Origin of the sequence: Agromyces sp. NPDC057865, from assembly GCF_042796995.1 — a bacterium.
Taxonomy (GTDB): Bacteria; Actinomycetota; Actinomycetes; order Actinomycetales; family Microbacteriaceae; genus Agromyces.
Genome location: NZ_JBHVMJ010000002.1, coordinates 391,052 through 448,722, shown reverse-complemented (window position 1 = coordinate 448,722; position 57,671 = coordinate 391,052). Strand labels below are relative to the sequence as shown.

47 protein-coding genes and 1 tRNA gene (2 of these 48 running past the window's edge) are annotated in these 57,671 nt (G+C 70.7%); 37 read left to right on the top strand and 11 right to left on the bottom strand.

Going from position 1 to position 57,671, the window contains the following annotated elements; all coding sequences use genetic code 11:
- The 14 genes from hisG to ACFVN5_RS09655 form a co-directional block, all read left to right on the top strand.
- Positions 1–327 carry the final stretch of an ATP phosphoribosyltransferase gene (gene hisG, locus ACFVN5_RS09720; protein WP_376954850.1) on the top strand. It extends 513 nt beyond the left edge of the window, so only the last 327 of its 840 coding nucleotides appear in the window; its start codon lies beyond the left edge, outside the window; it ends in the stop codon at positions 325–327.
- 10 nt (positions 328–337) lie between these two features.
- A complete protein-coding gene (gene hisF, locus ACFVN5_RS09715) occupies positions 338–1,099 on the top strand; it encodes an imidazole glycerol phosphate synthase subunit HisF (RefSeq protein ID WP_376954849.1) in 762 nt (253 codons plus the stop codon).
- Positions 1,096–1,509 carry a phosphoribosyl-AMP cyclohydrolase gene (gene hisI, locus ACFVN5_RS09710; protein ID WP_376954848.1) on the top strand — a complete coding sequence of 138 codons (414 nt, stop codon included), beginning with the start codon at positions 1,096–1,098 and terminating at the stop codon, positions 1,507–1,509. The genes hisF and hisI overlap by 4 nt, the downstream gene beginning before the upstream one ends.
- Positions 1,510–1,543: 34 nt before the next feature.
- The gene (locus ACFVN5_RS09705) at positions 1,544–3,064 is read left to right on the top strand and encodes an anthranilate synthase component I (RefSeq protein WP_376954847.1); all 1,521 of its coding nucleotides are present in this window, start codon (positions 1,544–1,546) and stop codon (positions 3,062–3,064) included.
- Positions 3,061–3,846 carry a Trp biosynthesis-associated membrane protein gene (locus ACFVN5_RS09700; protein WP_376954846.1) on the top strand — a complete coding sequence of 262 codons (786 nt, stop codon included), beginning with the start codon at positions 3,061–3,063 and terminating at the stop codon, positions 3,844–3,846. The genes ACFVN5_RS09705 and ACFVN5_RS09700 overlap by 4 nt, the downstream gene beginning before the upstream one ends.
- A 33-nt stretch (positions 3,847–3,879) precedes the next feature.
- Positions 3,880–4,110 carry a DUF6704 family protein gene (locus ACFVN5_RS09695; protein ID WP_376954844.1) on the top strand — a complete coding sequence of 77 codons (231 nt, stop codon included), beginning with the start codon at positions 3,880–3,882 and terminating at the stop codon, positions 4,108–4,110.
- Between the two features lie 3 nt (positions 4,111–4,113).
- Positions 4,114–4,884, top strand: coding sequence for an indole-3-glycerol phosphate synthase TrpC (trpC, locus tag ACFVN5_RS09690; RefSeq protein ID WP_376954843.1), 771 nt, complete (start codon positions 4,114–4,116; stop codon positions 4,882–4,884).
- Position 4,885: 1 nt separating this feature from the next.
- Positions 4,886–6,094: a tryptophan synthase subunit beta gene (gene trpB, locus ACFVN5_RS09685; RefSeq protein WP_376954842.1), complete on the top strand. Its 1,209-nt coding sequence runs from the start codon at positions 4,886–4,888 to the stop codon at positions 6,092–6,094.
- Positions 6,091–6,876 carry a tryptophan synthase subunit alpha gene (gene trpA / locus ACFVN5_RS09680; protein WP_376954840.1) on the top strand — a complete coding sequence of 262 codons (786 nt, stop codon included), beginning with the start codon at positions 6,091–6,093 and terminating at the stop codon, positions 6,874–6,876. The genes trpB and trpA overlap by 4 nt, the downstream gene beginning before the upstream one ends.
- A gap of 59 nt (positions 6,877–6,935) precedes the next feature.
- Positions 6,936–7,946 (top strand): prolipoprotein diacylglyceryl transferase, encoded by a 1,011-nt coding sequence (lgt, locus tag ACFVN5_RS09675; protein WP_376954839.1) that lies wholly within the window; start codon positions 6,936–6,938, stop codon positions 7,944–7,946.
- A 91-nt stretch (positions 7,947–8,037) separates the two neighbouring features.
- Positions 8,038–12,630: a glutamate synthase large subunit gene (gene gltB / locus ACFVN5_RS09670; protein ID WP_376954838.1), complete on the top strand. Its 4,593-nt coding sequence runs from the start codon at positions 8,038–8,040 to the stop codon at positions 12,628–12,630.
- 53 nt (positions 12,631–12,683) lie between these two features.
- Positions 12,684–14,141: a glutamate synthase subunit beta gene (locus ACFVN5_RS09665; protein ID WP_376954837.1), complete on the top strand. Its 1,458-nt coding sequence runs from the start codon at positions 12,684–12,686 to the stop codon at positions 14,139–14,141.
- An 85-nt stretch (positions 14,142–14,226) separates the two neighbouring features.
- Positions 14,227–15,642, top strand: a complete 1,416-nt coding sequence (gene pyk, locus ACFVN5_RS09660; RefSeq protein WP_376954835.1) for a pyruvate kinase — start codon at positions 14,227–14,229, stop codon at positions 15,640–15,642.
- An 80-nt stretch (positions 15,643–15,722) separates the two neighbouring features.
- Positions 15,723–16,172: a cyclase gene (locus ACFVN5_RS09655; protein ID WP_376954834.1), complete on the top strand. Its 450-nt coding sequence runs from the start codon at positions 15,723–15,725 to the stop codon at positions 16,170–16,172.
- A gap of 14 nt (positions 16,173–16,186) precedes the next feature.
- Here ACFVN5_RS09655 and ACFVN5_RS09650 read toward each other — a convergent pair.
- Positions 16,187–16,269: transfer RNA gene (locus ACFVN5_RS09650), tRNA-Leu, on the bottom strand.
- Between the two features lie 36 nt (positions 16,270–16,305).
- On the opposite strand from ACFVN5_RS09650, the gene ACFVN5_RS09645 reads away from it, so the two are divergent.
- The 5 genes from ACFVN5_RS09645 to rpsA all read left to right on the top strand — a co-directional run bounded on the left by ACFVN5_RS09645 (position 16,306) and on the right by rpsA (position 25,337).
- Positions 16,306–16,911: an ANTAR domain-containing response regulator gene (locus ACFVN5_RS09645; RefSeq protein WP_376954833.1), complete on the top strand. Its 606-nt coding sequence runs from the start codon at positions 16,306–16,308 to the stop codon at positions 16,909–16,911.
- Positions 16,912–17,053: 142 nt separating this feature from the next.
- On the top strand, positions 17,054–19,756 hold the full coding sequence (gene polA / locus ACFVN5_RS09640) for a DNA polymerase I (protein ID WP_376954832.1): 2,703 nt from the start codon (positions 17,054–17,056) through the stop codon (positions 19,754–19,756).
- A 168-nt stretch (positions 19,757–19,924) separates the two neighbouring features.
- A complete protein-coding gene (locus tag ACFVN5_RS09635) occupies positions 19,925–21,598 on the top strand; it encodes a DUF885 domain-containing protein (protein WP_376954831.1) in 1,674 nt (557 codons plus the stop codon).
- 201 nt (positions 21,599–21,799) lie between these two features.
- Positions 21,800–23,734 (top strand): PKD domain-containing protein, encoded by a 1,935-nt coding sequence (locus ACFVN5_RS09630; RefSeq protein WP_376954830.1) that lies wholly within the window; start codon positions 21,800–21,802, stop codon positions 23,732–23,734.
- A gap of 154 nt (positions 23,735–23,888) precedes the next feature.
- Positions 23,889–25,337 carry a 30S ribosomal protein S1 gene (rpsA, locus tag ACFVN5_RS09625; RefSeq protein WP_376954828.1) on the top strand — a complete coding sequence of 483 codons (1,449 nt, stop codon included), beginning with the start codon at positions 23,889–23,891 and terminating at the stop codon, positions 25,335–25,337.
- A gap of 100 nt (positions 25,338–25,437) precedes the next feature.
- Here the strand turns inward: rpsA and ACFVN5_RS09620 are convergent, their stop codons facing one another.
- Positions 25,438–26,049: a DUF4126 domain-containing protein gene (locus tag ACFVN5_RS09620; RefSeq protein WP_376954827.1), complete on the bottom strand. Its 612-nt coding sequence runs from the start codon at positions 26,047–26,049 to the stop codon at positions 25,438–25,440.
- Between the two features lie 78 nt (positions 26,050–26,127).
- Between ACFVN5_RS09620 and coaE the strand changes: the two genes are divergently transcribed.
- The 12 genes from coaE (at position 26,128) to ACFVN5_RS09560 (ending at position 40,426) form a co-directional block, all read left to right on the top strand.
- A complete protein-coding gene (gene coaE / locus ACFVN5_RS09615) occupies positions 26,128–26,739 on the top strand; it encodes a dephospho-CoA kinase (RefSeq protein ID WP_376954826.1) in 612 nt (203 codons plus the stop codon).
- 99 nt (positions 26,740–26,838) lie between these two features.
- Positions 26,839–28,905 carry an excinuclease ABC subunit UvrB gene (gene uvrB / locus ACFVN5_RS09610; protein ID WP_376954825.1) on the top strand — a complete coding sequence of 689 codons (2,067 nt, stop codon included), beginning with the start codon at positions 26,839–26,841 and terminating at the stop codon, positions 28,903–28,905.
- 98 nt (positions 28,906–29,003) lie between these two features.
- Entirely contained in the window at positions 29,004–31,895 is a 2,892-nt protein-coding gene (uvrA, locus tag ACFVN5_RS09605) for an excinuclease ABC subunit UvrA (RefSeq protein WP_376954823.1), read from the top strand.
- A gap of 5 nt (positions 31,896–31,900) precedes the next feature.
- Entirely contained in the window at positions 31,901–33,877 is a 1,977-nt protein-coding gene (gene uvrC / locus ACFVN5_RS09600) for an excinuclease ABC subunit UvrC (protein WP_376954822.1), read from the top strand.
- Positions 33,878–33,914: 37 nt separating this feature from the next.
- Positions 33,915–34,796, top strand: a complete 882-nt coding sequence (gene rapZ / locus ACFVN5_RS09595) for an RNase adapter RapZ (protein ID WP_376954821.1) — start codon at positions 33,915–33,917, stop codon at positions 34,794–34,796.
- A 37-nt stretch (positions 34,797–34,833) separates the two neighbouring features.
- Positions 34,834–35,811 carry a DNA-binding protein WhiA gene (gene whiA, locus ACFVN5_RS09590; RefSeq protein ID WP_376954820.1) on the top strand — a complete coding sequence of 326 codons (978 nt, stop codon included), beginning with the start codon at positions 34,834–34,836 and terminating at the stop codon, positions 35,809–35,811.
- A 164-nt stretch (positions 35,812–35,975) separates the two neighbouring features.
- Positions 35,976–36,602, top strand: coding sequence for a superoxide dismutase (locus ACFVN5_RS09585; protein ID WP_376954819.1), 627 nt, complete (start codon positions 35,976–35,978; stop codon positions 36,600–36,602).
- A gap of 95 nt (positions 36,603–36,697) precedes the next feature.
- Entirely contained in the window at positions 36,698–37,702 is a 1,005-nt protein-coding gene (gene gap, locus ACFVN5_RS09580) for a type I glyceraldehyde-3-phosphate dehydrogenase (RefSeq protein ID WP_376954817.1), read from the top strand.
- Between the two features lie 11 nt (positions 37,703–37,713).
- Entirely contained in the window at positions 37,714–38,928 is a 1,215-nt protein-coding gene (locus ACFVN5_RS09575) for a phosphoglycerate kinase (protein WP_376954815.1), read from the top strand.
- Complete coding sequence (tpiA, locus tag ACFVN5_RS09570) at positions 38,919–39,707, top strand: triose-phosphate isomerase (RefSeq protein ID WP_376954813.1); 789 nt, start codon at positions 38,919–38,921, stop codon at positions 39,705–39,707. Before ACFVN5_RS09575 ends, tpiA begins: the two co-directional genes overlap by 10 nt.
- Before the next feature lie 85 nt (positions 39,708–39,792).
- Complete coding sequence (gene secG / locus ACFVN5_RS09565; RefSeq protein WP_108595410.1) at positions 39,793–40,044, top strand: preprotein translocase subunit SecG; 252 nt, start codon at positions 39,793–39,795, stop codon at positions 40,042–40,044.
- A gap of 13 nt (positions 40,045–40,057) precedes the next feature.
- The gene (locus tag ACFVN5_RS09560; protein ID WP_376954812.1) at positions 40,058–40,426 is read left to right on the top strand and encodes an RNA polymerase-binding protein RbpA; all 369 of its coding nucleotides are present in this window, start codon (positions 40,058–40,060) and stop codon (positions 40,424–40,426) included.
- A gap of 105 nt (positions 40,427–40,531) precedes the next feature.
- On the opposite strand, the gene pgl is transcribed toward ACFVN5_RS09560, so the two are convergent.
- Genes pgl through tkt form a run of 6 tightly spaced genes read right to left on the bottom strand, consistent with a single transcriptional unit; the run spans position 40,532 to position 48,657 of the window.
- Positions 40,532–41,302, bottom strand: coding sequence for a 6-phosphogluconolactonase (gene pgl / locus ACFVN5_RS09555; RefSeq protein WP_376954810.1), 771 nt, complete (start codon positions 41,300–41,302; stop codon positions 40,532–40,534).
- Positions 41,299–42,258 (bottom strand): glucose-6-phosphate dehydrogenase assembly protein OpcA, encoded by a 960-nt coding sequence (locus tag ACFVN5_RS09550; RefSeq protein ID WP_376954808.1) that lies wholly within the window; start codon positions 42,256–42,258, stop codon positions 41,299–41,301. The genes pgl and ACFVN5_RS09550 overlap by 4 nt, the downstream gene beginning before the upstream one ends.
- A complete protein-coding gene (gene zwf / locus ACFVN5_RS09545; RefSeq protein WP_376954807.1) occupies positions 42,255–43,796 on the bottom strand; it encodes a glucose-6-phosphate dehydrogenase in 1,542 nt (513 codons plus the stop codon). Before zwf ends, ACFVN5_RS09550 begins: the two co-directional genes overlap by 4 nt.
- Positions 43,797–43,813: 17 nt before the next feature.
- Complete coding sequence (locus ACFVN5_RS09540) at positions 43,814–45,418, bottom strand: glucose-6-phosphate isomerase (protein ID WP_376954806.1); 1,605 nt, start codon at positions 45,416–45,418, stop codon at positions 43,814–43,816.
- On the bottom strand, positions 45,415–46,542 hold the full coding sequence (gene tal, locus ACFVN5_RS09535) for a transaldolase (protein ID WP_376954805.1): 1,128 nt from the start codon (positions 46,540–46,542) through the stop codon (positions 45,415–45,417). Before tal ends, ACFVN5_RS09540 begins: the two co-directional genes overlap by 4 nt.
- Positions 46,543–46,566: 24 nt before the next feature.
- A complete protein-coding gene (gene tkt / locus ACFVN5_RS09530; RefSeq protein WP_376954803.1) occupies positions 46,567–48,657 on the bottom strand; it encodes a transketolase in 2,091 nt (696 codons plus the stop codon).
- Positions 48,658–48,977: 320 nt separating this feature from the next.
- On the opposite strand from tkt, the gene ACFVN5_RS09525 reads away from it, so the two are divergent.
- Positions 48,978–49,901, top strand: coding sequence for a heme o synthase (locus ACFVN5_RS09525; protein ID WP_376954802.1), 924 nt, complete (start codon positions 48,978–48,980; stop codon positions 49,899–49,901).
- On the opposite strand, the gene ACFVN5_RS09520 is transcribed toward ACFVN5_RS09525, so the two are convergent.
- Both ACFVN5_RS09520 and ACFVN5_RS09515 read right to left on the bottom strand, forming a co-directional pair.
- Entirely contained in the window at positions 49,898–50,491 is a 594-nt protein-coding gene (locus tag ACFVN5_RS09520; RefSeq protein WP_376954801.1) for a gamma carbonic anhydrase family protein, read from the bottom strand. The genes ACFVN5_RS09525 and ACFVN5_RS09520 overlap by 4 nt on opposite strands.
- Positions 50,488–51,414: a heme A synthase gene (locus tag ACFVN5_RS09515; protein WP_376954799.1), complete on the bottom strand. Its 927-nt coding sequence runs from the start codon at positions 51,412–51,414 to the stop codon at positions 50,488–50,490. Before ACFVN5_RS09515 ends, ACFVN5_RS09520 begins: the two co-directional genes overlap by 4 nt.
- A 247-nt stretch (positions 51,415–51,661) precedes the next feature.
- Here ACFVN5_RS09515 and sufB point away from each other — a divergent pair, with 247 nt between their 5' ends.
- The 5 genes from sufB (at position 51,662) to ACFVN5_RS09490 (ending at position 55,779) form a co-directional block, all read left to right on the top strand.
- Positions 51,662–53,080: a Fe-S cluster assembly protein SufB gene (gene sufB, locus ACFVN5_RS09510; protein ID WP_376954797.1), complete on the top strand. Its 1,419-nt coding sequence runs from the start codon at positions 51,662–51,664 to the stop codon at positions 53,078–53,080.
- A 30-nt stretch (positions 53,081–53,110) separates the two neighbouring features.
- Positions 53,111–54,268, top strand: a complete 1,158-nt coding sequence (gene sufD / locus ACFVN5_RS09505) for a Fe-S cluster assembly protein SufD (RefSeq protein WP_376954795.1) — start codon at positions 53,111–53,113, stop codon at positions 54,266–54,268.
- 1 nt (position 54,269) lies between these two features.
- Entirely contained in the window at positions 54,270–54,596 is a 327-nt protein-coding gene (locus ACFVN5_RS09500; RefSeq protein ID WP_376954794.1) for a non-heme iron oxygenase ferredoxin subunit, read from the top strand.
- 62 nt (positions 54,597–54,658) lie between these two features.
- A complete protein-coding gene (sufC, locus tag ACFVN5_RS09495; RefSeq protein WP_376954793.1) occupies positions 54,659–55,429 on the top strand; it encodes a Fe-S cluster assembly ATPase SufC in 771 nt (256 codons plus the stop codon).
- 20 nt (positions 55,430–55,449) lie between these two features.
- Positions 55,450–55,779, top strand: coding sequence for a metal-sulfur cluster assembly factor (locus tag ACFVN5_RS09490; RefSeq protein ID WP_148734936.1), 330 nt, complete (start codon positions 55,450–55,452; stop codon positions 55,777–55,779).
- Between the two features lie 56 nt (positions 55,780–55,835).
- Here ACFVN5_RS09490 and ACFVN5_RS09485 read toward each other — a convergent pair whose 3' ends face one another.
- Positions 55,836–57,671 carry the 3' portion of a M3 family metallopeptidase gene (locus ACFVN5_RS09485; protein ID WP_376954791.1) on the bottom strand. The gene runs 207 nt beyond the window's last position, so only the last 1,836 of its 2,043 coding nucleotides appear in the window; its start codon lies off the right edge, out of view; the stop codon is at positions 55,836–55,838.

Sequence of the window (57,671 nt, the reverse complement as noted above, 5' to 3'; positions counted from 1 at the left end):
CCGGTCATCCTCGACTCCGAGGCCGTGCTCATCGGCTCGGGCGTCGAGAAGCCCGGCACGAACACGCTCATGCGGCGCCTCCAGGGCGTGCTCGTCGCCCGGCAGTACGTGATGCTCGACTACGACGTGCCCCTGACCGCGCTCGAGGCCGCCACGGCCGTCGCGCCGGGCTTCGAGTCGCCCACGGTGTCGCCGCTCCACGACAAGGACTGGGCGGCCGTGCGCGTCATGATCCCGCGCGTGGACATGAACCACGTCATGGACGACCTGTACGCCCTGGGCGCACGGGCGATCCTCGTGAGCGCGATCCACGCGGCACGACTGTAGGGGAGCGCGCATGTCCCTCGCCGTCCGAGTGATCCCGTGCCTCGACGTGGCCGGCGGCCGCGTCGTCAAGGGCGTCAACTTCCAGAACCTGCGCGACGCGGGCGACCCCGTCGAGCTCGCCGCGCGCTACTCCGACCAGGGCGCCGACGAGCTCACGTTCCTCGACGTCACCGCGACCGTCGACGACCGATCCACCACCTACGGGATGGTGCAGCGCGTCGCCGAGCAGGTCTTCATCCCGCTCACCGTCGGCGGCGGCGTGCGCTCCGCCGAGGACGTCGCGCGCCTGCTCGGGCACGGCGCCGACAAGATCGGCGTGAACAGCGCCGCCATCGCGCGCCCGCAGCTCGTCGCCGAGATCGCTGACCGGTTCGGCGCGCAGGTGTGCGTGCTCTCGCTCGACGTGAAGCGCTCCGACCGCACGCCGTCGGGCTTCGTCGTGACGACGCACGGCGGCCGCACCGAGACCGACCTCGATGCGCTCGAGTGGGCGCGCACCGCCATCGAGCTCGGCGCGGGCGAGCTGCTCGTGAACTCCATCGACGCCGACGGCACGAAGCAGGGCTTCGACCTCGAGCTCACGGCGCTCATGCACGAGCTCGCGAGCGTCCCGGTGATCGCCTCGGGCGGCGCCGGCGCCGTCGGCGACTTCGGGCCGGCGATCGCGGCGGGCGCCGACGCGGTGCTCGCGGCATCCGTGTTCCACAACGGCGAGATCACCATCGCCGAGGTCAAGGCCGCCCTCGCGGCCGAGGGGAGGGTCGTGCGATGAGCGAACCGGGCGACGAGGAGCTGGAGCGGGACGACGAGGAGTGGACGCCTGACGGATCCCCGCTCGACCGCGCGGCCTTCAATGCCGACGGCCTGCTGCCGGCGATCATCCAGGAGGACGGCACGGGCGAGGTGCTCATGCTCGGCTGGATGGACCGTGAGGCGATGCGGCGCACGCTCACCGAGGGACGGGTGACGTTCTGGTCGCGCTCGCGGCAGGAGTACTGGCGCAAGGGCGACACCTCGGGCCACGTGCAGTACGTGCGTGCCGCCGCCCTCGACTGCGACGCGGACACGCTGCTCGTCATGGTCGAGCAGGTCGGCGCGGCGTGCCACACCGGCACGCGCACCTGCTTCGACGGCGACCCGCTCGAGGTGCGCAAGGGCATCGCGCCCGCCGCGGCCGACTGACGACGACACCCGCCGAGACGACGAGGAGACCCGAGTGCCCGCCACCACGAGCTTCGAGGAGTTCACCGCGCTGCTGCCCGGCCGCCGGGTCGTCCCGGTGACGCGAGAGCTCTTCGCCGACGGCGAGACGCCGGTCGGCATCTACCGCAAGCTCGCCGAAGGGCGCCCGGGCACCTTCCTGCTCGAATCCGCCGAGCAGGGCGGCATCTGGTCGCGGTACTCGTTCGTCGGCGCCTCGTCGTACGGCGTGCTCACCGAGTACGAGGGCCGCGTCGAATGGCAGGACTACGGGCTGAGCGCGGAGCGCGCGCTCGGCGACGCGGCCGACCTCGCGCCGCTCGCCGCGCTCGAGGCGCTGTTCGAGCGCTGGCGCACCGAGGACGTGCCGGGCGCGCCGCCGCTCACCGGCGGCCTCGTGGGCTTCATCGGGTGGGACGCGATTCGCCAGATCGAGCACCTGCCGAATCGCCCGCCCGCCGACTTCCGGATGCCGGGACAGGCGTTCTCGTTCGTGTCGGAGCTCGTCGTGATCGACCACCGCACCGGCACCGTGCAGCTCGTGACTTCCGTGCTCAACGACGGCGACGACGCCGCCGACGCGCTCTGGGTCGACGCGCAGGAGCGACTCGACCGGATGCAGCGGCGCCTCGCCCGCCCGTCCGAGGCGTGGCTCGCCGAGATCGACCTCTCGACCGCCGCGAGCCCCGCGCATCGCACCGAGAAGGCCGACTTCCTCGCCGCCGTCGAGCGCTCGAAAGAGTACATCCGCGAGGGCGACATCTTCCAGGTCGTGATCGCGCAGCGGTTCGAGCTCGAGGCGACCGCGCACCCGCTCGACGTCTACCGCGTGCTGCGCAGCCTCAACCCGAGCCCGTACATGTACGTGCTGCACCTCGAGGACCCGGCGGGCGAGCCGTACTGGATCGTGGGCTCGTCTCCCGAGGCGCTCGTGAAAGTGCAGGACGGCCGCGTGTTCACGCACCCGATCGCGGGCTCCAAGCCGCGCGGCGCGACGCCCGAGCAGGACGCCGAGCTCGAGGCCGAGCTCGTGGCCGACCCGAAGGAGCAGGCGGAGCACCTCATGCTCGTCGACCTGGCCCGCAACGACCTCGCGAAGGTCTGCCTCGCGGGTTCGGTCGAGGTCACCGAGTTCATGCGCGTCGAGCGGTTCAGCCACATCATGCACCTCGTGTCGTCGGTCGAGGGCGACCTGCGGGATGACGCGAATGCGGTCGACGTGTTCCGTGCGACCTTCCCGGCGGGCACGCTCTCGGGCGCGCCGAAGCCGCGCGCGCTCGAGATCATCGACGAGCTGGAGCCCGCGCAGCGCGGCCTGTACGGCGGCGTCGTCGGGTACTTCGGCTTCGGCGGCGACGCCGACCTCGCGATCGCGATCCGCACGGCGACCATCTCCGGCGGCGTGGCGCGTGTCCAGGCGGGGGGCGGCCTCGTGGCCGACTCGGTGCCCGAGTCCGAGTTCCAGGAGTCGGTGAACAAGGCCGCGGCGCCGCTGCGCGCGGTCGCCGTCGCGAACGCGATGCGGAGGGTCGAGTGACCGCCGCGCGCATGAAGCTGCCGGTCATCGTCATCACGATCATCGGCGCCGGCCTCGCGCTGCTCTCGTGGAGCCAGACCTGGTACGAGCTCCGGCTCGCGGATGCCGCGGCGGGCGGCGAGGCGATCGCCGTGCCCGGCAGCGTCGCCTCGCCCGCCCTCGCCGCGCTCGGCCTCGCCGGGCTGGCGCTCGTCGCCGCGCTGGCGATCGCCGGACCGGGCATCAGGATGGTCCTCGGCGTGCTCGAGATCCTCCTCGGCGGCTGCGTCCTCCTCGCGGCCGGCGTCTCGCTGGGCGATCCGGTGGCCGCGGTCGCCCCGGCGGTCACGGACGCCACGGGCGTCACCGGCTCCGGACCGACCGCCGAGCTCGTGGCCTCGGCGACCGCGACCGCGTGGCCCGTCGCGGCGATCGCCGGCGGCGTGCTGCTCGTCCTCGCGGGGATCGCCGTGCTCGTCACCGGCACCCGCTGGCCCGCGTCCTCGCGCCGGTACCGCGGGGCGCGCCTGGCCGACACCGGGGAGCCCGGCTCGGCCGGGGACCGCGAGCGCGCGGCATCCGATCGCGCCGTCGACGACTGGGACGAGCTCAGCCGCGGGGACGACCCCACCGACGACGAGCCCGACGCGGTCGTCGACGAGCCCGCCGCGACCCGTGCGACCGACCCGCCTGACACCCCCGCGGCATCCGCCCGGGCCGACGCGGACGACGCGAGGGCGGCGCCCGAGGCGCCCGCCGACGACGCCGCGACGGGCGAAGGCCCGACCGGTGCCAGCCGCTAGACTGACCCCCGAACCCCGCAACGAAGGAGCATCATGAGCACTGAGCACGCAGATCCCGGCCACGGACACTCGCCCGCGGCGTGGACCTCCGTCACGATCATGCTCATCGCGTTCGTCATCGGCACGGTGGCGTTCTTCTTCGACGTGCAGTGGCTCGTCTGGGCCTCCGCGGGCCTGCTCCTCATCGGCGCGATCGTCGGCTGGATCCTCGCCCGCGCCGGCTACGGCGTCGGCGGCGTGAAGACCGCCGAGAGGGTGCACTGACGCGTGCTGTCCGAGCTGACGGCGAATGCGGTCGCCGATTCTCTGTCGCGCCGTGACGCGCGCCCCCTCGCCGAGGTCGAGCGCGCAGCGCTCGCGCGTCCGACGGCCATCGACGCCCTCGAGGTGCTGAGACCCGCCGAGCACATCAAGGTCATCGCCGAGATCAAGCGCTCGAGCCCGTCGCGCGGCGCGCTGGCGCAGATCGCCGACCCCGCCGCGCTCGCCCGCAGCTACGAGCTGGGCGGGGCGAGCGCGATCAGCGTGCTCACCGAGGGGCGCCGCTTCGGCGGGTCGCTCGACGACCTCGAGGCGGTGCGCGCCGCCGTGTCGCTGCCCGTGCTGCGCAAGGACTTCATCGCGACGCCGTACCAGGTGCTCGAGGCCCGCGCCGCCGGCGCCGACCTCGTGCTCCTCATCGTCGCGGCGCTCGACGATGCGACACTGCGCGAGCTCTTCGACCTCATCGTCGAGCTCGGCATGACGCCGCTCGTCGAGACGCACTCCGCCGAGGAGCTCGACCGGGCCGCCGCGCTCGGCGCCCGGCTCATCGGCGTGAACGCCCGCGACCTCTCCTCGTTCGAGCTCGACCGCGACCTCTTCGGCCGGCTCGCCGAGCGCTTCCCGGCCGACGCGATCAAGGTCGCCGAGTCCGCGGTGCTGTCGGCGGCCGACGTGGCGCACTACCGCGCCGCGGGCGCCGACGTCGTGCTCGTCGGCGAGGCGCTCGTGACGGGCGACCCCATCGAAAACCTCCGAGCCTTCCTGGCGGTGTGACATGGCGCTGAGAGCGCAGACCGGTCCGTACTTCGGCGACTTCGGCGGGCGCTTCGTGCCCGAGTCCCTCGTCGCCGCCCTCGACGAGCTGGGCGAGGCGTACGACCTCGCGAAGCTCGACCCCGCGTTCGGCGAGGAGCTCGCCGAGCTCGGCCGCAGCTACACGGGGCGTCCGTCGATCATCACGGAGGTGCCGCGGTTCGCCGCGCACGCCGGCGGTGCGCGCATCATCCTGAAGCGCGAGGACCTGAACCACACGGGCTCGCACAAGATCAACAACGTGCTCGGTCAGGCGCTGCTGACGAAGCGCATCGGCAAGACGCGTGTGATCGCCGAGACGGGCGCCGGCCAGCACGGCGTCGCCACGGCGACCGCGGCCGCCCTGTTCGGCCTCGAGTGCACGATCTACATGGGCGAGGTCGACACCGAGCGCCAGGCGCTCAACGTCGCGCGCATGCGGTTGCTCGGCGCCGAGGTCGTGGCGGTGAAGGCGGGCTCCCGCACGCTCAAGGACGCCATCAACGAGGCGATGCGCGACTGGGTCACGAACGTGGCGACCACCAACTACATCTTCGGCACGGTCGCGGGCCCGCACCCGTTCCCCGAGATGGTGCGCGACTTCCAGAAGATCATCGGCGAGGAGGCGCGCCAGCAGGTGCTCGAGCTCACCGGTGCGCTGCCCACCGCGGTCACCGCGTGCGTCGGCGGCGGTTCGAACGCGATCGGCGTCTTCCACGCCTTCCTCGACGACGCCGACGTTCGCCTCGTCGGCTACGAGGCCGGCGGCGAGGGCGTCGACACCGAGCGCCACGCCGCGACCATCACCAAGGGCCGCCCCGGCGTGCTGCACGGCGCCCGAAGCTACCTGCTGCAGGACGAGGACGGCCAGACGATCGAGTCGCACTCGATCTCCGCGGGCCTCGACTACCCGGGCGTCGGCCCCGAGCACGCCTGGCTCGCCGCGATCGGCCGTGCCGAGTACCGCCCCGTGACCGATGCGGCGGCCATGGAGGCGCTCCGCCTGCTCACGCGCACCGAGGGCATCATCCCCGCCATCGAGTCCGCGCACGCCCTCGCGGGCACGCTCGAGCTCGGCCGCGAGCTCGGACCCGACGCCACGATCCTCGTGAGCCTCTCGGGTCGCGGCGACAAGGACATGGACACCGCGGCGAAGTACTTCGACCTGTACGACGAGGGAGCTACCGAATGAGGACGGTCGGGTCGGTCATCCGCCGCCGCAACGAGGAGGCGCGAGGCGCGCTCATCGGCTACCTCCCGGTCGGCTTCCCGACGCTCGACGAGAGCGTCGAGGCCGCCGTCGCGCTCGTCGAGCACGGCGTCGACGTGCTCGAGCTCGGCCTGCCGTACTCCGACCCCGTCATGGACGGACCGGTCATCCAGGCGGCGACGCAGCGGGCCCTCCAGAACGGGTTCCGCCTCGCCGACGGCTTCGAGGCGGTGCGCCGCATCACCGAGCGCACGGATGCCCCGGTGCTGATCATGACCTACTGGAACCCCGTCGTGCAGTACGGCGTCGACCGCTTCGCCGACGACCTCGCCGCGGCCGGGGGAGCGGGCCTCATCACGCCCGACCTCATCCCCGACGAGGCGGCCGACTGGATCGCGGCATCCGAGCGCACCGGGCTCGACCGCGTGTTCCTCGCGGCGCCCACCTCGACCGACGCGCGCATCGCGCAGGCCGTCGACGCGAGCCGCGGCTTCGTGTACGCCGTCTCGACGATGGGCATCACGGGCGCGCGCAGCGACGTCGACCACGCCGCGCGCACGCTCGTGTCCCGCCTCGCCGACGCGGGCTCGCCCGCGAGCTGCGTCGGCCTGGGCATCTCCACGGCCGCGCAGGTGTCCGAGGTGCTCGAGTACGCCGACGGCGCGATCGTCGGCTCGGCGCTCGTGAAGGCGCTGGCCGACGGTGGGGTCGCCGCCGCCGGCGACCTGGCGGCGGAGCTCGCACGCGGCACGCAGCCCGAGTGAAGTACGCTCTTGGAGGCCGCCGCGGCGGCCGCACCCCCTGACGAAAGGCAGTCGACGGCGTGATCGCTCCGTTCAGCATCCCGAGCCCGGATTACGCGTGGCAGGTCCTCGAGATCCCGATCTTCGGCTGGACCCTGAACATCCACATGTACGCGCTGTGCATCCTCGCGGGCATCGTGCTCGCGGTGATCATCACCGGTCGCCGCCTCACGAAGCGCGGCGCCGAGCCCGGCGTCGTGCTCGACATCGCGCTGTGGGCGGTGCCGCTCGGCATCATCGGTGCGCGCCTGTACCACGTGCTCACGCACCCCGATGACTACTTCTATCCGGGCGCCAACGTCTGGAACCCGTTCCAGCCGGGCGCGATCTGGAACATCTGGGAGGGCGGCAACGCCATCTACGGCTCGCTGATCGGCGGCGCCATCGGTGTCCTGATCGGCTGCCGCTTCACCGGCATCCGGTTCTGGTCGTTCGCCGACGCGCTCGCGCCGGGCCTGCTGGTGGCCCAGGCCGTCGGCCGCCTCGGCAACTGGTTCAACCACGAGCTGTTCGGCATGCCGACCGACCTGCCGTGGGGTCTCCAGATCGAGGCCGACAACGCCGCGTTCCCGGCCGGCCTCGCCGCCGGCACGCTGTTCCACCCCACGTTCCTCTACGAGATCGTCTGGAACCTCGCGGGCGCCGCGCTCATCGTCTTCCTCGAGCGCCGCATCAACCTGCGCTGGGGCAAGGCGTTCGCGCTCTACCTGATCTGGTACGGCACGGGCCGCGCGTTCTTCGAGGCGATCCGCGTCGACCCGAGCGAGATGTTCCTCGGCGTGCGCGTGAACGTGTGGGCGTCGTGGGCCGCGGTCGTGCTCGGCATCGTCCTCTACCTCGTGCAGCGCCGCCGGCACCTCGGCGACGAGCCCTCGCCGTACGTTCCCGGCCGTGAATGGAAGGGACCCGACGCTGAGGTAGACTCAGACGAAATCGAGTCCGACTCCGACTCTCTCGACGATGGCGTCGAGGGTGAGAACACCACGGGCGAGACCGCAGCCACAAGCTCGAGCCGGTCCAGCACTCCGTAGCGTCCAGCGCACGTTCTCCGACGCGACGCCGCACCATGCGTCGCGACATCCCTTCGATGGGCCGACGACGTCCCCCGCTGTTATCTAGTTGATGAGGACGGTCCACGTGTCGCTCACTCCACCCTTCTCGAGGTTCGGTCTCGTTCCCGACGCGCAGGGCATGTACGACCCCGCCGCCGAGAAGGACGCCTGCGGCCTCGCGATGGTCGCGACCCTGCGTGGCACCGCGGGGCACGACATCATCACGGCCGCGCTCGACGCGCTGCGACACCTCGAGCACCGCGGAGCGGTCGGCTCCGACGCCGGCACCGGTGACGGCGCGGGCATCATCACCCAGGTCCCCGACGCGTTCCTGCGCGCCGTCGTGCCCTTCGCGCTCCCGGCCGCCGGTGCCTACGCCGTCGGCAACGCGTTCCTCCCCGTCGACCCCACCACGCGCTCGAGCGTCAAGCGCCGGCTCGCCCAGCTCGCGGCATCCGAGGGGCTCGAGGTCATCGGATGGCGCGAGGTCCCCGTTCGGCCCGAGGAGCTCGGCACGCTGGCCCGCGCCGCCATGCCCGTGGTGCAGCAGCTCTACGTGCAGTCGTCCGCGACCACGTCCGAGGGCGACCGCCTCTCGGGCATCGCCCTCGACCGGCTCGCGTTCCGGCTCCGCAAGCGCGCCGAGCGCGAGATCGAGCTCTACTTCGCGTCGCTGTCGTGCCGCACGCTCGTCTACAAGGGCATGGTCACGACGCTCCAGCTCGAGCCGTTCTACCCCGACCTCTCCGACGAGCGGTTCGCGTCGAAGCTCGCGCTCGTGCACTCGCGCTACTCGACCAACACGTTCCCGTCGTGGCCGCTCGCCCAGCCGTTCCGGATGATCGCGCACAACGGCGAGATCAACACGATCCAGGGCAACCGCAACTGGATGCGCGCGCGCCAGTCGCAGCTCGAGTCGGAGCTGCTCGGCGACCTCGACCCGATCCTGCCCATCGTGACGCCCGGCGCAAGCGACTCGGCCTCGTTCGACGAGGTCGTCGAGCTGCTCACCCTCTCGGGCCGCAGCCTCCCGCACGCGGTCATGATGATGGTGCCCGAGGCGTGGGAGAACCAGACCGAGATCGACCCGGCCCGCCGGGAGTTCTACGAGTACCACTCGATGCTCATGGAGCCGTGGGACGGCCCCGCCGCGATCGTCTTCACGGACGGCTCGCTCGTCGGCGCGACGCTCGACCGCAACGGCCTCCGCCCCGGCCGGTACCTCGTCACCGACGACGGCCTCGTCGTGCTCGCGAGCGAGATCGGCGTGCTCGACATCGACGAGTCGAGGATCGTCCGCAAGGGCCGCCTGCAGCCCGGACGCATGTTCCTCGTCGACACCGAGGCAGGCCGCCTCATCGAGGACGACGAGATCAAGGCCGAGCTCGCAGCATCCGAGCCGTGGGGCGAGTGGCTCGACGCCGGTCGCATCCGCCTCGCCGAGCTGCCCGAGCGCGAGCACATCGTGCACCCGCCCGCCTCGGTGAACCGTCGCCAGAAGACCTTCGGCTACACCGAGGAGGAGGTGAAGATCCTCCTCACGCCGATGGCGCGCACCGGTCAGGAGCCGCTCGGCGCGATGGGATCCGACACCCCGATCGCGGTGCTCTCGAAGCGTCCGCGCCTCCTCTTCGACTACTTCACCCAGCAGTTCGCGCAGGTCACGAACCCGCCGCTCGACTCGATCCGCGAAGCGGTCGTCACATCGCTCGGCTCCTCGCTCGGACCCGAGCGCAACCTGCTCGACGCCGGACCCGAGCACGCGCGCCAGGTCGTCCTCGACTTCCCGGTCATCGACAACGACGAACTCGCGAAGATCGTGCACATCGACCCGCGCATCGGCTCGCGCACCACGAAGACGCTGAAGGGCCTCTACCGGGTCGACGACGGCCCCGAGGCGATGCGCGCGCGCCTCGACGAGCTCTGCGACGAGGTCGACGAGGCCATCGAGGAGGGCGCGTCGTTCATCGTCCTGAGCGACCGCGACTCGACCAAGGACCTCGCGCCGATCCCGTCGCTGCTCATGCTCTCCGCGGTGCACCACCACCTCATCCGGTCGCAGACCCGCATGAAGGTCGGCCTCGTCGTCGAGGCCGGCGACGTGCGCGAGGTGCACCACATCGCACTGCTCGTGGGCTTCGGGGCATCCGCCGTGAACCCCTACCTCGCGATGGAGACCTGCGAGGACCTGGTGCGCTCCGGCGTGATCACGGGCGTCACGCCCGAGCAGGCCGTGCACAACGTGATCAAGGCGCTCGGCAAGGGCGTGCTGAAGATCATGTCGAAGATGGGCATCTCGACCATCTCGTCGTACGCGGGCGCCCAGGCGTTCGAGGCCGTCGGCCTCTCGCAGGAGTTCATCGACGAGTACTTCACGGGCACCACCTCGAAGCTCGGCGGCGTCGGAATCGACGTGATCGCGGCCGAGAACGTGCACCGCCACCGCGTGGCCTACCCCGAGGACGTCGCCGTGCGGGCGCACGAGCGCCTCGCCACGGGCGGGGAGTACCAGTGGCGCCGCGACGGGTCGCCGCACCTCTTCAACCCCGAGACGGTGTTCCGCCTGCAGCACGCGACGCGGAACCGCCGCTACGACGTGTTCCGCGAGTACACGTCGCTGGTCGACTCGCAGGCCGAGGACCTCATGACGCTGCGCGGCATGTTCGCGCTCCGCACGGGCGTGCGGCCGCCGGTGCCGATCGACGAGGTCGAGTCGATCGAGTCGATCGTGAAGCGGTTCTCCACCGGCGCGATGAGCTACGGCTCCATCTCGAAGGAGGCGCACGAGACCCTCGCGATCGCGATGAACCGGCTCGGCGCCAAGTCGAACACGGGTGAGGGCGGCGAGGACCTCGACCGCCTGCTCGACCCCGAACGTCGCAGCGCGATCAAGCAGGTCGCCTCGGGTCGCTTCGGTGTCACGAGCATGTACCTCACCCACGCCGATGACATCCAGATCAAGCTCGCCCAGGGTGCGAAGCCCGGCGAGGGGGGCCAGCTGCCGCCGACGAAGGTGTACCCGTGGGTCGCGCGCACGCGGCACGCGACCGCCGGCGTCGGGCTCATCTCGCCGCCGCCGCACCACGACATCTACTCGATCGAAGACCTGAAGCAGCTCATCTTCGACCTCAAGCGGGCGAACCCCAAGGCGCGCGTGCACGTGAAGCTCGTGAGCCAGTCGGGCATCGGCGCGGTCGCGGCCGGCACGGCGAAGGCCCTCGCCGACGTGATCCTCGTGTCGGGGCACGACGGCGGCACCGGCGCGAGCCCGCTGAACTCGCTGAAGCACGCGGGCACGCCGTGGGAGCTCGGACTCGCCGAGACGCAGCAGACGCTCATGCTCAACGGCATGCGCGACCGCGTCGTCGTGCAGGTCGACGGCCAGCTGAAGTCGGGCCGCGACGTCATCGTCGGCGCCCTGCTCGGCGCCGAGGAGTTCGGCTTCGCCACGGCGCCGCTCGTGGTGGAGGGCTGCGTCATGATGCGCGTCTGCCACCTCGACACGTGCCCGGTCGGCGTCGCCACGCAGAACCCCGAGCTGCGCAAGCGCTTCACGGGCAAGCCCGAGTTCGTGGTCAACTTCTTCGAGTTCATCGCGCAGGAGGTGCGGGAGTACCTCGCCGAGCTCGGCTACCGCTCGCTCGACGAGGTCATCGGCCGCCGCGACCTGCTCGACGTCGACCGGGCGGTCGAGCACTGGAAGGCGTCGGGCCTCGACCTCACGCCCGTCCTCGTCGGCCCCGACTTCTCGGAGTCCGAGCCGCGCCGCAACCTCCGCCAGCAGGACCACGAGCTCGACGAGCACTTCGACAACGAGCTCATCCGCCGCGGTGCGATCGTGCTCGACCAGGGCGGCAGCGTCGAGATCACGCTGCCGATCCGCAACACCGAGCGCGCCGTCGGCACGATGCTCGGCCACGAGGTGACCGTCCGCCACGGCGAGCACGGCCTCCCGTCGGGTTCGATCGACGTGACGCTGACCGGCTCGGCCGGCCAGTCGCTCGGCGCGTTCCTGCCGAGCGGCATCACGCTGCGCCTCGAGGGCGACTCGAACGACTACGTCGGCAAGGGACTCTCGGGCGGCCAGCTCATCCTGCGTCCCTCGCGCGACAGCGGCTTCGTCGCCGAGCGCAACGTCATCGCGGGCAACGTGATCGGCTACGGCGCGACGCGCGGCAGCATGTTCATCCGCGGCATCGTCGGCGAGCGGTTCCTCGTGCGCAACTCGGGCGCGACCGCCGTGGTCGAGGGCGTGGGCGACCACGCGCTCGAGTACATGACGGGCGGGCTGGCGCTCATCCTCGGCGACACCGGCCGCAACCTCGGCGCGGGCATGTCGGGCGGCACCGCCTACGTGCTCGGCCTGCGCGAGGGCCGCGTGAACCGGGAGGCGCTGAGCACCGGCGAGCTCGAGCTGCTCCCGCTCGGGAGCGCCGACATCGAGATCGTGCGCGACCTGCTCGAGCAGCACCTCGAGCAGACCGACTCCGCGGTCGCCGCGCAACTGCTCGCCGAGGGCGAGGCCGCGTTCGACCGCTTCACGAAGGTGCTGCCGCGCGACTACGCGGCGGTGCTCCGTACCCGCCAGAACGCGGTCGACGAGGGGCTGGACCCCGACGGCGACGTGGTGTGGACGCGAATCCTGGAGGTGACGGGTGGCTGAGACGACCGAGGCGTGGACGCGAGCCGTGCCCATGAACCGCATGGAGGTGACGGGTGGCTGACCCGAAGGGCTTTCTGAAGGTCACCGAGCGGGAGCTGCCCAAGCGGCGCCCCGTGCCGGTGCGCATCATGGACTGGAAAGAGGTCTACGAGCAGGGCGACCCCGCCCAGCTCCGCCGCCAGGCCGGCCGCTGCATGGACTGCGGCATCCCGTTCTGCCACCAGGGCTGCCCGCTCGGCAACCTGATCCCCGAGTGGAACGACCTCATGTACCGCGGCGAGGGCCGCGCCGCGATCGAGCGCCTGCACGCGACGAACAACTTCCCCGAGTTCACGGGCCGTCTCTGCCCGGCTCCGTGCGAGTCGGCGTGCGTGCTCGGCATCAACCAGCCCGCCGTCACGATCAAGCAGGTCGAGGTCTCGATCATCGACCAGGCGTTCGGCAACGGCTGGGTGCAGCCGCAGCCGCCCGGGCGCCTCACCGGCAAGACCGTGGCCGTCGTCGGCTCGGGCCCCGCGGGGCTCGCCGCCGCACAGCAGCTCACGCGCGCCGGACACACGGTCGCGGTGTTCGAGCGCGACGACCGCATCGGCGGCCTGCTCCGCTACGGCATCCCCGACTTCAAGATGGAGAAGAAGCACCTCGACGCGCGGCTCGCGCAGATGACCGCCGAGGGCACCCGCTTCCGCGCGGGCGTGAACATCGGCGTCGACATCACGTGGGAGCAGCTCCGCGAGCGGTACGACGCGGTCGTGGTCGCCACGGGCGCGCTCGTGCCCCGCGACCTGCCGATCCCCGGGCGCGACCTGCCGGGCGTGCACTTCGCCATGGAGTACCTCGTGCAGTCGAACCGCCACCTCGCCGGCGACGAGGTCTTCGACCAGATCACGGCCGAGGGCAAGCACGTCGTCGTCCTCGGCGGCGGCGACACCGGCGCCGACTGCATCGGCACCGCGCACCGCCAGGGCGCGCTCTCGGTGACGAACCTCGCGATCGGCAAGCAGCCGAGCCCGTCGCGTCCGTCCGAGCAGCCGTGGCCGATGCACCCGACGCTGTTCGAGGTGCAGAGCGCGCACGAGGAGGGCGGCGTCCGCCAGTACCTCGCCTCGACCGTCGAGTTCCTCGCGAACGACGCGGGCGAGGTGCGCGCCATCCGGGTCGCCGAGACGGAGTACCTCGACGGGCGCCGCGTGCCGAAGGCGGGCACGGAGCGCGAGATCCCCGCGGACCTCGTGCTCCTCTCGCTCGGCTTCACGGGCCCCGAGACGCGCGAGCTCGACGAGCAGCTGCAGCTGCCCGTCACCGACCGCGGCAACATCGCCCGCGACGCCGACTACAGCACCGCTCAGCCGGGCGTGTTCGTCGCCGGCGACGCCGGACGCGGACAGTCCCTCATCGTGTGGGCCATCGCAGAGGGCCGCGCTGCGGCATCCGCCGTTGACCGGTACCTTGAAGGCGACACCGAGTTGCCGAGCCCGATCGCCGCGCACGCCCGCGCCTTCGCGATCTAGCCCACGCGGAGCGCCGTCGGCGCGACGCACGACCCACGACCAACGAACCCAGCGCCTCGGCGCGGAACACGGGAGCACACACCAGATGAGACGAGCGAAGATCGTCGCCACCCTCGGGCCGGCGACGTCGAGCTATGAGCAGATCCGGGCGATCATCGATGCCGGCGTCGACGTCGCGCGCATGAACCTCAGCCACGGCACCTACGACGTGCACGAGGGCGTCTACCAGAACGTCCGGAAGGCGGCGAACGACTCCGGCCGCGCGGTCGCGGTGCTCATCGACCTCCAGGGCCCGAAGATCCGCCTCGGCAAGTTCGAGAACGGCCCCCACGAGCTCGCCGAGGGCGACATCTTCAAGATCACCACCGAGGAGATCCTCGGCACCAAGGAGATCGTCGGCACGACCTTCAAGGGCCTTCCGCAGGACGTGAAGGCCGGCGACCACCTGCTCATCGACGACGGCAAGGTTCGCGTCGAGGTCGTCGAGACCGACGGCACCGTCGTCACGACCAGGGTCGTCGTCGCCGGCCCGGTCTCGAACAACAAGGGCATCAACCTCCCCGGCGTCGCGGTCAACGTGCCCGCGCTCTCGGACAAGGACGAGGCCGACCTGCGCTGGGGCCTCGAGCTCGGCGCCGACCTCATCGCCCTCTCGTTCGTGCGGAACGCCGCCGACGTCGAGCGCGTGCGCGAGATCATGGACGAGGTCGGCCGTCGCGTGCCGGTCATCGCCAAGATCGAGAAGCCGCAGGCCGTCGACGCGCTCGAGGAGATCGTCGAGGCGTTCGACGCCATCATGGTCGCCCGCGGCGACCTTGGCGTCGAGCTGCCGCTCGAGGCCGTGCCCATCGTGCAGAAGCGCGCCATCGAGATCGCCCGTCGCCTCGCGAAGCCCGTCATCGTGGCGACGCAGATGCTCGAGTCGATGATCCACAGCCCGGTGCCCACGCGCGCCGAGACCTCCGACGTCGCGAACGCCATCCTCGACGGCGCCGACGCGGTCATGCTGTCGGGCGAGACGAGCGTCGGCGAGTACCCGGTGATCACGGTCAAGACCATGGCGCGCATCGTCGAGTCGACCGAGCAGCACGGACTCGAGCGCATCCCGCCGCTCGGCACCAAGCCGCGCACACAGGCCGGCGCGATCACGCTCGCCGCGGTCGAGGTGGCGGACTTCGTCGAGGCCAAGTACCTCTGCGTCTTCACCGAGACCGGCGAGTCGGTGCGGCGGATGACCCGCATCCGCTCGGTCATCCCGATCCTCGCGTTCACGCCCGACCCCGCCATCCGGCGCCGCATGGCGCTCAACTGGGGCGTCGAGTCGTTCGTCGTGGACCGCGTGACGCACACCGACCAGATGGTCGGCCAGGTCGACGACGTGCTCGCGAAGACCGGCATGGCGGTGAACGGCGAGAAGGTCGTCATCATCTCGGGATCCCCTCCCGGCATCCCCGGCACCACCAACGACGTGCGCGTGCACGTCGTCGGCGAGGTGCTCTAGCCCCAGCCCTCGGCGAGAGCCGATCCCGACGGCCCGGTCGATCGACCGGGCCGTCGGCGCGTCCGTGGCAGGATGTCGTGGTGACCGTCGAGTTCGAGTTCCGCACGCCGTTGGCGATGCCCGTCGAGGAGGCGTTCGAGCGCTCGCTCAGCATCGACCTGCACGTCGCCTCGATGGCGGCCAGCCACGAGCGTGCGATCGGCGGCGTCACCTCCGGCCGCATCGGGCTGGGGGAGGAGGTCACCCGGCGCACGCGGCAGTTCGGCATGCCGATCACCATGACGAGCCGGATCACCGAGCTCGAGGCGCCCAACTGGTTCGTCGACGAGCAGGTGCGCGGCCCCTTCCGCAGCTACCGGCACGAGCACGCGTTCATCGCCGAGGGCGACGGCACCCTCATGATCGACCACGTCGTGTTCGAGGCGCCCCTTGGGCGACTCTCCGAGGCGGTGGTCGGCCCGCGGCTGCAACGGCTGATCGCCGAGCGCAACGCGTACCTCGCGGCATCCGGCCGGCCGACATCGGCGTGATCACGCCTGAACGGTGCCGGTGGTGGGGGTCGAACCCACACGCCCTTTCGGGCAAAGCATTTTGAGTGCTCCGCGTCTGCCATTCCGCCACACCGGCCAGAGGCCCCGCTCAGAATACCGTAGGCTTTCCTGCGTGACAGACAGCGAACAGACCCTGCCGGCGCCGCGCCGCGTGGTCGTGGCGGAGGACGAGTCCCTCATCCGCCTCGACATCGTCGAGATCCTCCGCGACAACGGCTACGAGGTCGTCGGGGAGGCCGGCGACGGCGAGACGGCCGTGGCCCTCGCGACCGAGCTGCGCCCCGACCTCGTCATCATGGACGTGAAGATGCCCCAGCTCGACGGCATCTCGGCGGCCGAGCGGCTCTCGAAGGGCCACATCGCGCCGGTCGTGCTCCTCACCGCGTTCAGCCAGAAGGAGCTCGTTGAGCGGGCGAGCGAGGCGGGCGCCCTCGCCTACGTCGTGAAGCCGTTCACCCCCAACGACCTGCTGCCGGCCATCGAGATCGCGCTCGCCCGGCACGCCCAGATCATCGCGCTCGAGGCCGAGGTCGGCGACCTCGTCGAGCGTTTCGAGACCCGAAAGCTCGTCGACCGCGCCAAGGGCCTGCTCAACGAGAAGATGGGCCTCACCGAGCCCGAGGCGTTCCGCTGGATCCAGAAGGCATCGATGGACCGTCGCCTCACCATGAAGGACGTCTCCCAGGCCATTATCGAGCAGCTCGCTCCCAAGAAGTAGGGCCTCCAGAGCCCGAGCAGCGGATGCCGCGACGACCCGTTCGTCGCGGCATCCGTCGTCTCCGCCGGCGCCCGAGGCCGCGGCATCCGTCGCCCGCCGCCGCCGTGAGATCGGTGTCACCGGTCGCTTGTAGTCTTGGTGGGTGCCGGACGCAGACAAGCCCACCCTCCTCGTGATCGACGGCCACTCGTTGGCCTTCCGCGCCTTCTACGCCCTCCCCGTCGACAGCTTCTCGACGCGCGACGGGCAGCACACGAACGCCATCCACGGGTTCCTGTCGATGCTGCTCCTGCTGCTGCAGAACGAGAAGCCCACGCACCTCGCGGTCGCGTTCGACATGTCGCGGCAGTCGTTCCGCACGCGCGAGTACGCGGAGTACAAGGGCAACCGAGGTGAGACCCCGGTCGAGTTCAGGGGCCAGGTCCCGCTCCTCCAAGACGCGCTGCGGGCCATGGGCGTGCGCACGCTCGAGAAGGAGGACTTCGAGGCCGACGACATCCTGGCGACGCTCGCCTCGCGCGGCGCCGCCGAGGGGTACCGCGTGCTCCTCGTCTCGGGCGACCGCGACACCATCCAGCTCGTGAACGACGACGTCACGCTCCTCTACCCCAACACGCAGGGCGTCTCGCAGCTCAAGCGCTACGACACCGACGCGGTCGTCGAACGCTACGGCATCCGCCCGGAGCAGTACCCCGACGTGGCCGCCCTCGTCGGGGAGACGAGCGACAACCTGCCCGGCATCCCGAAGGTCGGCGAGAAGACCGCGGTGAAGTGGCTGGGCCTCTACGGCGACCTCGACGGCATCCTCGCGCACGCCGAGGAGATCAAGGGCGTCGTCGGGCAGAACCTGCGCGACGGGCGCGAGAACGCCGTGCGCAACCGCAAGCTCAACCAACTCGTGCGCGACGTCGAGCTCGACGTCGAGATCGCCGAACTCGAGTCCCGTCCGATCGACCTCGAGTCGGTGCGTCCGATCTTCGAGCGGCTGGAGTTCCGCACGCTCATGGAACGCGTGACGAAGCTCGTAACGGGCGAGGCCAACGGCAGCGGCGGCGCCGTGGCCGCGGCATCCGCGCCCGCCCAGCCCGAGGTCGTCGAGTCCGGGCCGGCGCCCACCGCGCCGACCTCGCAGCGCCTGGTCGGCGACGACCTCGCCGCGTGGCTCGAGCGCGCCGCGGCCGCCGAGCCGGCGGGCCTCGGCCTCAGCCTCGAGGTCGTCGACGGACGCGTGATCGGCGCGGGCATCGCGACCGCCGACGAGTCGGTGCACCTCGCGTGGCGGGCAGGCGCGCCCGAGACGGCGCCGTTCGAGGCGTGGCTCGCGAGCGACGCACCGAAGATCCTCACCGACGCGAAGCCGCAGCTGAAGGCGCTCGCGCGGTCGGGTCTCGCGATCGACGGGCTCGTGCTCGACACGCTCCTCGCCGGATGGCTCGTGCGGCCGATCCTGCAGGAGAAGACGCTCTCCGACCTCGTGTCGTACCACCTCGGCGAAACCGTGCCGCAGGCCGACCCGGCGATGCTCGTCCCAGAGGAGGGCAGCGATTCCGGCGCGCCCGAGTACGCCTGGTACACGCTCCGGCTCGCGCCCGTCGTGCTCCGCGCGCTCTCCGAGGAGTCGCGCCGCCTGCTCGCCGAGGTCGAGATGCCCCTCGTGCACGTGCTCGCCGCCATGGAGCTGCGCGGCGTCACCGTCGACCACGGCGAGCTCTCGACGCTCTCCGGCGAGCTCGGAGCCCGCGCCGCGGCGCTGGCCGAGGCGGCCTACGCCGAGATCGACCGCGAGATCAACCTCGGCTCGCCGAAGCAGCTCCAAGAGGTCCTCTTCGACCAGCTCGGCATGCCGAAGACCCGGGCCACGAAGACCGGCTACACGACCGACGCGAACGCGCTGGCCGACCTGCAGGAGTCGAACCCGCACCCGTTCCTCGGCTACCTGCTCGAGCACCGCGACGTCACGAAGCTCCGCCAGATCATCGAGTCCCTCGACAAGGCGATCGGCACCGACGGGCGCATCCACACGACGTACGGCCAGATCGGCGCGGCCACCGGGCGCATGTCGTCGAACGACCCGAACCTGCAGAACATCCCCATCCGCACCGAAGACGGGCGACGCATCCGCGAGGCGTTCCGCCACGGTCCCGAGTACGCCGAGCTGCTCACGGCCGACTACTCGCAGATCGAGATGCGCATCATGGCGCACCTCTCGGGCGACCCCGGGCTCATCGAGGCCTTCAACGCGGGCGAAGACCTGCACCGGTTCGTCGGCGCACGGGTCTTCTCGGTCGACCCGGCCGATGTCACCAACCTCATGCGCACCAAGGTGAAGGCGATGTCCTACGGCCTCGCCTACGGGCTCAGCGCGTTCGGCCTCTCGAAGCAGCTCCGCATCGAGCGGGCCGAGGCCCAGCAGCTCATGCGCGAGTACTTCGAGCGGTTCGGCGCGGTGCGCGACTACCTGCGCGGTGTGGTCGAGCAGGCGAGGATCGACGGCTACACCGAGACGATCTTCGGCCGCCGTCGCCCGTTCCCCGACCTCTCCAGCCCCAACCGGGTGCTCCGCGAGAACGCCGAGCGCGCCGCCCTCAACTCGCCGATCCAGGGCTCGGCCGCCGACATCATCAAGATCGCCATGTCGCGCGTCGAGGCCGACATCGCCGGTCGCGGGCTGCAGAGCCGCATGCTCATGCAGGTGCACGACGAGCTCATCTTCGAGGTCGCGCCGGGCGAGTCCGACGTGCTCGAGGAGGTGGTGCGCGATCGCATGGCGCACGCCGCCGACCTCCTCGTGCCGCTCGACGTGCAGATCGGCCGCGGCGCCAACTGGGACGACGCGGCCCATTGAGCCGAGCGACGCGGATGCCGCGAGCCGACGCATGCGGCTCGCGGCATCCCGCGTCGTGGCCGGCCCACTCGGGCCCTCGCACGCGCCGCTCAAACGTCTGCACGTGCCGCTGAGGCCGGTCGCCCGGGCCTTCGCGGCGCGTCGGCGGGGTGCCCTAGGCTCGCTCCCATGGCATCGAGTGAGCGCACCCCGTCCGACGTCGACCGCATCGCCGAAGGGTGGGTCGACACCCTCGTCGAGCTGAACCCGGCCGTCGGCACGTACATCGGCCGATCCTCCGCCGACGACCGGCTCGCCGACTACTCGCCCGAAGGCCACGAACGGGCCGTGCACGAGATGCGGCAGGCGCTGGCGGCGCTGCGTACCGCCGCTCCGGTCGACGACGTCGACCGCATCACGGTCGCCGACCTCGGCAGCGAGCTCGCGCTCGACCTCGAGAGCGATGAGGCGAAGCTGCACCTGCGCGACCTCAACGTGATCGCGAGCCCCGCGCAGGAGATCCGCGAGGTGTTCGACATCATGGCCACCGACTCGCGAGACGACTGGGAGCGCATCGCGTCCCGGCTCGGCGAGGTGCCGCGCGCGATCGGCGGCTACGTCGCCACGCTCCGCGCCGGCATCGGCGAGGGCGTGGTGCCCGCGGTCCGGCAGGTGCACGAGGTCGCCGCCCAGGCGCGGCGCATCGCGAAGCCCGACGGGTTCTTCGCGACCTTCGCCGAGCACGCGAAGGCCGGCGACGAGGAACTCGCGGAGCCGCTGCGTCGCGAGCTCGAGCGCGGGGCATCCGAGGCGGCCACCGCCTACGGCGCACTCGCCGACTTCCTCGAGGGCGAGCTCGCACCCGTCGCGGGCGAGCGCGACGGCGTGGGCCGCGAACTGTACGCGCTGCAGTCGCGCCGCTTCCTGGGCGCGGTCATCGACCTCGACGAGACCTACGAGTGGGGCATCGAGGAGCTCGCCCGCATGGTCGCCGAGCAGGAGTCCATCGCCCGGGAGATCACGCCCGGGGCATCCGTCGCCGAGGCGATCGCCTACCTCGACGGCGACCCGTCGCGCAAGCTGCACGGCACCGACGCCCTGCAGCGGTGGATGCAGGAGACCAGCGACCGTGCCGTCGCCGAGCTCGGCGCCACGCAGTTCGACATCCCCGCCGAGATCCGCACCCTCGAGTGCCTCATCGCGCCCACGCAGGAGGGCGGCATCTACTACACGGGTCCGAGCGACGACTTCAGCCGCCCGGGCCGCATGTGGTGGTCGGTGCCCGAGGGCGTGACCGAGTTCGACACCTGGCGCGAGCTCACCACCGTGTACCACGAGGGCGTTCCGGGCCACCACCTGCAGATCGGGCAGGCGGTCGTGAACCGCGGCAAGCTGAACACCTGGCGTCGGCAGCTGGCCGGCACGTCGGGCCACGCCGAGGGCTGGGCGCTCTATGCCGAGCGGCTCATGGAGAGCCTCGGCTACCTCGACGACCCCGCCGACCGGCTCGGCATGCTCGACGGCCAGCGAATGCGCGCGGCGCGGGTGGTCCTCGACATCGGCGTGCACCTCGGTAAGCCGCGCCCCGACGGCCAGGGGCCGTGGACGGGGGAGTACGCGCTCGAGTTCCTCTCGCAGAACGTGAACATGAACGAGGGCTTCGTGCGGTTCGAGGTGAACCGGTACCTCGGCTGGCCGGGCCAGGCGCCGTCGTACAAGGTGGGCCAGCGCATCTGGGAGCAGCTACGCGACGAGGTCGCACGCCGCGAGGGCGATGCGTTCGACATCCGCGAGTTCCACCGTCGCGCGCTCGACCTCGGGGGCGTCGGGCTCGACACGCTGCGCGGCGCGCTCCTGAGCTGACGCTCGCGGCGGGTCGGGTGGCTCGGACGTCTGGGCGGCTTCGCCCTGGAACCCCCAGTTGAGGTGAGGAATCCTCAAGAACACTGGTGGGTGGGGCGAGCTGACGGCTAGCATGCGACGAGAGGCGCTCGGCGCCCGACCCTGCGGAGACGGCGCGCCGCCGCGCCTGGCACGAGTCAACCCGACGTGCAAGGAGCGGTCATGAGTGCCCTCAAGTCGTTGATCGCCGCTGCAGCCGGCGCCTCCGTGATCGCCGCGGCCCTGATCGGCAGCACCGTGCAGCCGCGGACGGCGGCCACGCCCGGCACGGTCCACTTCACCGCGTCCGGCGACATCGCGGCGCGGGCCGAGTCGGCCGCGGTCCTGAGCCAGGTCGACGCGCTCGACCCCGACCTGCACCTCGCCCTGGGCGACCTCTCCTACGGGGCCACCGGCGCCGAGCAGACCTGGTGCGACTTCGTGACCGCGCGCGTGGGTGCGGGGTTCCCGTTCGAGCTCATCTCGGGCAACCACGAGAGCGACGGCCTCAACGGCAACATCAACGACTTCTCGGCCTGCCTCCCGAACCAGCTCCCGGGCGTCGTCGGCACCTACGGCCGGCAGTACTACGTCGACGTGCCGCAGGGCGCCCCGCTCGTGCGGTTCATCGGGATCTCGCCCGGGCTCGTCTACTCCGACGGCGCTTGGACGTACACGGCCGGCTCGCCCCGGTACCAGTGGACCGCCGCCGCCATCGACGGGGCCCGCGCCGCGAACATCCCGTGGGTCGTCGTCGGCATGCACAAGCCGTGCCTCTCGATGGGGCAGTACACCTGCGACCCGGGCGCCGACCTCGTGAACCTCCTGCTCCAGAAGCGCGTCGACCTCGTGCTCGGCGGCCACGAGCACCTGTACCAGCGCTCCAAGCAGCTCGTCACGCGGGCCGGATGCACCTCGCTCACCATCGGCGGCTACAACCCCGCGTGCGTGGCCGACGCCGACAGCGACCTCGTGCGGGGGGCCGGAACCGTCTTCGCGACGGTCGGCACGGGCGGGATCCAGCTGCGCGACGTCACGACGACCGATGCCGAGGCCGGCTACTTCGTCACGTCGTCCGGGCTCAACCAGAACCCGACGTGGGGCAACCTCGACGTCTCGGCGACCTCCACCGCGATGACGGCGCGATTCGTACCCGCGACGGGCGGCACGTACACCGACGCCTTCACGATCACGGCGGGCCAGGCGGGCAACACGCCGCCGGTCGCGGCGTTCACTCCGACGTGTGCCGGGCTCGGCTGCACCGTCGACGGCAGCGCCTCGACCGATTCCGACGGCCTGGTGGCCGACTACGCCTGGCAGTTCGGCGACGGCGGCACCGCGACCGGAGCCACCGCCTCGCACACCTACGCCGCAGCGGGCAGCTACACGATCACGCTCACCGTCACGGACGACGACGGCGCCACGGCGTCGACGACGGCGGCCGTGACGGCCGTCGATCCGGGCGGGCCGGCGGTCATCGCCTCCGACGCGTTCGGGCGCGAGGTCGTGAACGGACTCGGCTCCGCCGACGTCGGCGGCCCATGGACCTTCACGGGCGCGAGCTCGTCGTACTCGGTCACGGGTGGCACCGGGCGACTCCGAATGGCCACGCTCGGGGGAACCCTCAACGCGTACCTCGACGGCGCGTCGCAGCAGGCGGGCGACCTGAGGTTCAGCATCGCGGTCGACAAGCCGCCCACGGGCTCCGGCATCTTCCTCTCGGCGATCGGCCGCCGCGTGACGGTCGTGGGCGCGTACCAGGCGAAGATCGTGCTCCGCGTCGGCGGGACGGTCGGCATCTCGCTCGTCCGGGTGAACACGAGCGGCGGGGGAGAGGTCGCGCTCACGCCGGCCATCAACATCCCCGGGCTCGTGTACGCGGCCGGCGACCGCCTCAACGTGCGCCTGCAGGTCATCGGCGCCTCGCCGACGACCCTCAACCTCAAGGTGTGGAAGGCCGGCACGCCCGAGCCGGCGGCCTGGCAGCGAACGGCGACAGATGCCACGGCCGGCCTGCAGGCCGCGGGCGGCATCGGCCTGCGCACCTACCTCTCCAGCACCGCAACGAACGCACCCGTGACGGCGACGATCGACGATCTCGTGCTCACGGCGCCCTGACGGGCGGCTGGAAGCCCGGTTGCCGATGGCCCTCGCCGTCGGTTAGGATGGAGCGTCACGCGTGTGACATCCCTGTCCGCATGCCCGCCGCGGAAGTCATAAACGCTCTACTTCGCGACGGGCTCGATTCTGTCCTTTACGGAGCATTCACTACATGACAACCGCAACGACCAAGGCGCCCAAGCAGGTCGCGATCAACGACATCGGATCTGCTGACGATTTCCTCGCCGCGGTCGAGAAGACTCTGAAGTTCTTCAACGACGGCGACCTCATCGAGGGTACCGTCGTGAAGATCGACCGCGACGAGGTCCTCCTCGACGTCGGATACAAGACCGAGGGTGTGATCCCCTCCCGCGAGCTTTCCATCAAGCACGATGTCGACCCCAGCGAGGTCGTCGGCGTCGGCGACACCGTCGAGGCCCTCGTTCTCCAGAAGGAGGACAAGGAAGGCCGACTCATCCTGTCGAAGAAGCGCGCGCAGTACGAGCGCGCCTGGGGCGACGTGGAGAAGATCAAGGAAGCCGACGGCGTCGTGACCGGCCAGGTCATCGAGGTCGTCAAGGGCGGCCTGATCGTCGACATCGGCCTCCGCGGCTTCCTCCCGGCTTCGCTCATCGAGCTCCGCCGCGTCCGCGACCTCACGCCGTACCTCGGCCAGGAGATCGAGGCGAAGATCCTCGAGCTCGACAAGAACCGCAACAACGTCGTGCTCTCGCGCCGCGCGCTCCTCGAGCAGACGCAGTCCGAGTCGCGTTCGACGTTCCTCGCGAACCTCCACCCGGGCCAGATCCGCAAGGGCGTCATCTCGTCGATCGTCAACTTCGGTGCGTTCGTCGACCTCGGCGGCGTGGACGGCCTCGTGCACGTCTCCGAGCTGTCGTGGAAGCACATCGAGCACGCCAGCGAGGTCGTCGAGGTCGGCCAGGAGGTCACCGTCGAGGTGCTCTCCGTCGAGCTCGACCGCGAGCGCGTCTCCCTGTCGCTCAAGGCGACGCAGGAGGACCCGTGGCAGGTCTTCGCCCGCACGCACGCGATCGGCCAGGTCACCCCGGGCAAGGTCACGAAGCTCGTCCCGTTCGGCGCGTTCGTCCGCGTCGCCGACGGCATCGAGGGTCTCGTGCACATCTCGGAGCTGTCGGGCCGTCACGTCGAGCTCGCCGAGCAGGTCGTGTCGGTCGGCGAGGAGGTCTTCGTCAAGGTCATCGACATCGACCTCGAGCGTCGCCGCATCTCGCTCTCGCTCAAGCAGGCCAACGAGGGCGTCGACCCCGAGGGCACCGAGTTCGACCCGGCGCTCTACGGCATGCTCACCGAGTACGACGAGCAGGGCAACTACAAGTACCCCGAGGGCTTCGACCCCGAGACGAACGAGTGGCGCGAGGGCTTCGAGGCCCAGCGCGAGAAGTGGGAGCAGGACTACGCTGCAGCCCAGGCTCGTTGGGAGGCGCACAAGAAGCAGGTCGCCCAGGCGAACGCTGCTGCTGCCGCCGACGACTCGTTCGCGGGCTCGGCGTCGTACTCGAGCGACTCCGCGGCGGCCGGCACCCTTGCCGACGACGCGTCGCTCGCTGCACTGCGCGAGAAGCTCTCGAGCAACAACTAGTCGCACGCGACGAACGGAAGGCCGGTCCCCTCGGGGGCCGGCCTTCCGGCGTTGCGGGCGCCCGTTCGGCCCGGATTCGCGGGGTCGCGTGCTCGCCGTCTCAGCCCGGGGGAGCCGGCGGCTGCGCCGCGCGCTCGCGCCGGAGGCGTCGTCGGCGCACCAGCCAGACCAGGAGCGCCGCCATCACGACGATGGCGAGCAGCACGAGCACGGGCGCGAGGATGGCGGCGAACGCGAGGGTGAAGCTGCCGGCGTCCTCCGCGGCGCTCGCGACGGGGGCGCCCACGCCGGCCGTCGACGCGTTCACGATCGGCCGCGCTGCGGCCTTCGCGAGGTGCACCCCGAGCGCGAGGACGATGCCGATCGCGATCGGGACCCACTGCTGCGAGGCGAAGAACGTCTCGGGGTCGGTGACCGCCACGGTGGTCGCCCCGACGCCCGATCCGAACGCGATGCCGCCCGCCGTCGGCCGCACGAACGTCTGCACCACGTCGTTGGCCGAGTCGAGTCCCGGCACCTTGTCGGCGACGAACTCGAAAACGAGCAGTACGACGAGGATGAGGAGCACCCACTCGTTCGCAAGCCACGCCCACGCGGGCGGGAGCTCGATGAGTCCCGTGAAGCGGTCGAGCGCGCCGAGCACGACGAGCGGGATCCAGGCGTTGAGCCCGGCCGCGAGCGCGAGGCCCGTGCCGGTCAGCAGCTCGAGCATCGACACCCCCTCCGGCCGTGCGGCCCGTCGACCGGACGTCGCCGTCGGGTCGAGTGTCGCATGGATAGAGTGGGGAGCGTGTATCTGATCGGTCTCACGGGCGGAATCGCCTCCGGCAAGTCCACGGTCGCCAGGCGCCTCGTCGAGCACGGGGCGGTGCACATCGACGCCGACGACCTCGCGCGCCGCGTCGTCGAGCCCGGCAAGCCCGCCTTCGACGCGATCGTGGCCGAGTTCGGCCAGGGCGTTGTCGGGCACGACGGACGGCTCGACCGCCCGAAGCTCGGCGAGCTCGTGTTCGGCGACGACGCCGCGCGGGCGCGGCTCAACGCGATCGTGCATCCGGCCGTCCGCGAGCTGTCGCGCAAGCTCATCGAGCGCGCGGAGGCCGAGGACCCCGACGCCGTCGTGGTCTACGACGTGCCGCTGCTCGTCGAGGCATCCGTCGACCACCCCTTCGACCTCATCGTCGTGACGAACGCGCCGCGCCGCACGCAGGTCGAGCGCCTGGTCGAGGAGCGTGGGTTCGACCCGATCCAGGCCGAGGCCCGGGTCGACGCCCAGGTCGACAACACCGCGCGGCTCGCGATCGCCGACGTCGTGATCGACACCGACGGGTCGATGGCGCACACCATGAGCCAGACCGACGCGCTCTGGCAGCGCATCCGGCAGGAGCGCGCCCGGGCGTAGCCGCCGTTCGGCGAGCGGATGCCGCCGCTCGCGCCTGCCCGCGTTCGCCCGTGGCGCACGCCGGGTGGAGTGTCGGCGGGCGAACCTAGACTTGAACGCATGCAGGCCACGCGTTCCGTCCGTCCGTTCGAGGTCGTGAGCGAGTACCAGCCGAGCGGCGACCAGCCCACGGCGATCGCCGACCTCGCCGCCCGCATCAACGCCGGTGAGACCGACGTGGTGCTCCTCGGCGCCACCGGCACGGGCAAGTCCGCCACCACCGCCTGGCTCATCGAGCAGGTGCAGCGGCCCACGCTCGTGCTCGCGCACAACAAGACGCTCGCGGCCCAGCTGGCCACCGAGTTCCGCGAGCTGATGCCGAACAACGCCGTCGAGTACTTCGTGTCGTACTACGACTACTACCAGCCCGAGGCCTACGTCCCGCAGACTGACACCTTCATCGAGAAGGACTCGTCCATCAACGCCGAAGTGGAGCGGCTACGGCACTCCACCACCAACTCGCTGCTCAGCCGGCGCGACGTCGTCGTCGTCTCCACCGTGTCCTGCATCTACGGCCTCGGCACGCCGGAGGAGTACCTCAACGCGATGATGCCGCTCCAGGTGGGCCAGCGGGTCGACCGTGACTGGCTCATCCGCAAGTTCGTGTCGATGCAGTACCAGCGCAATGATCTCGCCTTCTCGCGCGGCACCTTCCGCGTGCGCGGCGACACGATCGAGATCATCCCGGTCTACGAGGAGCTGGCCATCCGCATCGAGATGTTCGGCGACGAGATCGAGGCGCTCTACAGCCTGCATCCGCTGACCGGGCAGGTCGTGGCGAAGCTCGACGCGGTGCCGGTGTTCCCGGGCTCGCACTACGTGGCGAGCACCGACGTGATGCAGCGGGCGATCGGCACGATCCGCGACGAGCTCGACGAGCGCCTCGCCGAGCTCGAGCGCGAGGGCAAGCTGCTCGAGGCGCAGCGCCTGCGCATGCGCACCACGTTCGACCTCGAGATGATGGAGCAGATCGGGTTCTGCTCGGGCATCGAGAACTACTCGCGGCACATCGACGGGCGAGCGCCGGGGGAGGCGCCGCACTGCCTCCTCGACTACTTCGCCGACGACTTCCTGGTCGTCATCGACGAGTCGCACGTCACCGTGCCGCAGATCGGGTCGATGTACGAGGGCGACTCCTCGCGCAAGCGCACGCTCGTCGAGCATGGGTTCCGCCTGCCGAGCGCGATCGACAACCGTCCGCTCAAGTGGGACGAGTTCAAGGCGCGCGTCGGCCAGACCGTCTACCTCTCGGCCACGCCCGGCCGTTACGAGATGGGCGTCGCCGACGGCGTCGTCGAGCAGATCATCCGCCCGACCGGCCTCGTCGACCCGCAGATCGTCGTGAAGCCGTCGAAGGGCCAGATCGACGACCTGCTCGAGGAGATCCGCATCCGCGCCGAGCGCGACGAGCGCGTGCTCGTGACGACGCTCACGAAGCGCATGGCCGAGGAGCTCACCGACTTCCTCACCGAGGCCGGCGTGCGCGTGCGCTACCTGCACTCCGACGTCGACACGCTCCGTCGTGTCGAACTGCTCACCGAGCTGCGGGCCGGCGTCTATGACGTGCTGGTCGGCATCAACCTGCTTCGCGAGGGCCTCGACCTGCCCGAGGTGTCGCTCGTGGCGATCCTCGACGCCGACAAGGAGGGCTTCCTCCGCTCGTCGACGTCGCTCGTCCAGACCATCGGCCGAGCCGCGCGCAACGTGTCGGGCGAGGTGCACATGTACGCCGACGTGCTCACCGAGTCGATGGCGGCGGCGATCGACGAGACCACGCGTCGCCGGGAGCTGCAGCTCGAGTACAACCGTGCGAACGGCATCGACCCGCAGCCGCTGCGAAAGCGCATCGCCGACATCACGGCGGTGCTCGCGCGTGAGGAGGCCGACACCGCGGCGCTGCTCGCCGGTCGCGAGGGTCGCACCAAGGCGCCGGTCCCGAACCTCCGCCGCGAGGGCATCGCCGCCGAGGGTGCGAACGACCTCGAAGATCTCATCCGCGACCTCAACGACCAGATGCTCGAGGCCGCAGGCGAGCTGAAGTTCGAACTCGCCGCACGCCTGCGCGACGAGGTGTCCGAGCTCAAGCGCGAGCTCCGGCAGATGGAGAAGGCCGGACACCTGACGTAGGAGGGGAGCCCCCTCGAACTCCGAGAATCGAACGTATGTTCGCTGAGAGCACGTGCCGCGCCCGACTTGGTGTCGGTGGCGCTCTCTAGACTCGGAGGGTGCCAGTTTCACGTCTCGATGCCCACTCGCGCCTGAGTGTCCGCGGTGCCCGCGTGCACAACCTGCAGAACGTCGACGTCGAGATCCCGCGCGATGCCATGGTCGTGTTCACGGGGCTCTCGGGCTCGGGCAAGTCCTCGCTCGCGTTCGACACGATCTTCGCCGAGGGCCAGCGTCGCTACGTCGAGTCGCTCTCCGCATACGCCCGCCAGTTCCTCGGCCAGGTCGACCGTCCCGACGTCGATTTCATCGAGGGGCTGAGCCCGGCGGTGTCGATCGACCAGAAGTCGACGAACCGCAACCCGCGCTCGACGGTCGGCACGATCACCGAGATCTACGACTACATGCGCCTCCTCTGGGCACGCATCGGCGTGCCCCACTGCCCGGTGTGCGGCGAGAAGATCCAGCGGCAGACGGTGCAGCAGATCGCCGACCAGCTCATGGAGCTCTCAGAGGGCACGCGCTACCAGGTGCTGAGCCCGGTCGTGTCGCAGAAGAAGGGCGAGTTCGTCGACCTGTTCCGCGAACTCGCGGCGGGCGGCTACTCGCGCGCCGTCGTCGACGGCGAGGTCATCCGGCTCGACGAGCCTCCGGTGCTGAAGAAGCAGGTCAAGCACGACATCTCGGTCGTGATCGACCGGCTCGTCGCCGGTCCCGAGCTCCTCGGCCGCCTCACCGACTCGCTCGAGACGGCCCTGCGCCTCACCGACGGGCTCGTGCAGGTCAACTTCGTCGACGAGACCGGCCCCGACGCGTGGACCACGTTCTCCGAGAAGCTCTCGTGCCCCAACCAGCACCCGATCCAGCTCACCGAGATCGAGCCGCGCACCTTCTCGTTCAACGCGCCGTTCGGCGCCTGCCCCGAGTGCTCGGGCCTCGGCACGCGCATGTCGGTCGACGAGGCGCTGCTGCTCGGCGACATGACGCTCAGCATCGCCGAGGGCGTCATCCTGCCGTGGACCTCGCAGGGCAAGAGCCTCTACAACTACTACGAGAAGCTGCTCGACGGGCTGGCCCGCGACCTCGGCTTCTCGCTCGACACGCCGTGGGAGGAGCTCCCGGCCGACGCGCGCAACGCCGTGCTCCGGGGCGACAACTTCGAGGTCAAGGTGCGGTGGCGCAATCGCTACGGCCGCGAGATGAGCTACACGTCGGGCTTCGAGGGTGTGGTGCCGTACATCGAGCGCCAGTACCTCCAGGCCGAGACCGACGTGCAGCGGGCGCGCTGGGCCGAGTACCTCCGCGAGGTGCCGTGCCCGGTGTGCGACGGCAAGCGCCTCAAGCCCGAGGTGCTCTCGGTGCTCATCCACGACCACAGCATCGCCGACGTCGGCCTGCTCAGCCTCACCGATGCCCGCGCGTTCATGGACCGACTCCAACTCACCGACCGCGAGCAGGCCATCGGCGCCCAGGTGCTCCGCGAGATCAAGGTCCGCCTCGACTTCCTGATCCGGGTGGGACTCAGCTACCTCGACCTCGCCCGGGCGGCCGGCACCCTCTCGGGCGGCGAGGCGCAGCGCATCCGGCTCGCGACGCAGATCGGCTCGGGCCTCACGGGCGTGCTCTACGTGCTCGACGAGCCGAGCATCGGGCTCCACCAGCGCGACAACCGCCGCCTGATCGACACGCTCGTCGCCCTGCGCGACCTCGGCAACACGCTCATCGTCGTCGAGCACGACGAGGACACGATCCGCACGGCCGACTGGATCGTCGACATCGGCCCGGGAGCCGGCGTCAACGGCGGTACCGTGGTGCACTCGGGCAGCTACGCCGACCTCCTCAAGAACTCGCGCTCGCTGACGGGTGATTACCTGTCGGGCCGCAAGGAGATCGCGATGCCCACCCGGCGGCGCGCGATCGATCCCGGCCGCATGATCTCGGTGCAGGGCGCCGAGGCCAACAACCTGCGGGGCGTCGACGTGGAGTTCCCGCTCGGCACGTTCACGGCGGTCACCGGCGTGAGCGGCTCGGGCAAGTCGTCGCTCGTCAACGACATCCTCTACCGCGTGCTCGCGAACCGGCTCAATGGCGCCCGCAAGGTGCCGGGCAAGCACCGCCGCGTCACGGGCATCGAGCAGCTCGACAAGGTCGTGCACGTCGACCAGGCGCCGATCGGCCGCACGCCGCGGTCGAACCCGGCGACCTACACGGGCGTGTTCGACCGCATCCGCACGCTCTTCTCCGAGACCACCGAGGCGAAGGCGCGCGGCTACCTGCCCGGCCGGTTCAGCTTCAACGTCAAGGGCGGGCGATGCGAGGCGTGCGCGGGCGACGGCACGATCAAGATCGAGATGAACTTCCTGCCCGACGTGTACGTCGCGTGCGAGGTCTGCGGCGGCAAGCGGTACAACCGCGAGACGCTGCAGGTGCACTACAAGGGCAAGAACATCGCCGAGGTGCTCGAGATGCCGATCAGCGAGGCGGCGGAGTTCTTCGAGCCGATCTCGGCGATCCACCGGTACCTCAAGACGCTCGTCGACGTCGGCCTCGGCTATGTGCAGCTCGGGCAGAGCGCCACGACCCTGTCGGGCGGCGAGGCGCAGCGGGTGAAGCTCGCCACCGAGCTCCAGCGCCGCTCGAACGGCCGCAGCGTGTACGTGCTCGACGAGCCCACGACGGGCCTCCACTTCGAGGACGTGCGGAAGCTCCTGAAGGTGCTCGGCAAGCTCGTCGACAAGGGCAACACGGTCATCGTCATCGAGCACAACCTCGACGTGATCAAGTCCGCCGATTGGATCATCGACCTCGGGCCCGAGGGCGGCTCCGGCGGCGGCCAGGTCGTCGCGACCGGCACGCCCGAGCAGGTGGCTCGAGTGGCCGAGAGCCACACCGGCTACTTCCTGCGCGAGATCTTCGACGCGGCATCCGCCCACGTCGAGGTCGCCAGCTGACGCGGATGACCACAGCGCTGTCACGAGACACCGTTCCGTACCGACCGAAGCCGGGGGAGATCCCCACGGGCCCCGGCGTCTACCGGTTCCGCGACGCCGATCGCCGCGTGCTCTACGTCGGCAAGGCGAAGAACCTGCGTGCTCGCCTGTCGAACTACTTCGCGCCGCTGTACAGCCTGCACGAGCGCACCCGCCGCATGGTGCTCAGCGCGGCATCCGTCGAGTGGACCGTCGTCGCGAGCGACGTCGAGGCGCTGAACCTCGAGATCACGTGGATCAACGAGCTGAAGCCGCCGTTCAACGTGCGGTTCAAGGACGACAAGTCCTACCCGTACCTCGTCGTGACGCTCGCCGATGAGGCGCCGCGCGCGATGGTCTCGCGCAAGCGCGGCATCCCGGGGGCCCGGTACTTCGGCCCGTACCCGAAGATGTGGGCCGTCACCGACATGCTCGAGATCCTCATCAAGCTCTTCCCGATCCGCACGTGCAAGGACAGCGACTACCGGCGCGCGATGGCGACGGGCAAGCCGTGCTTCGCAGGCCAGATCGGGCGGTGCTTCGGGCCGTGCTCGGGCAGGGTCACGGTCGAGGAGCACCGGGCGAACGTCGATCGGTTCGTCGCGTTCATGCAGAACCAGGACCCGCGCATCGTGCGCGACCTCGAGCGCGAGATGCACGCCTCGTCGGCCGTGCTCGACTACGAGTCGGCCGCGCGCAAGCGCGACCAGCTGCAGGCGGCCACGGCCTTCTTCGAGAAGAGCGCCGTCGTGCTCGGCGACCGTGTCGACCTCGACGTGTTCGGCATCGAGCACGACGAGCTCGCCGCCGCGGTGCACCTGTTCATGGTCCGCGGCGGCCGCATCCGCGGTGAACGGTCGTGGACCGTCGACAAGGAGCTCGACGTGCCGCTCGGCGAGCTCGTCGATGTCGTAGTCCAGAACGCGTACGGCGACGACCTGACGCCGGCGCGCGAGGTGGTCGTGCCCGAGCTGCCCGACGACGCCGAGGCGCTCGAGACCTGGCTCGGCGGGCTCGCGGGCCGCAACGTGACCCTCCGCGTCGCGCAGCGCGGGGCGAAGGCGCAACTGCTCGCCACGGCGACGCAGAACGCCAAGCAGTCCCTGATGCTCTACAAGACGCGTCGCAGCGCCGACTTCACGACCCGCTCGCGGGCGCTGGAGGACATCCAGGAGGCCCTCGGCATGGCCGACGCGCCGCTGCGCATCGAGTGCTACGACGTCTCGCACCTCAGCGGCACGAACATCGTGGCGTCGATGGTCGTGTTCGAAGACGGTCTCGCGCGAAAAGACGAGTACCGCCGGTTCACCATCCCGAGCTCCACCGACGACACCGACTCGATCCACCAGGTGCTCACGCGCCGGCTCGCGTACCTCGCGAGGCCGGCCGGCGACGAGGCATCCGATCAGGCGGTCGCGGGGGCGGGGGCCGGCCGCGACGCGCCGAACGACGACACCCAGAACGGCGACGCAGCGGATGTCCCGGTGGTCTCCGAGCGGCGCAAGAAGTTCGCCTACCGGCCCAACCTCCTCGTCGTCGACGGCGGGCAGCCGCAGGTGGCGGCCGCGGCCCGGGCGCTCGAGGAGTCGGGCGTCGAGGGCATCTACCTGTGCGGCATCGCCAAGCGGCTCGAGGAGATCTGGACGCCCGAGGCCGACTTCCCGGTCATCCTGCCGCGCAACAGCGACGCCCTGTTCCTGTTCCAGCGCGTCCGCGACGAGGCGCACCGCTTCGCCATCACGCACCAGCGCCAGCGCCGCAAGCGCGACATCTCGACGGTGCTCTCCGAGATCCCGGGGCTCGGGCCGGCCAGAGTGCGGGAGCTGCTGAAGCACTTCGGATCGGTGAAGCGACTGCGCGGCGCGGGGGAGACCGAGATCGCCGAGGTGAAGGGCATCGGCCCGAGCCTCGCGGCCACGGTCCACGCGCACCTGCACGCTGACGGCGTGTCGGCGCCCCGGTAGGCTGGGGTGTCGACGCGCGAAACGGGGGCAGGGGACGATGGCAGCCGAGGTTGAGCACCACCAGCAGGAGATGCTCATCGTCACCGGGATGTCGGGCGCCGGACGATCCACCGTCGGGAACGCGCTCGAGGACCTGGGCTGGTACGTCGTCGACAACCTCCCGCCGCAGATGCTGCGTCCGCTCGTCGAACTCGTCGAGCGCGCCGGGGCCTCGCTCCCGCGCATCGCGGCGGTCGTCGACGTGCGCGGCCGCGACTTCTTCTCGGAGCTGCAGGACATCATCCAGGCACTGCGAACGGGCGTGAACGTGCGCGTCGTGTTCCTCGACGCGACCGACGCCGTGCTCGTGCGCCGCTTCGAGTCCGTGCGCCGCCCTCACCCGCTGCAGGGCAACGGCACCCTGCTCGACGGCATCGGCGCCGAGCGCGGTCGGCTGGCCGAGCTTCGTGAATCGAGCGACATCGTCGTCGACACGTCCGACCTCAACATCCACCAGCTCGCGACGCTCATCACCGAGACCTTCGCCGAGGAGGGTCGCGCCGGCCTGCGGGTCACCTTGCTGAGCTTCGGCTTCAAGTACGGGCTCCCGGCCGACGCCGACCTGGTGGCCGACGCCCGGTTCCTGCCCAACCCCTTCTGGATCCCCGAGCTCCGCCACCTCAACGGCGAGGACCCCGAGGTGGCCGAGTACGTGCTCGGCCAGCCCGGTGCGCGCGAGTTCATCGACGCCTACGCCACCGCCCTCGAGCCGGTGCTCGCGGGTTACCAACGTGAGAACAAGCGACACGCGACCATCGCGATCGGATGCACCGGCGGCAAGCACCGCTCGGTGGCCATCGTCCGCGAGCTGGCCGACCGCCTGGGCGCGCTCCCGGGCGTGGCCGTCAGCGTGAAGCATCGCGATCGCGGCCGTGAATGAGCCGGCCGCACCACATGAATGAACGAGAGGACGTGACGTGGCACTGACCGCCGACGTGAAAGAGGAACTCGCGCGGGTCGAGGTGTCGAAGACGAGCGTGCGTGCGGCCGAGCTCGCCTCGGTGCTGCGCTTCGCAGGCGGCTTGCACATCATCTCGGGCCGCATCGCGATCGAGGCCGAGCTCGACTCGCCGACGATCGCCCGACGCGTGACCCGCGACCTCGGCGAGCTCTACGGCGTGCGACCCGATGTCTCCGTGATCTCGCCGTCCGGCATCCGCCGGCAGAACCAGTATCTGGTGCGCGTGCTCGACGGCGGCGAGACGCTCGCCCGGCAGACCGGGCTGCTCGACGCCCGCCGCCGTCCGGTGCGCGGGCTGCCGAACAAGCTCACAACGGGCTCGCGCGACGACGTCGCAGCCGTCTGGCGCGGCGCGTTCCTCGCGCACGGCAGCCTCACCGACCCCGGCCGATCGGCGGCGCTCGAGGTCACCTGCCCCGGCAACGAGACGGCGATGGCCCTCGTGGGCGCGGCCGGCCGCCTGGGCGTCTCGGCGAAGGCCCGCGAGGTGCGCGGCGTGCACCGCGTCGTGATCCGCGACGGCGAGGCGATCAGCGCGATGCTCGCGATCATGGGCGCGACCGAGACCGTGCGCAACTGGGAGGAGCTGCGGCAGCGGCGCGAGGTGCGCGCGACCGCGAACCGCCTCGTGAACTTCGACGACGCGAACCTCCGCCGGTCGGCGCAGGCCGCCGTCGCCGCGTGCGCGCGCGTGGAGCGCGCCATGGAGCTCCTCGGCGACGACATCCCCGACCACCTGAAGTACGCGGGGGAGCTGCGCCTCGCGCACCGCGACGCCAGCCTCGACGAGCTCGGCCACCACGCCGACCCGCCCATGACGAAGGACGCCGTGGCCGGACGCATCCGACGCCTGCTGGCCATGGCCGACAAGCGCGCCGCGGAGCTGGGCGTCCCCGGCACCGAGGCGAGCCTGCCCGCCGATCTCGACGACTGAGCGGGCGAGCGCGGCGCCGCGGCATCCGACCGCCGACGGCCGCCCGGGCAGGTGACCGAAAGCGTCAAGGCCCGGCAGCGCCCGCAGCGTCAGGCATAGGCTAGGGGATGCCGCGGTCGCGCCGGGCAGAGGCCCGGTTCCCCGGCATCTGACAAGGAGAAGCAATGGCTGACTACACCCTCCCCGATCTCCCGTACGACTACGCGGCCCTCGAGCCGTCGATCAGCGGTCGGATCATGGAGCTGCACCACTCGAAGCACCACCAGGCGTACGTGACCGGTGCCAACACGGCCCTCGCGCAGCTCGCCGAGGCGCGCGACTCGGGCAACCTCGCCAACGTCAACAAGCTCGAGAAGGACCTCGCGTTCAACCTCGGCGGCCACGTCAACCACTCGATCTTCTGGACCAACCTGTCGCCCGACGGCGGCGACAAGCCGACCGGCGAGCTGGCCTCGGCGATCGACGACGAGTTCGGCTCGTTCGACAAGTTCCAGGCCCACTTCACGGCCACCGCGCTCGGCGTGCAGGGCTCCGGCTGGGCCGTGCTCGCGTGGGACTCGATCGGCCAGCGGCCCATCATCGTGCAGTTCTTCGACCAGCAGGGCAACCTCCCGGCGGGCATCGTCCCGCTGCTGATGCTCGACGTCTGGGAGCACGCGTACTACCTCGACTACCAGAACGTCCGCGCCGATTACGTCAAGGCGTTCTGGAACATCGCGAACTGGGACAACGCCCAGCTGCGCCTCCAGGCAGCACGCGAGAAGACCTCAGGGCTGCTGCTACTGTCATAGCGGATGGTGTCCCCGGGCGCCGTCCGGGGACACCGCCGTCCGATCAGTTCACCTTGGAATCCGCGCATTCGCGCACGTCAATTCAGGAGACATCCGTGTCCGTAAAGATCGGCATCAACGGCTTCGGCCGCATCGGCCGCAACTACTTCCGAGCCGCCCTCGCCCAGGGCGCCGACCTCGAGATCGTCGCCGTGAACGACCTCACCGACAACAAGACGCTCGCGCACCTGCTGAAGTACGACTCGGTCACGGGTCGCCTCGACGCGACCGTCGACTACGACGACGACCACATCATCGTGAACGGAAAGGCGATCAAGGCCTTCGCGGAGCGCGACCCCGCGAACCTGCCCTGGGGCGAGCTCGGCGTCGACATCGTCATCGAGTCGACCGGCTTCTTCACCAAGGCCGCTGACGCACGCAAGCACCTCGAGGCCGGCGCGAAGAAGGTCCTCATCTCCGCTCCGGCGACCGACGAGGACGCGACCTTCGTCATGGGCGTCAACGAGGACTCGTACGACCCCGAGAAGCACAACATCATCTCGAACGCGTCGTGCACCACGAACTGCCTCGCGCCGCTGGCCAAGGTCTTCAACGACGCGTTCGGCATCGAGCGCGGCCTCATGACCACGGTGCACGCCTACACGGCCGACCAGAACCTGCAGGACGGCCCGCACAAGGACCTCCGCCGCGCCCGCGCCGCCGCCATCAACATCGTCCCGACCTCGACCGGTGCGGCGAAGGCCATCGGCCTCGTGCTGCCCGAGCTCGTCGGCAAGCTCGACGGCTTCGCCCTGCGCGTCCCGGTCCCCACCGGATCCATCACCGACCTCACCGTCACCTCCTCGCGTCCCGTGACGGTCGACGAGGTCAAGGCCGCCTACAAGGCCGCCGCCGACGGCCCCCTCAAGGGCATCCTGAAGTACACGGAGGACGAGATCGTCTCGAGCGACATCGTCTCCGACCCGTACTCCTGCATCTTCGACGCCGGTCTCACGCGCGTCATCGGCGACCAGGTGAAGCTCTCGGGCTGGTACGACAACGAGTGGGGCTACTCCAACCGTCTCGTCGACCTCACCGAGTACGTCGCCGAGCGCCTCTGAAGCGGGCCGTCGTGACCCTGCGAACGATCGAAACCCTCGGTCCGCTCGCCGGCAAGCGCGTCGTCGTCCGCTGCGACCTCAACGTTCCTCTCCAGGACGGGGTCATCACGGACGACGGCCGCGTGCGGGCGTCGGTGCCCACCCTCGAGGCCCTCACGGGCCAGGGGGCCCGCGTCATCGTGGTCTCCCACCTCGGTCGCCCGGACGGGGCGCCCGACCCCAATTACAGCCTCGCGCCCGTCGCGGCCCGCCTCGACGAGCTCATCGACGCTCCCGTGGCGTTCGCGTCCGACACGGTCGGCACGGATGCGGCGGCGAAGGTCGCGGCCCTCGGCGACGGCGAGGTGCTCGTGCTCGAGAACCTCCGGTTCAACCCGGGGGAGACCTCGAAGAACGAAGCCGAGCGCACGGCGTTCGCCGGCCAGCTCGCCGAGTTCGCCGACGCCGTCGTCTCCGACGGCTTCGGCGTCGTGCACCGGAAACAGGCGAGCGTCTACGAGCTGGAGGAGCTGCGGCCGAGCGCCGCGGGCCTCCTCATCGCCTCGGAGCTCGACGTGCTCGACCGGCTCACGGAGTCGCCCGAGCGTCCCTACACGGTCGTCCTGGGCGGCTCGAAGGTCTCCGACAAGCTCGGCGTCATCGCGCACCTGCTGCCGCGGGTCGACGCGCTGCTCATCGGCGGCGGCATGCTCTTCACGTTCCTCGCGGCGCAGGGCCACAAGGTCGGTTCGAGCCTCCTCGAGGCGGACCAGATCGAGACGGTGCAGGGCTACCTGGCCGAGGCCGCCGAACGCGGCGTCGACATCCTCCTGCCGACCGACGTGGTCGTGGCCGAGCGCTTCGCCGCGGATGCCGCGCACGAGGTCGCGCCGGCCGACGCCATCGAGGAGACGGCGTTCGGGGCATCCGGACTCGGACTCGACATCGGACCCGACACGGCCGCGGCCTTCGCCGAGCGGATCCGCGAATCGAAGACGGTGTTCTGGAACGGTCCGATGGGCGTGTTCGAGCTCGCGCCCTTCGCCGAGGGCACTCGCGTGGTCGCACAGGCGCTCACCGAGGTCGACGGCCTCAGCGTCATCGGCGGCGGCGACTCCGCCGCGGCGGTGCGCCAGCTCGGCTTCGCCGACGACGCATTCGGACACATCTCGACGGGCGGAGGCGCGAGCCTCGAGTTCCTCGAGGGCAAGAAGCTCCCCGGACTGGAGGTCCTCGGATGGCAGTGAAGCGCACCCCGTTCATCGCGGGCAACTGGAAGATGAACCTCGACCACCTGCAGTCGATCGCGTTCGTGCAGAAGCTCGCGTGGTCGCTGGCCGACGCGAAGCACGACTACGCCGACGCCGAGGTGGCCGTGTTCCCGCCGTTCACCGACCTGCGCTCGGTGCAGACGCTGATCGCAGCCGACTCGCTCCCGCTCGCCTACGGCGCGCAGGACCTGTCGGCGCACGACTCGGGCGCCTACACGGGCGAGGTCTCCGGCGCGTTCCTCGCGGCCCTCGACTGCGCGTACGTCATCATCGGGCACTCGGAGCGGCGCACGTACCACCACGAGACCGACGCGGTGGTCAACGCGAAGGTGCTCGCGGCACAGCGTCACGGTCTCGTCCCCGTCGTGTGCGTCGGCGAGACCGCCGACGACCTGGAGCGGTTCGGCGCGAGCGCCGTGCCCGTGGCGCAGCTGCGCACGGCGCTCGAGGGCGTCGACGGCGCGAAGGGCCTCGTGGTCGCGTACGAGCCCGTCTGGGCGATCGGCTCCGGCCAGGCGGCCACGCCCGAGCAGGCCGAGAAGGTCGCCGCGGCACTGCGCGAGGTCATCGCCGAGGTGCTCGGCGATGACGTCGCCCAGGCGACGCGCATCCTCTACGGCGGATCGGTGAAGGCCGCGAACATCGCGTCCTTCCTGCGCGAGCCGAACGTGGACGGCGCCCTCGTGGGCGGCGCGAGCCTCGACATCGACGAGTTCTCGAGCATCGCCAGATTCACGAAGCACGTCGGGGCCTGACGGCGGGTTCCATCTGCCCGGCCGCGCGTGCGGCTATACTCGAATGTCGGCACGACACCCTGCGTCGTGCCCGGAAAGGTTCACCGTGGAGATTCTCCAGGTCGTCCTGCAGGTGCTGCTCGGGCTCACGAGCCTCCTGCTGACGCTGCTCATCCTGCTGCACAAGGGCCGCGGCGGCGGTCTGTCCGACATGTTCGGCGGCGGCGTCACCTCGAGCCTCGGCGCCTCCGGCGTGGCCGAGCGCAACCTCAATCGGATCACGGTGATCCTCGGACTCGTGTGGGTGACGTGCATCGTCGTGCTCGGACTCATCACGAAGTTCGACGCCGGAATCTGACGGGGGAGACGCCATGGCATCAGGCAACAGCGCCATTCGGGGCTCGCGCGTGGGCGCGGGTCCGATGGGCGAGCAGGATCGCGGGTTCCACGCCGACCGCGTCGCCGTGAGCTACTGGGACGCCCAGGGCAACGAGACGGTGCGGTACTTCGCGGCGAACCTGCCCGAGGAGGAGATCCCCGAGATCATCGACAGCCCCTCGACGGGCCTGCCGGCGGGTCGCGACAAGGACAACCCGCCGTCGGTGTCGAAGCTCGAGCCGTACAAGACGCACCTCGCCTACGTGAAGGAGCGTCGCACCGACGAGGAGGCCGCCGCGCTGCTCGAGGAGGCCCTCACGCAGCTCCGTGCGCGCCGTGGGCAGACCGCTCCGCAGGAGTGACGTCACCCCGCAGACATGCGGAAGGGGCCGGCCATCTTGGCAGGCCCCTTCCGCGTTTCTTGAAACGGGGGCGCGAGCGGATGCTCGCGGCATCCGTGCGCCGGATCAGTAGTCGCGTGCGATGAGCGACTCGGGCACCTCGGCCGCCGCGTCGGCGTCGACGAAGAACACCGTGCGGCGGCGTCCCTTGATGCCGGCAGCGGGCACCTCGTCGCGGCTCGCGCCCGCGAGGGCGAGGCCGAGCGCGGAGGCCTTGTCGGCGCCGGCGAGCACCATCCAGATGCGCTGCGACGAGTTGATCACCGGTCGCGTGAGGCTCAGGCGCTCGGGCGGCGGCTTGGGGGAGTTGCGCACGGGGATGACCGTGCGGTCGGTCACCTGGATGCCCGAGCGGTGCGGGAAGAGCGACGCGACGTGGCCGTCGGGCCCGACGCCGAGGAACGTGATGTCGAAGATCGGATGCGGCAGTCCGTCGACGCCGTGCTCCGACAGCTCCGCGGCGTACACCGCCGCCGCCTCGTCGAGGTCGATGCCGGCGTCGGACGCGGGGAACGGATGCACGTTCTCGTCGGGGAGGTCGAGGTCGTCGAGCAGCGCCTGCTGCGCCTGCAGGTCGTTGCGATCGGCGTCGCCCGCGGGCACCCAGCGCTCGTCGCCCCACCAGAAGTGGACGCGCGACCAGTCGATGGTCGTGCGCGCGGGCGAGGACGCCACCGCCTCGAGCACCGCCGAGCCCATGGACCCGCCCGTCAGCACGACGTGCGCGACGGCCTGCTCGTCGAGGATGTCGAGCATCTTGGTGATGAACCGTGCGGCCACGGATCCCGCCAGCGATGCCGTGTCGGGGTGGACGAGCACCCGCCGCTCATTCGTCATGCATGGACTCCTTCGGCCTCCGCGTCGTCGAGCAGCGCGAGGCCGCTCGTGATCACTTCACCGTACAACTCGTCGGGGTCGAGGCGACGGAGTTCGTCGGCGAGGCAGTCGCGGAGGTTGCGGCGCGGCAGCGCGACGTGATGGGTCGGCTGGCCGGGCTGGTTCAGCGTGGCGACACCGGGGATGTCGCGCACGAGCTCGACGGTGCCGGCGTCGCGTTGCAGCTCCACGCCGTGGATGCCGTGCGAGCCCTCCTCGACCGGCGTGAGCTCGTACGTGGTCGGCGCGTCGAGCTGCAGGTGCAGCCAGGCCGCGAGCAGCGTGGTCGACGGCGAGTCGATCGCCCCGGTCACCTTGACGGCCGTGATGGGCTCGTACGGCGGCTGGTCGAGCACCGCGGCGAGCTGCGCGCGCCAGAGCGTGAGGCGCGTCCACGCGAAGTCCGCGTCGCCGGGGGTGTAGCTCGAGGCGCAGGCGTGCAGCGCGTGCTGCGGGTCGGGCTTCGTCGAGGCATCCGTGATGCGACGGTGGGCGATGCGGCCGAGCGGGGACTGGCCGGGCACCTCGGGCGAGGCGCCGGGCCACCACGTGACCACCGGGGCATCCGGCAGCAGGAGGCCCATGACGAGGCTCTCCTCGTCAAGGGCGGCGTCGCCATGCGCGCGGAGGACGATGACCTCGCTCGCGCCGGCGTCGCCGCCCACGCGGATCTCCGCGTCGAGGCGGGAATCCGTATCGGGTGCCTCCGCCGGGTCGCTCGAGACCACGATGACGCGCATCGGGTGCTCGCGGGACGCGTCGTTCGCGGCCTCGATCGCCTCCTCCTCACTGCCGGGCTCTGTGGCGATGACGAGGGTGAGCACGCGGCCGAGGGCGACGACGCCGCCCTCCTCGCGGATCTTGACGAGGGTCTTGGAGACCTGGCTCGTCGTCGTGTCGGGCAGTTCGACGATCACGGTCGCCTCCAGCTTCGTCCGTCGCGGTGCAGGAGCTCGTCGGCCGAGCTCGGTCCCCAGGTGCCTGGGCGGTACTGCTCGGGCTGGCCCTGCGTGGCCCAGAACTCCTCGATCGGGTCGAGGATCTTCCACGACAGCTCGACCTCCTCCTGGCGGGGGAAGAGCGGCGGGTCGCCGAGCAGCACGTCGAGGATGAGCCGCTCGTACGCCTCGGGGCTCGCCTCGGTGAACGCGTGGCCGTAACCGAAGTCCATCGTGACGTCGCGCACCTGCATGCCGGCGCCCGGCACCTTCGAGCCGAACCGGATGGTCACGCCCTCGTCGGGCTGCACCCGGATCACGAGCGCGTTCTGGCCGAGCTCGGAGGTCTGGCTGTCGGCGAACACCTGCTGGGGTGCCCGCTTGAAGACGACCGCGATCTCGGTGACGCGGCGGCCGAGGCGCTTGCCGGCGCGCAGGTAGAACGGCACGCCCGCCCACCGGCGGGTGCCGATGAGCAGCTTCATGGCCGCGTACGTCTCCGTCGTCGAGTGGGGGTTCATGCCCTCCTCGTCGAGGAAGCCGACGACCTTCTCGCCGCCCTGCCAGCCGCCGGCGTACTGGCCGCGGGCGGTGCCCGTCGCCAGGTCGTCGGGCAGGCGCACGGCCGCGAGGATCTTCTCCTTCTCGGCGCGCAGGTCGGCGGCGTCGAACGAGATCGGCTCCTCCATGGCGGTGAGCGCGAGCAGCTGCAGCAGGTGGTTCTGGATGACGTCGCGCGCCGCGCCGATGCCGTCGTAGTACCCGGCACGGCCGCCCACGCCGATGTCCTCCGCCATGGTGATCTGCACGTGGTCGACGTAGTTCGCGTTCCAGATGGGCTCGTAGAGCTGGTTCGCGAACCGGAGCGCCAGGATGTTCTGGACGGTCTCCTTGCCGAGGTAGTGGTCGATGCGGAACACCGCGTCGGGCGGGAACACCGAGGCCACGACGTCGTTCAGCTCGCGCGCCGACTTCAGGTCGCTGCCGAACGGCTTCTCGATGACGACGCGTCGCCACTGGCCGTCCTTCTGCTCGGTGAGGCCTGAGCGCTTGAGCTGCTCGGTCACCAGCGGGAACGACTTGGGCGGGATCGACAGGTAGAACGCGTGGTTTCCCATGGTGCCGCGTTCGCGGTCGAGCTCCTCGACGACCGTGTGCAGGCGGTCGAACGCCGCGTCGTCGTCGAAGTCGCCCTGCACGAAGCGGATGCCGCGGGCGAGCTGCTTCCAGACGTCCTCACGGAACTCGGTGCGGGCGTACTGCTGCACCGAGTCGTGCACGACCCGCTCGAAGTCCTCATCCGCCCAGTCGCGCCGTGCGAAGCCGACCAGCGCGAACCCGGGCGGCAGGAGCCCCCGGTTCGCGAGGTCGTAGACCGCGGGCATGAGCTTCTTGCGGGCGAGGTCGCCGGTCACCCCGAAGATGATGAGGCTCGAGGGGCCGGCGATCCGGTTGAGGCGGTAGTCCTTGGGGGAGCGCAGCGGATTGTGCTGCGCAGAGATCTCTGCCGGAGCCAATGCGGATCCTCCCTGGATCAGCCGACCGCGTCGAACAGCGTCGCGAGGTTCGCGGCGGGGTCCGTCAGCGTCAGCGTGAGCACCGGGCGCCCGTGGTCGGCGAGCACGCTCGCGTCGCCGGATGCCTGCGCGGCGATGAGCTCGCCGAAGGTGAAGGGGCGCTCGGGGATCTCGAGGTCCTCGGCGGGGTGCTCCGTGATCTGCAGGAACACGCCGACCGCGGGGCCGCCCTTGTGGAACTGGCCGGTCGAGTGGAGGAAGCGCGGACCCCAGCCGAACGTCACCGGCCGGCCGGCGCGCGCCGCGAGGAGGTCGCGGATGCGGGCGACCTCGGGGTGCGCAACGCGGTCGACGTAGGCCTGGACCGAGAGGTAGCCGTTCGCAGGCAGCTCCTCGAGCAGGACCTCGATGGCCGAGGCGAGGTCGCTGGACGCCCCGATGACCTCGGGCGTGCCGCGGACCTCGATGCCGTCGGCGACGAACGCCGCGGGAGCGGGCTCGGGGCGTGCGTCGAGCAGGCCGCGTGCGGCGATCTTGGCCGACTCCACGTCGGGCTGGTCGAACGGGTTGATACCGAGCAGCCGACCCGCGACCGCCGTCGCGTACTCCCAGACGAGCAGCTGCGCGCCGAGCGTGCCGGAGACGCGGATCTCGCCGTGGGTGTCGTCGCGGAAGATCTCGTCGCCCGCGTCGTCGACGAGGCGCACGACCTGCACGTCGGGCAGGTCGGCCGTGAGCTCGGGGGAGTTCACGTCGAGCACGACGGGAAGGATGCCGGTGCCCTCCTTGCCCGTGGACTCGGCGATGAGCTGCTCGGCCCAGTCGGCGAAGCCGACGATGTGCGTGCCGTCGGCGACGATCGCGAGCTTGTCGCGCAGCGGCTCGGTGGCCGCGATCGCCGCGCCGAGCACGAGACCCGGGTTCTCGGGGCTGTCGATCGCGAGCGAGAGCTCGATCGTCTCGGCCTCGTCGAGGACCTCGGCGATGTCGACGCCCGCGAGGCCGGAGGGCACGAGCCCGAACGCGGTGAGCGCGGAGTAGCGGCCGCCCACGTTCGGGTCGGCGTTGAAGACGCGGTAGCCGGCGGCGCGCGCCGACTCGTCGAGCGGTGAACCGGGGTCGGTCACGACGACGATGCGCGTGGTGGGGTCGATGCCCGCGTTGCGGAACGCCTGCTCGTAGACCCGGCGCTGGCTGTCGGTCTCGACCGTGGAACCCGACTTCGACGAGACGACGAGGGCGGACTCGGCGAGGCGGTCGGCGAGGGCCGCCCGCACCTGGCCGGGCTCGGTCGAGTCGAGCACGGTGAGCTCGACGCGCGCGGTGCGCGTGATGACCTCGGGCGCGAGCGACGAACCGCCCATGCCCGCGAGCACGATGTGCGTGACGCCGTCGGCCTCGAGCTGCTCGCGGAGCGCCTCGATCTCGGGCACGAGGGGGCGCGACACGGCGACCGCCTCGGTCCAGCCGAGGCGCTTCGCCGCCTCCTCCTCGGCCGCCGGACCCCAGAGCTCGGGGTCCTGCGCGGTGATGCCGCTGGCGACGAGGTCGGACACGAGGCCCGGCACGGTGCGCCGGACGGCGTCGGCGGCCGCGCCGCTGACCGAGATGCGGAAGCTCATCGGGCCGCCTCCAGTGCGGTCCGCACGGTGTCGAGCAGCTCGTGCCAGGACACGATGAACTTCTCCACACCCTCGCGCTCGAGCACGGCGGTGACGTCGTCGTAGTCGACGCCCACGCCCGCGAGCGCGTCGAGCACGGCACCTGCCTGCGCGTACGACCCCGTGACGGTGTCGCCGCGGACCTCGCCGTGGTCGAAGGTGGCCTCGAGGGTCTTCTCAGGCATCGTGTTCACCACGCCCGGGGCGACCAGCTCGACCACGTACAGCGTGTCGGGCAGGGCCGGGTCCTTCACGCCCGTCGACGCCCAGAGCGGACGCTGCCGGTTCGCCCCGGCGGCCAGCAGCGCGGCGGCACGGTCGGACGCGAACGCCTCCTCGTACAGCTCGTACGCGAGCTGCGCGTTCGCGACGCCGGCCTTGCTCTTCAGGGCGAGGGCCTCGTCAGTGCCGATGTCGGTGAGGCGCTTGTCGATCTCGGTGTCCACCCGGGACACGAAGAACGACGCGACCGAGTGGATCGTGGAGAGGTCGATGCCCGCCGCCTTGGCCTGCTCGAGGCCTGCGAGGTAGGCGTTGATGACCTCGCGGTACCGGTCGAGGCTGAAGATCAGCGTCACGTTCACGCTGATGCCGGCGCCGATGGCGGCGGTGATCGCGTCGAGGCCCTCGATCGTCGCGGGGATCTTGATCATGACGTTCGGGCGGTCGACCTTCTCCCAGAGCGCGTGCGCCTGCTCGATGGTCGCCTTCGTGTCGTGCGCGAGGTCGGGAGCGACCTCGATCGACACGCGGCCGTCGTAGCCGCCGGTCGCGTCGTACACCGGCCGGAAGATGTCGGCCGCGTCGCGGACGTCGTTCGTCGTGGTCTCGAACACCGCCGTGTCGACGTCGGCGCCGGCCACCGCGAGGGCGTGCAGCTGCTCGGCGTAGGCGTCTCCCTTCGAGAGGGCGCCCGCGAAGATCGTCGGGTTCGTGGTGACGCCCACGACGTTGCGGTCGGCGATCAGCCGGGCGAGTCCGCCCGACGTGATGCGCTCGCGCGACAGGTCGTCGAGCCAGATGCTGACGCCGGCCTCGGAGAGGGCCTCGGTCGGGGACTGGGTGGACTGGGTCTGCGTGGCCATGCTGGTCATTCTCCTTCTCGCCCGTCAGGCGGCGAGCGAATCCTTGGCGGCGGCGACGACGGCATCGGTGGTGATGCCGAACTCGCGGAACAGGGTCTTGTAGTCGGCGGAGGCGCCGAAGTGCTCGATCGACACGCTGCGGCCGCGGTCGCCGAGGTACGGACGCCACGTGAGGGCGATGCCGGCCTCGACGGAGACGCGGGCGGTGACCGACGAGGGCAGCACGGACTCGCGGTACTCGGCGTCCTGCTGCTCGAACCACTCCAGGCTCGGCGCCGACACGACGCGCGCCTGGACCCCCTCCTCGGCAAGGCGCTCGCGCGCCGCGACGGCGAGCTGCACCTCGGAGCCCGTGGCGATGAGGATCACGTCGGGCTCGCCCGACGGCGCCTCGGCGAGCACGTAGGCGCCCTTCACGACGCCGTCGGCCGAGGCGAGCGTGTCGCCGGATGCCGCGCCCTCGCCGCGCTCGAACACGGGGATGTTCTGGCGGGTCAGCGCGAGGCCGACCGGGCCGCCGCGACGCTTCAGGACCTCGAGCCAGGCGACCGCGACCTCGTTCGCGTCGGCGGGTCGCACGACCGTGAAGTTCGGGATGGCGCGAAGCGTCGCGAGCTGCTCGATCGGCTGGTGCGTCGGGCCGTCCTCGCCGAGCGCCACGGAGTCGTGCGTCCAGACGAAGATCGACGGGATGTTCATGAGCGCGGACAGGCGGACCGCCGGGCGCATGTAGTCGCTGAAGATGAGGAAGGTGCCGCCGAACGGACGCGTCGGGCCGTGCAGCACGATGCCGTTGACGATGGCGGCCATCGCGTGCTCTCGGATGCCGAAGTGGAGCACGCGGCCGTAGGGGTTGCCGGCGAACTCGTGCGTCGACCACTCGGTGGGGATGAACGAGGCCGCGTCGTTGATGGTCGTGAGGTTCGACTCCGCGAGGTCGGCCGATCCACCCCAGAACTCGGGCAGCTCGGCCGCGAGGGCGTTGATGACCTTGCCGGATGCCGCGCGCGTGGACACCTCGGTGCCGCCCTCGAACGCCGGCAGCACCGACTCGATGCCGTCGGGCAGCTCGCCCGCCTCGAGGCGGTCGAGGAGCGCCTTGCGCGCGGGGTTCGCCTCGGCCCACGCGTCGAACCCGACCTGCCATTCGGCGCGTGCGGCGGCGCCGCGCTCGAGGGCGCCGTGGGTGTGCTCGATGACCTCGTCGGCGACGACGAAGCTCTGCTCGGGGTCGAAGCCGAGCACCTCCTTGGTGGCGGCGAGCTCGGCCGCGCCGAGCGCGGAGCCGTGGATCTTGCCGGTGTTCTGCTTGCCGGGGCTCGGCCAGCCGATGATGGTCTTCAGGATGATGATCGACGGCTTCGAGGTCTCGCCCTTGGCCGCCTCGACCGCGCGGTGCAGCTCGGCGACGTCCTCGACGTACTGGCCGGTCTTCTTCCAGTCGACAGTCTGCACGTGCCAGCCGTACGCCTCGTAGCGCTTGCCGACGTCCTCCGTGAAGGCGATGTCGGTGTCGTCCTCGATCGAGATCTGGTTCGAGTCGTAGATCACCACGAGGTTGCCGAGCTGCTGGTGACCGGCGAGCGAGGATGCCTCGCTCGTCACGCCCTCCTCCAGGTCGCCGTCGCTCGCGATCACGTAGACGAAGTGGTCGAACGGGCTGGTGCCCGCTGCAGCCTCGGGGTCGAAGAGGCCGCGCTCGTAGCGCGAGGCGTAGGCGAAGCCGACAGCCGACGAGAGCCCCTGGCCGAGCGGACCGGTCGTGATCTCGACGCCCGCCGTGTGGCCGTACTCGGGGTGGCCCGGGGTCTTGGAGCCCCAGGTGCGGAGCGACTCGAGGTCATCGAGCTCGAGGCCGTCGCCCGCGAGGTACAGCTGCACGTACTGCGTGAGCGAGCTGTGGCCCGCGGAGAGGATGAAGCGGTCGCGTCCGAGCCACGCGTGGTCGGCCGGGTCGCGGCGCATGACCTTCTGGAAGAGGAGGTAGGCCGCGGGCGCCAGGCTCATCGCGGTGCCGGGGTGCCCGTTCCCGACCTTCTCGACGGCGTCGGCCGCGAGGACGCGCGCCGTGTCGACCGCGCGATCGTCGATGGGTTCCCACTGCAGAGTTGCCACGAGGTGATGTTCCTTCCGATCGTGACGGCGTCGGGAACCGACCGGCCCCGACCCGCCGAGGACGTTGCGGCGCGGTTCCGCCCGGGCGACGGATTCGACCGGCAGCCTGGCGAGACGCCCTCTGGGTCGAACCCGCGAAGCCGGGCGCGCATTCCTCAGTATATGGATTTCGGGCCATGTGTGACGGGCTGTGACTCACACGGCGCTCCGCGTGATGTGAGGCGGAAAGCGCATTCCACGCACCCTCGCGCGGGCATGACCTAGAATCGATGGAGGCCGCACGGGGAGTGGTCGAGACACCCGTGCCCAGAAGAGGAACGATGCAGGCAGCAGCCGTACACACGCGCGAGTCGCGCCCGTCGATGACGGTACGGCGGAAGCTCGCCGCCTACCTCGCCCTCACCAAGCCGCGCGTCATCGAGCTGCTGCTCGTGGTCACCGCACCGACCATGATCCTCGCCCAGAACGGGCTCCCGAACCTCTGGCTGCTCGTCGCCACCCTCATCGGCGGCGCGATGAGCGCCGGCTCGGCCGGGGCGTTCAATTGCTACATCGACCGCGACATCGACCGCGTCATGCGCCGCACGCGCGGGCGCCCGCTGGTCACCGGCGAGCTCACCGACCGCGAGGCGCTCGTCTTCGCCTACGGGCTCGGCGCGGCATCCATCGTCTGGCTCTGGGTCTTCACCAACTGGCTCGCCGCACTGCTCTCGCTCGCCGCGATCCTGCTCTACGTCGTCTTCTACAGCCTCATCCTCAAGCGCCGCACGTCGCAGAACATCGTCTGGGGCGGCGTCGCCGGCTGCATGCCCGTGCTCATCGGCTGGGCCGCGGTGACGGGCAGCCTGAGCTGGACGCCGTTCATCCTGTTCCTCATCATCTTCCTGTGGACGCCGCCGCACTACTGGCCGCTCTCGATGAAGTACAAGGACGACTACGCCGCGGCGGGCGTGCCCATGCTCGCCGTCGTGCGCGGACGCGCCCAGGTCGGCCTGCAGGTGATCCTCTACGCGTGGGCCACGGTGGCGTGCTCACTGCTGCTCATCCCCGTCGCGGGCATGGGCCTGCTCTACTCGACGGTCGCGGTCGTGACCGGCATCTGGTTCGTCTACGAGACGCACCGCCTCTACAACCTCGCGATCCGCCATGAGCAGGTCTCGCCGATGCGCGTGTTCCACGGGTCGATCGCGTACCTCTCGCTCCTGTTCCTCGCGATCGGGATCGACCCGCTGCTGCCGTTCTAGTCGATCACCCGGTCGCCGTCGTGGGCCGCGTAGAACGCCGACTGGCGCCGCATCAGCTCGTCCATGCCCGCGCCGCGATCGACGCCGTAGACCGTGCCCGGGAAGTCGAGCGCCTGCTGGATGGCCCAGATCTCCTCGTGCCGGTCGGGGGAGAGAATGCGCGCCGGCGAGCCGACCGCCACCCACCCGATCGGCACGACCGCGCCGGGCTCGAGGACCGTGTTCACCTGCACGACGCCGTTCACGCGCACCTCGGCGCCCTCGCCGACGACCGCGCCCGGGAACAGCGACGCGCCCGTCGCGATGAACGCCCGATCGCCGACGGTCGCGCCGTTGACGTGCGCGTGAGGGCCCACCATCACGTGCGACCCGACGACGGCCGGATGCCCCGCCCGACCCCTGATGACGGCGTGCTCGAGCACCACCGACTCACGGCCGATGCGAACCTCGCCGTCCTCGGCGGTGAGCACCGCGCCGTGCAGGATGCGGGCGCCGGCCTCGACCACCACCTCGCCCGAGACGATCGCACCCGGCGCGACCGTGGCCGCGGGGTCGATGCGCGGCGTGCGGCCGCGATGCTCGACGATCATGCGCCGACGGATGCCTCCACCGGCCGATCGGCCGGAACGGGACGCTTGAGTCGCAGCACGACCACCGTCATCGTGGCGGCGGTGAGGGCTGCGAGCACCATGTGCACGCCGACCGCGAGGGGCGGGAGGCCGTTGCGCGCCTGGTAGAGGCCCACGGCGATCTGCACGAGCTCGGCGGCGAGGAGCACGATCGTCCAGCGGAGGGTCGGCAGTCGCAGGCGCCACGCGCCGAACAGCAGAATGACCGTGAGGGCGAGGAGGGCGTAGCCCGGCCAGGCGTGCACGTGCTCGAGGAGCTCGGCCTCGAAGCCGTTGCGGCCGGCCGCGGCATCCCCGGAGTGCGGGCCGGCGCCCGTCGTGAGGATGCCGAACACGATGGTCAGCGCGAGGACGCCCGTCGTGGCGTGCGTGAGGGCGGCGTACCAGCCCGGCACGGCGAGCTCACGGGGACCGGGGGTCGCGTCCATGCGCACGAGGAACGCGGCGCACACGCACACGAGCAGCAGCGACGACACGTAGTGGAAGCCGACGATGAACGGGTTGAGACCCGTCCACACCGTGATGCCGCCCACGATGGCCTGCGCGACGACGCCGGCGCCCACGATGAACGCGAGCACGAACAGGTCGCGGCGCTGGCGGCGGATGCGCCAGACGAGCACGAACAGCACGAGCGCGACGATGCCGACGACGCCCGTCATCATGCGGTTCCCGAACTCGATGAGCGAGTGGTAGCTGAGCTCCTCGGTGGGCACGAGGGAGTCGGGCGTGCAGGTCGGCCACGTGGGGCATCCGAGGCCCGAGCCCGTGAGCCGCACCGCACCGCCCGTGCCGATGATGATCGTCTGCACGGCGAACGAGAGCCATGCGAGCACGCGGATGCGCGTGTCGACGCGGTCGGGCAGCCACTCGGTGAAGCGATTCACGCTGGTCGGTCCTGATCCGGGTCGGACTGTGACGGCACTGGGAGATCGGACCAGCCGGGAGTGCGACCCTATAGACTTGATGGGTTGGAGAATCCGCGAGGCGCGCCAACGCGCGATACGGGTTGCCAATCATCTTAGGTTCGCACTGGAGCCACCCGCACATCATCGCCCACTCACCGAGTTCCTCGACTCCCGAGTGGAATGAGCCGGACTGATAGCCGGTTGCAGGGAGGAGAAGAGGGAGAGCATGACGGACGTACTGATCGACCGCCCCGAACTGGAAGGGCTCGGCACCTACGAGTTCGGCTGGGCCGACTCCGATGCCGCAGGCGCATCCGCCCGACGCGGCATCTCGCCCGAGGTCGTCGCCGACATCTCGCGCCTGAAGGACGAGCCCGAATGGATGCTCCAGCGCCGCCAGCGCGCGCTGCAACTCTTCGAGCGGAAGCCCATGCCCACCTGGGGCGCCGATCTCTCGGAGATCGACTTCGACAACATCAAGTACTTCGTCCGCTCCACCGAGAAGCAGGCCCAGACCTGGGAGGACCTGCCCGACGACATCAAGAACACCTACGAGAAGCTCGGCATCCCCGAGGCGGAGCGTCAGCGCCTCGTTGCCGGCGTCGCCGCGCAGTACGAGTCCGAGGTGGTCTACCACCAGATCAACGAGGAGCTCGAGCGCCAGGGTGTCATCTTCATGGACACCGACACGGCGCTGAAGGAGCACCCCGAGTTCTTCGAGGAGTACTTCGGCACGGTGATCCCCGCCGGTGACAACAAGTTCGCCGCGCTCAACACCGCCGTCTGGTCGGGCGGCTCGTTCGTCTACGTGCCGCCGGGCGTGCACGTCGAGATCCCGCTGCAGGCCTACTTCCGCATCAACACCGAGAACATGGGCCAGTTCGAGCGCACGCTCATCATCGCCGACGAGGGCTCCTACGTGCACTACATCGAGGGCTGCACGGCGCCGATCTACAAGTCGGACTCGCTGCACTCGGCCGTCGTCGAGATCATCGTGAAGAAGAACGCCCGCGTGCGCTACACGACGATCCAGAACTGGTCGAACAACGTCTACAACCTCGTGACCAAGCGCGCCACGGCCGCCGAGGGCGCCACCATGGAGTGGATCGACGGCAACATCGGCTCGAAGGTCACGATGAAGTACCCGTCGATCTTCCTCATGGGCGAGCACGCCAAGGGCGAGACCCTCTCGGTCGCGTTCGCGGGCCCGGGCCAGCACCAGGACGCCGGCGCCAAGATGATCCACATGGCGCCGTACACGCAGTCGTCGATCGTCTCGAAGTCGATCGCGCGCGGCGGCGGTCGCGCCGGCTACCGCGGCGAGGTCCGCGTCGACGCCAACGCCCACCACGCGGCGAACACGGTGCGCTGCGACGCCCTGCTCGTCGACACCATCTCCCGCTCCGACACCTACCCGGCGATCGACATCCGCGTCGACGACGTCGTGCTCGGCCACGAGGCCACGGTCTCGAAGGTCAGCGAGGAGCAGCTCTTCTACCTGATGGCTCGGGGCATCCCCGAAGACGAGGCCATGGCGATGATCGTGCGCGGCTTCATCGAGCCCATCGCGCGCGAGCTCCCCATGGAGTACGCGATGGAACTCAACAAGCTCATCGAGATGGGCATGGAAGGATCGGTCGGCTAGAGAATGACCGCCGCAACGCAGAGCACAGCCATGCCCACCGCCGAGCAGCACGGGTTCCGACCGCACTCCGACGGCGCCTTCGTGCCCGTGCAGACGCGCTCCGAGCGCTTCCGCTCGGTGAACGTCGACGACTTCGCCCCGGTCACCGGCCGCGAGCACGAGTGGAAGCTCTCGCCCGTCGCCGCGTTCGCCGACCTCACCGGCGGGGAGCTCGACGGCTCGCGCGTCGAGGTCGAGTCCACGGATGCCGCGGGCGTCCAGGTGTCGTGGGTCGCCCGCGACGACGCGCGCGTCGGCGGCACCGGCGGGATCCCCGAGGAGCGCGCGGCCGCGAACGCGTGGTCGAGCTTCGGCGAGGCGCTCCTCGTGGCCGTCGGCGGCGAGGACGAGAAGACCGTCATCGTGACGCGGCACGGACTCGGCGAGACGCCGCGCGCGGCGCACACCGTCATCACGGCGGCGCCGAACAGCCGCGGCCTCATCGTGCTCCGCGGCACCGGACCCGCTCGCCTCAGCGAGAACGTCGAGATCATCGTCGGCGAGGGCGCCTCGCTCACGGTCGTGTCCCTCCAGGAGTGGGACGACGACGCGGTGCACCTCGCCAGCCACTTCGCGCGCCTCGGCCGCGACTCGTTCCTCAAGCACATCGTCGTCTCGCTCGGCGGCAAGGTCGTCCGGGTCAACCCGTCGACGCACCTCGCCGAGCAGGGCTCCGACGTCGAGGCGCTCGGCCTCTACTTCGCCGACGCCGGGCAGCACCTCGAGCAGCAGGTGTTCGTGCACCACGACGCCCCGCACACCCGCAGCCGCGTGACGTACAAGGGCGCGCTGCAGGGCGAGGGCGCGCGCAGCGTGTGGATCGGCGACGTGCTCATCGGCAATGCCGCGGTCGGCACCGACAGCTACGAGCAGAACCGCAACCTCGTGCTCACCGACGGCACCCGTGCCGACTCGGTGCCGAACCTCGAGATCGAGACCGGCGACATCGAGGGGGCCGGCCACGCGAGCGCGACCGGCCGCTTCGACGACGAGCAGCTGTTCTACCTGATGGCTCGTGGCATCCGCGAAGACGAGGCGCGCCGGCTCGTGGTGCGCGGCTTCCTCACCGAGATCGTCCAGAAGATCGGCTCGCCCGAGCTCGAGGAGCGGCTCACCGCCGCGCTCGAGGCCGAGCTGCAGGGGAGCTGACGTGGCATCCGTTCGCATCTGCGCCGTCGACGACCTCGGCACCAACGAGGCCGCGCGCTTCGTGGTCGAGGGCGTGCCCATCGCCGTCGTGAAGGACGCCGCGGGCGACATCTTCGCCATCGGCGACACCTGCACCCACGGCGACATCTCCCTCGCCGAGGGCTTCGTGGAGGACGACACGCTCGAGTGCTGGGCGCACGGCTCGAAGTTCTCGCTGACGACCGGGAAGCCGCTCACCCTTCCCGCCTACGAGCCCGTCCCCGTGTTCCAGGTCGAGGTGAAGGACGGCGACGTGCACATCGACCCGTCGGTCACGCTGACCGTCTGACCCGCCCGACCCACCAGCTTCCGGCCGCCACGGCCGACGAACGAAAGAGATCCACAAGAACCATGTCCGTGCTCGAGATCAAGAACCTGCACGTCAACGTCCAGACCGACCAGGGCGTCCGCGAGATCCTCCGCGGCGTCGACCTCACCATCAACGAGGGCGAGATCCACGCGATCATGGGGCCGAACGGCTCCGGCAAGTCGACCCTCGCCTACACGATCGCCGGTCACCCCAAGTACACCGTCGTCCAGGGCGAGATCCTGCTCGACGGCGAGAACGTGCTCGAGATGACCGTCGACGCCCGCGCCCGCGCCGGCCTCTTCCTCGCGATGCAGTACCCCGTCGAGATCCCGGGCGTGACCGTCACGAACTTCCTCCGCACCGCGAAGACCGCGATCGACGGCGAGGCGCCCTCGATCCGCGGCTGGGTGAAGGACGTCCGCGAGTCGATGTCCAACCTCCGAATGGACCCGGTCTTCGCCGAGCGCAACGTCAACGAGGGCTTCTCGGGCGGCGAGAAGAAGCGCAACGAGATCCTCCAGCTCGAGCTGCTGAAGCCGCGCTTCGCCGTGCTCGACGAGACCGACTCCGGCCTCGACGTCGACGCGCTGAAGATCGTCTCCGAGGGCGTGAACCGTGCCAAGGCGAACACGGGCCTCGGCATCATGCTCATCACGCACTACACGCGCATCCTCCGGTACATCCACCCCGACTTCGTGCACGTGTTCGTCGCGGGCAGGATCGCCGAGCAGGGCGGCCCCGAGCTCGCCGAGCGACTCGAGGAAGAGGGCTACGACCGCTACCAGGTCGCGGAGACGGCCGTCGCCGAGTAGGCCGCGGCTAGAATCGCATCATGGTCACCACACTCGCACCCGAGCGCTACGACGCGGTCACCGAGGCGCTCAAGGACGTCATGGACCCCGAGCTCGGCGTCAACGTCGTCGACCTCGGATTGATCTACGACCTCGGCTGGGACGACGAGCATGACGCGCTCGTGATCCACATGACGCTCACGAGCGCCGGATGCCCCCTCACCGACGTGCTCGAGGAGCAGACCGCCGAGGCGCTCGACGGCATCGTCGACGCGTTCCGCATCAACTGGGTGTGGATGCCGCCGTGGGGCCCCGAGCGGATCACCGACGACGGCCGCGACATGATGCGCGCCCTCGGGTTCGCGATCTAGCGCTCACCTCGACTCCGACGCCCCGGATGCCGCGTGCATCCGGGGCGTCGTCGCGTTCAGGCCAGCCCGCGGCGCCGCAGCAGCGCGTCGATCGACGGCTCGCGTCCGAGCAGCCCGCGGATCGACTCGCCCGGATCGCGCGAGCCGCCCGGCTCGAGCACCTCGCGGCGGTACCGGTCGCCGTTCTCGCGGGTCGCTCCGCCGTTGCGCTCGAACCACTCCATGACGTCGGCGCCCGGCACCTCGCTCCAGATGTACGAGTAGTACCCCGCGTCGTAGCCGCCCGCGAACACGTGCGCGAAGTACGTGCTCGAGTAGCGCGGCGGCACGAGCGGGTCGTCGAGGCCTGCGGCCGCGAGCGCCGCGTGCTCGAACGCGGCCACGTCGGTGACCTCCTCGTCCTCCGCGCCGAGGCGGTGCCACGCCTGGTCGAGCACCGCGGCGGCGAGGTACTCCGCGGTCTCGAAGCCCTGGTTGAAGCCGCGGGCCGCGATGAGGCGATCGGCGAGCTCCTGCGGCATCCGCTCGCCCGTCTCGTGGTGCACGGCGTAGTGCCCGAGCACCTCGGGGCGGAGCACCCACAGTTCGTTCACCTGGCTGGGCAGCTCGACGAAGTCGCGGAACACGTTCGTACCGGCCTGCGACGGGTACCGGACTCTCGCGAGCAGGCCGTGCAGGGCGTGGCCGAACTCATGGAACAGCGTCTCGGTCTCGTCGAACGTGAGAAGCGTCGGCTCGCCGGCGGCGGGCTTCGGGATGTTCATGTTATTCACGACGACGGGCAGGTCGCCCGTGAGCTCGGACTGGTCGACGAGGGCGCTCATCCACGCGCCGCCGCGCTTCGAGTCGCGCGTGTACGGGTCGAAGAGGTAGAGGCCGACGGGCGATCCGTCGTGCTCGAACACCTCATGGACGCGCGTGTCGGGGTGGTAGCCGACGAGGTCGTCGCGGCGGGTGAACCGGAGGCCGTAGAGGAGTCCGGCCGCGTGGAAGACGCCGTCGACGAGCACCCGGTCGAGCTCGAAGTACGGACGCAGGGCCGCGAGGTCGACGTCGTGCCGCTCGGCGCGCACCTGCTCGGCGAGGAACGCCCAGTCGGCGGCGACGGGCGAGCGCGCTCCGGCCGCGGCCGCCCGTGCGGCCAGGTCGGCGCGCTCGCGTGCGACGTTCCGCGTCGCCGGGGGAGCGAGCTCGTCGAGCAGGGCGGCGACGGCGTCGGGGGAGCCCGCGGTCTCGCCGGCGGTCACGGCCGCCGCGTGGTCGGGGAAGCCCAGCAGCTTCGCGCGCTCGGCGCGCAGGCGCACGATCTCGAGCAGGCCCGCTCGCGTGTCGTGCGCCCCGCCCCGCGAGCCCCGAGCCATGGATGCCGCGAGGAGGCGATCGCGTACATCGGGACGGGTGAGCGCCGCGAGCGCCGGTTGGCCGGTCGGGAGCACGAGCGTGATGAGCCAGCCGTCGAGGTCACGGGAGCGGGCGGCCTCGCGCGCGGCGGAGCGGGCGCCGGCGTCGAGTCCGTCGAGCTCGGCCTCGTCGGTGAGGTGCAGCGCGAGGTCGTTCGTATCGGCGAGCAGGTCCTGCTGGAACGCGGTGGTCAGCGCGGAGAGCCGCTCGTTGAGCTCGGTGAGCCGGCCGCGCCCGTCGGCGTCGAGTCCCGCGCCGGCGAGGAGCGCCTCGGTGTAGGTGCGGTCGAGGAGGTACGCCTCGTCGGGGTCGAGGTCGAGCTCGCCGCGCAGGCCGTGCAGTACCCCGATGCGCGCGAACAGCCGCGGATCGAGGCGGATGGCGTCGCGGTGCGCCGCGAGCTTCGGCGCCAGCTCGGCCTCGAGCGCGTCGAGCTCGTCGTTCGCGTCCGCTGAGCTCGCGTTCGCGAAGACGGGCAGCACGCGCCGGAG

Bases quoted from the DNA above. Each gene is read 5' to 3' on its own strand.
- ACFVN5_RS09560 (WP_376954812.1), top strand. From the start codon at position 40,058: ATGGCATCAGGCAACAGCGCCATTCGGGGCTCGCGCGTGGGCGCGGGT.
- ACFVN5_RS09585 (WP_376954819.1), top strand. From the start codon at position 35,976: ATGGCTGACTACACCCTCCCCGATCTCCCGTACGACTACGCGGCCCTC.
- hisF (WP_376954849.1), top strand. From the start codon at position 338: ATGTCCCTCGCCGTCCGAGTGATCCCGTGCCTCGACGTGGCCGGCGGC.
- sufC (WP_376954793.1), top strand. From the start codon at position 54,659: ATGTCCGTGCTCGAGATCAAGAACCTGCACGTCAACGTCCAGACCGAC.
- tal (WP_376954805.1), bottom strand. From the start codon at position 46,542: ATGGCCACGCAGACCCAGTCCACCCAGTCCCCGACCGAGGCCCTCTCC.
- rapZ (WP_376954821.1), top strand. From the start codon at position 33,915: ATGGCAGCCGAGGTTGAGCACCACCAGCAGGAGATGCTCATCGTCACC.
- hisI (WP_376954848.1), top strand. From the start codon at position 1,096: ATGAGCGAACCGGGCGACGAGGAGCTGGAGCGGGACGACGAGGAGTGG.
- uvrC (WP_376954822.1), top strand. From the start codon at position 31,901: ATGACCACAGCGCTGTCACGAGACACCGTTCCGTACCGACCGAAGCCG.
- ACFVN5_RS09525 (WP_376954802.1), top strand. From the start codon at position 48,978: ATGCAGGCAGCAGCCGTACACACGCGCGAGTCGCGCCCGTCGATGACG.
- ACFVN5_RS09520 (WP_376954801.1), bottom strand. From the start codon at position 50,491: ATGATCGTCGAGCATCGCGGCCGCACGCCGCGCATCGACCCCGCGGCC.
- ACFVN5_RS09695 (WP_376954844.1), top strand. From the start codon at position 3,880: ATGAGCACTGAGCACGCAGATCCCGGCCACGGACACTCGCCCGCGGCG.
- sufB (WP_376954797.1), top strand. From the start codon at position 51,662: ATGACGGACGTACTGATCGACCGCCCCGAACTGGAAGGGCTCGGCACC.
- gltB (WP_376954838.1), top strand. From the start codon at position 8,038: ATGAGGACGGTCCACGTGTCGCTCACTCCACCCTTCTCGAGGTTCGGT.
- ACFVN5_RS09635 (WP_376954831.1), top strand. From the start codon at position 19,925: ATGGCATCGAGTGAGCGCACCCCGTCCGACGTCGACCGCATCGCCGAA.
- pgl (WP_376954810.1), bottom strand. From the start codon at position 41,302: ATGACGAATGAGCGGCGGGTGCTCGTCCACCCCGACACGGCATCGCTG.
- trpA (WP_376954840.1), top strand. From the start codon at position 6,091: ATGAGGACGGTCGGGTCGGTCATCCGCCGCCGCAACGAGGAGGCGCGA.
- sufD (WP_376954795.1), top strand. From the start codon at position 53,111: ATGCCCACCGCCGAGCAGCACGGGTTCCGACCGCACTCCGACGGCGCC.
- tpiA (WP_376954813.1), top strand. From the start codon at position 38,919: ATGGCAGTGAAGCGCACCCCGTTCATCGCGGGCAACTGGAAGATGAAC.
- ACFVN5_RS09490 (WP_148734936.1), top strand. From the start codon at position 55,450: ATGGTCACCACACTCGCACCCGAGCGCTACGACGCGGTCACCGAGGCG.
- ACFVN5_RS09620 (WP_376954827.1), bottom strand. From the start codon at position 26,049: ATGCTCGAGCTGCTGACCGGCACGGGCCTCGCGCTCGCGGCCGGGCTC.
- pyk (WP_376954835.1), top strand. From the start codon at position 14,227: ATGAGACGAGCGAAGATCGTCGCCACCCTCGGGCCGGCGACGTCGAGC.
- rpsA (WP_376954828.1), top strand. From the start codon at position 23,889: ATGACAACCGCAACGACCAAGGCGCCCAAGCAGGTCGCGATCAACGAC.
- ACFVN5_RS09630 (WP_376954830.1), top strand. From the start codon at position 21,800: ATGAGTGCCCTCAAGTCGTTGATCGCCGCTGCAGCCGGCGCCTCCGTG.
- ACFVN5_RS09540 (WP_376954806.1), bottom strand. From the start codon at position 45,418: ATGAGCTTCCGCATCTCGGTCAGCGGCGCGGCCGCCGACGCCGTCCGG.
- trpB (WP_376954842.1), top strand. From the start codon at position 4,886: ATGGCGCTGAGAGCGCAGACCGGTCCGTACTTCGGCGACTTCGGCGGG.
- uvrB (WP_376954825.1), top strand. From the start codon at position 26,839: ATGCAGGCCACGCGTTCCGTCCGTCCGTTCGAGGTCGTGAGCGAGTAC.